This window comes from Streptococcus sp. HCA-5024 (assembly GCF_037890265.1).
In the GTDB taxonomy this organism is placed as follows: Bacteria; Bacillota; Bacilli; order Lactobacillales; family Streptococcaceae; genus Streptococcus; species Streptococcus lingualis.
On sequence record NZ_JBBKBR010000003.1, the window covers coordinates 1 to 57,671 of the forward strand.

The 57,671-nt window shown below is 43.3% G+C and carries 45 protein-coding genes (1 of these 45 running past the window's edge); 19 read left to right on the top strand and 26 right to left on the bottom strand.

Annotation, left to right across the window (positions count from 1 at the left end; translation table 11 throughout):
• Window positions 1-51: 51 nt before the first annotated feature.
• On the bottom strand, window positions 52-951 hold the full coding sequence (scrK, locus tag WKT08_RS05825; protein WP_118396571.1) for a fructokinase ScrK: 900 nt from the start codon (window positions 949-951) through the stop codon (window positions 52-54).
• A gap of 160 nt (window positions 952-1,111) precedes the next feature.
• On the bottom strand, window positions 1,112-3,031 hold the full coding sequence (locus WKT08_RS05830; RefSeq protein ID WP_118396569.1) for a sucrose-specific PTS transporter subunit IIBC: 1,920 nt from the start codon (window positions 3,029-3,031) through the stop codon (window positions 1,112-1,114).
• Window positions 3,032-3,410: 379 nt separating this feature from the next.
• Here WKT08_RS05830 and WKT08_RS05835 point away from each other — a divergent pair, with 379 nt between their 5' ends.
• Window positions 3,411-4,865, top strand: coding sequence for a sucrose-6-phosphate hydrolase (locus WKT08_RS05835; protein ID WP_340280737.1), 1,455 nt, complete (start codon window positions 3,411-3,413; stop codon window positions 4,863-4,865).
• On the top strand, window positions 4,846-5,811 hold the full coding sequence (locus WKT08_RS05840; protein ID WP_024055083.1) for a LacI family DNA-binding transcriptional regulator: 966 nt from the start codon (window positions 4,846-4,848) through the stop codon (window positions 5,809-5,811). The genes WKT08_RS05835 and WKT08_RS05840 overlap by 20 nt, the downstream gene beginning before the upstream one ends.
• A gap of 234 nt (window positions 5,812-6,045) precedes the next feature.
• Here WKT08_RS05840 and nusB read toward each other — a convergent pair whose 3' ends face one another.
• The 5 genes from nusB to uvrA form a co-directional block, all read right to left on the bottom strand.
• Entirely contained in the window at window positions 6,046-6,477 is a 432-nt protein-coding gene (gene nusB, locus WKT08_RS05845) for a transcription antitermination factor NusB (protein ID WP_223344918.1), read from the bottom strand.
• Window positions 6,470-6,859, bottom strand: a complete 390-nt coding sequence (locus tag WKT08_RS05850; RefSeq protein ID WP_003005404.1) for an Asp23/Gls24 family envelope stress response protein — start codon at window positions 6,857-6,859, stop codon at window positions 6,470-6,472. The genes nusB and WKT08_RS05850 overlap by 8 nt, the downstream gene beginning before the upstream one ends.
• A 36-nt stretch (window positions 6,860-6,895) precedes the next feature.
• Window positions 6,896-7,456, bottom strand: coding sequence for an elongation factor P (gene efp / locus WKT08_RS05855; RefSeq protein ID WP_003005479.1), 561 nt, complete (start codon window positions 7,454-7,456; stop codon window positions 6,896-6,898).
• Between the two features lie 290 nt (window positions 7,457-7,746).
• Window positions 7,747-8,814 carry a M24 family metallopeptidase gene (locus tag WKT08_RS05860; protein WP_340280743.1) on the bottom strand — a complete coding sequence of 356 codons (1,068 nt, stop codon included), beginning with the start codon at window positions 8,812-8,814 and terminating at the stop codon, window positions 7,747-7,749.
• Window positions 8,811-11,636, bottom strand: coding sequence for an excinuclease ABC subunit UvrA (uvrA, locus tag WKT08_RS05865; protein WP_340280745.1), 2,826 nt, complete (start codon window positions 11,634-11,636; stop codon window positions 8,811-8,813). Before uvrA ends, WKT08_RS05860 begins: the two co-directional genes overlap by 4 nt.
• Window positions 11,637-11,757: 121 nt before the next feature.
• Between uvrA and WKT08_RS05870 the strand changes: the two genes are divergently transcribed.
• Together WKT08_RS05870 and WKT08_RS05875 are read left to right on the top strand one after the other, a co-directional pair.
• A complete protein-coding gene (locus WKT08_RS05870; RefSeq protein ID WP_003005422.1) occupies window positions 11,758-12,702 on the top strand; it encodes a magnesium transporter CorA family protein in 945 nt (314 codons plus the stop codon).
• A 27-nt stretch (window positions 12,703-12,729) separates the two neighbouring features.
• Window positions 12,730-13,407 carry a DUF1129 domain-containing protein gene (locus WKT08_RS05875; protein WP_340280748.1) on the top strand — a complete coding sequence of 226 codons (678 nt, stop codon included), beginning with the start codon at window positions 12,730-12,732 and terminating at the stop codon, window positions 13,405-13,407.
• 285 nt (window positions 13,408-13,692) lie between these two features.
• Here WKT08_RS05875 and WKT08_RS05880 read toward each other — a convergent pair whose 3' ends face one another.
• The 6 genes from WKT08_RS05880 to rpsF all read right to left on the bottom strand — a co-directional run bounded on the left by WKT08_RS05880 (window position 13,693) and on the right by rpsF (window position 18,215).
• Window positions 13,693-14,067: a hypothetical protein gene (locus WKT08_RS05880; protein ID WP_340280750.1), complete on the bottom strand. Its 375-nt coding sequence runs from the start codon at window positions 14,065-14,067 to the stop codon at window positions 13,693-13,695.
• Between the two features lie 11 nt (window positions 14,068-14,078).
• On the bottom strand, window positions 14,079-16,154 hold the full coding sequence (locus WKT08_RS05885; protein ID WP_340280752.1) for an ATP-binding cassette domain-containing protein: 2,076 nt from the start codon (window positions 16,152-16,154) through the stop codon (window positions 14,079-14,081).
• A gap of 267 nt (window positions 16,155-16,421) precedes the next feature.
• On the bottom strand, window positions 16,422-16,943 hold the full coding sequence (locus WKT08_RS05890) for a GNAT family N-acetyltransferase (RefSeq protein WP_340280754.1): 522 nt from the start codon (window positions 16,941-16,943) through the stop codon (window positions 16,422-16,424).
• A 182-nt stretch (window positions 16,944-17,125) separates the two neighbouring features.
• On the bottom strand, window positions 17,126-17,365 hold the full coding sequence (rpsR, locus tag WKT08_RS05895; RefSeq protein ID WP_000068664.1) for a 30S ribosomal protein S18: 240 nt from the start codon (window positions 17,363-17,365) through the stop codon (window positions 17,126-17,128).
• A 41-nt stretch (window positions 17,366-17,406) separates the two neighbouring features.
• Window positions 17,407-17,904, bottom strand: coding sequence for a single-stranded DNA-binding protein (locus WKT08_RS05900; protein WP_003008622.1), 498 nt, complete (start codon window positions 17,902-17,904; stop codon window positions 17,407-17,409).
• 20 nt (window positions 17,905-17,924) lie between these two features.
• Entirely contained in the window at window positions 17,925-18,215 is a 291-nt protein-coding gene (gene rpsF / locus WKT08_RS05905; protein WP_003005040.1) for a 30S ribosomal protein S6, read from the bottom strand.
• Window positions 18,216-18,518: 303 nt separating this feature from the next.
• Here rpsF and WKT08_RS05910 point away from each other — a divergent pair, with 303 nt between their 5' ends.
• The 3 genes from WKT08_RS05910 to WKT08_RS05920 are packed head-to-tail and all read left to right on the top strand — an operon-like array spanning window position 18,519 to window position 20,848.
• Window positions 18,519-19,571 carry a bifunctional glycosyltransferase family 2/GtrA family protein gene (locus WKT08_RS05910; protein ID WP_049474086.1) on the top strand — a complete coding sequence of 351 codons (1,053 nt, stop codon included), beginning with the start codon at window positions 18,519-18,521 and terminating at the stop codon, window positions 19,569-19,571.
• Window positions 19,558-20,460 (top strand): phosphodiester glycosidase family protein, encoded by a 903-nt coding sequence (locus WKT08_RS05915; protein WP_049474087.1) that lies wholly within the window; start codon window positions 19,558-19,560, stop codon window positions 20,458-20,460. The genes WKT08_RS05910 and WKT08_RS05915 overlap by 14 nt, the downstream gene beginning before the upstream one ends.
• Complete coding sequence (locus WKT08_RS05920; RefSeq protein WP_227038226.1) at window positions 20,441-20,848, top strand: hypothetical protein; 408 nt, start codon at window positions 20,441-20,443, stop codon at window positions 20,846-20,848. Before WKT08_RS05915 ends, WKT08_RS05920 begins: the two co-directional genes overlap by 20 nt.
• Before the next feature lie 65 nt (window positions 20,849-20,913).
• Here WKT08_RS05920 and WKT08_RS05925 read toward each other — a convergent pair whose 3' ends face one another.
• The 3 genes from WKT08_RS05925 to hutI all read right to left on the bottom strand — a co-directional run bounded on the left by WKT08_RS05925 (window position 20,914) and on the right by hutI (window position 27,466).
• The gene (locus WKT08_RS05925) at window positions 20,914-23,025 is read right to left on the bottom strand and encodes a surface-anchored 5'-nucleotidase (RefSeq protein WP_340280759.1); all 2,112 of its coding nucleotides are present in this window, start codon (window positions 23,023-23,025) and stop codon (window positions 20,914-20,916) included.
• 518 nt (window positions 23,026-23,543) lie between these two features.
• Window positions 23,544-25,928: a phosphoketolase family protein gene (locus WKT08_RS05930; RefSeq protein WP_340280761.1), complete on the bottom strand. Its 2,385-nt coding sequence runs from the start codon at window positions 25,926-25,928 to the stop codon at window positions 23,544-23,546.
• A 290-nt stretch (window positions 25,929-26,218) separates the two neighbouring features.
• Window positions 26,219-27,466: an imidazolonepropionase gene (hutI, locus tag WKT08_RS05935; RefSeq protein ID WP_340281033.1), complete on the bottom strand. Its 1,248-nt coding sequence runs from the start codon at window positions 27,464-27,466 to the stop codon at window positions 26,219-26,221.
• 199 nt (window positions 27,467-27,665) lie between these two features.
• On the opposite strand from hutI, the gene WKT08_RS05940 reads away from it, so the two are divergent.
• The 8 genes from WKT08_RS05940 to hutG all read left to right on the top strand — a co-directional run bounded on the left by WKT08_RS05940 (window position 27,666) and on the right by hutG (window position 37,822).
• Window positions 27,666-29,696 carry a urocanate hydratase gene (locus tag WKT08_RS05940; RefSeq protein ID WP_340280763.1) on the top strand — a complete coding sequence of 677 codons (2,031 nt, stop codon included), beginning with the start codon at window positions 27,666-27,668 and terminating at the stop codon, window positions 29,694-29,696.
• Window positions 29,697-29,779: 83 nt separating this feature from the next.
• Complete coding sequence (gene ftcD, locus WKT08_RS05945; RefSeq protein ID WP_340280765.1) at window positions 29,780-30,679, top strand: glutamate formimidoyltransferase; 900 nt, start codon at window positions 29,780-29,782, stop codon at window positions 30,677-30,679.
• A 12-nt stretch (window positions 30,680-30,691) separates the two neighbouring features.
• Window positions 30,692-31,321 carry a cyclodeaminase/cyclohydrolase family protein gene (locus WKT08_RS05950; RefSeq protein ID WP_024054843.1) on the top strand — a complete coding sequence of 210 codons (630 nt, stop codon included), beginning with the start codon at window positions 30,692-30,694 and terminating at the stop codon, window positions 31,319-31,321.
• Between the two features lie 35 nt (window positions 31,322-31,356).
• On the top strand, window positions 31,357-33,030 hold the full coding sequence (locus WKT08_RS05955) for a formate--tetrahydrofolate ligase (protein WP_070449929.1): 1,674 nt from the start codon (window positions 31,357-31,359) through the stop codon (window positions 33,028-33,030).
• A gap of 15 nt (window positions 33,031-33,045) precedes the next feature.
• Complete coding sequence (locus WKT08_RS05960; protein ID WP_070586926.1) at window positions 33,046-33,624, top strand: HutD/Ves family protein; 579 nt, start codon at window positions 33,046-33,048, stop codon at window positions 33,622-33,624.
• Window positions 33,625-33,645: 21 nt separating this feature from the next.
• Window positions 33,646-34,989, top strand: coding sequence for an APC family permease (locus WKT08_RS05965; RefSeq protein ID WP_340280773.1), 1,344 nt, complete (start codon window positions 33,646-33,648; stop codon window positions 34,987-34,989).
• A gap of 216 nt (window positions 34,990-35,205) precedes the next feature.
• Window positions 35,206-36,747, top strand: coding sequence for a histidine ammonia-lyase (hutH, locus tag WKT08_RS05970; protein ID WP_031576511.1), 1,542 nt, complete (start codon window positions 35,206-35,208; stop codon window positions 36,745-36,747).
• 82 nt (window positions 36,748-36,829) lie between these two features.
• Window positions 36,830-37,822, top strand: coding sequence for a formimidoylglutamase (gene hutG, locus WKT08_RS05975; RefSeq protein WP_024054987.1), 993 nt, complete (start codon window positions 36,830-36,832; stop codon window positions 37,820-37,822).
• 143 nt (window positions 37,823-37,965) lie between these two features.
• Here hutG and WKT08_RS05980 read toward each other — a convergent pair whose 3' ends face one another.
• From WKT08_RS05980 to WKT08_RS06025, 10 genes are all read right to left on the bottom strand, one after another.
• A complete protein-coding gene (locus WKT08_RS05980; RefSeq protein WP_340280777.1) occupies window positions 37,966-40,902 on the bottom strand; it encodes an AAA family ATPase in 2,937 nt (978 codons plus the stop codon).
• Between the two features lie 132 nt (window positions 40,903-41,034).
• The gene (metF, locus tag WKT08_RS05985; RefSeq protein WP_003008657.1) at window positions 41,035-41,910 is read right to left on the bottom strand and encodes a methylenetetrahydrofolate reductase [NAD(P)H]; all 876 of its coding nucleotides are present in this window, start codon (window positions 41,908-41,910) and stop codon (window positions 41,035-41,037) included.
• Window positions 41,911-42,023: 113 nt separating this feature from the next.
• On the bottom strand, window positions 42,024-44,273 hold the full coding sequence (metE, locus tag WKT08_RS05990) for a 5-methyltetrahydropteroyltriglutamate--homocysteine S-methyltransferase (RefSeq protein ID WP_125826577.1): 2,250 nt from the start codon (window positions 44,271-44,273) through the stop codon (window positions 42,024-42,026).
• 755 nt (window positions 44,274-45,028) lie between these two features.
• Window positions 45,029-46,636 carry an alpha-glucosidase gene (locus tag WKT08_RS05995; RefSeq protein WP_125826578.1) on the bottom strand — a complete coding sequence of 536 codons (1,608 nt, stop codon included), beginning with the start codon at window positions 46,634-46,636 and terminating at the stop codon, window positions 45,029-45,031.
• A 68-nt stretch (window positions 46,637-46,704) separates the two neighbouring features.
• Window positions 46,705-48,936, bottom strand: a complete 2,232-nt coding sequence (locus WKT08_RS06000) for a glycoside hydrolase family 31 protein (RefSeq protein WP_340280781.1) — start codon at window positions 48,934-48,936, stop codon at window positions 46,705-46,707.
• 147 nt (window positions 48,937-49,083) lie between these two features.
• Window positions 49,084-49,842, bottom strand: coding sequence for a CPBP family intramembrane glutamic endopeptidase (locus tag WKT08_RS06005; RefSeq protein WP_340280783.1), 759 nt, complete (start codon window positions 49,840-49,842; stop codon window positions 49,084-49,086).
• Between the two features lie 122 nt (window positions 49,843-49,964).
• A complete protein-coding gene (locus WKT08_RS06010) occupies window positions 49,965-50,630 on the bottom strand; it encodes a potassium channel family protein (protein WP_340280785.1) in 666 nt (221 codons plus the stop codon).
• Window positions 50,631-50,639: 9 nt separating this feature from the next.
• On the bottom strand, window positions 50,640-52,022 hold the full coding sequence (locus tag WKT08_RS06015) for a TrkH family potassium uptake protein (protein WP_009731619.1): 1,383 nt from the start codon (window positions 52,020-52,022) through the stop codon (window positions 50,640-50,642).
• A gap of 32 nt (window positions 52,023-52,054) precedes the next feature.
• Window positions 52,055-52,819, bottom strand: coding sequence for a nucleoside phosphorylase (locus WKT08_RS06020; protein WP_340280788.1), 765 nt, complete (start codon window positions 52,817-52,819; stop codon window positions 52,055-52,057).
• The gene (locus WKT08_RS06025) at window positions 52,816-53,385 is read right to left on the bottom strand and encodes a sugar O-acetyltransferase (RefSeq protein ID WP_340280790.1); all 570 of its coding nucleotides are present in this window, start codon (window positions 53,383-53,385) and stop codon (window positions 52,816-52,818) included. Before WKT08_RS06025 ends, WKT08_RS06020 begins: the two co-directional genes overlap by 4 nt.
• A gap of 177 nt (window positions 53,386-53,562) precedes the next feature.
• On the opposite strand from WKT08_RS06025, the gene WKT08_RS06030 reads away from it, so the two are divergent.
• The 4 genes from WKT08_RS06030 to WKT08_RS06045 form a co-directional block, all read left to right on the top strand.
• Window positions 53,563-54,306, top strand: coding sequence for a DeoR/GlpR family DNA-binding transcription regulator (locus tag WKT08_RS06030; protein WP_340280792.1), 744 nt, complete (start codon window positions 53,563-53,565; stop codon window positions 54,304-54,306).
• Between the two features lie 12 nt (window positions 54,307-54,318).
• A complete protein-coding gene (locus tag WKT08_RS06035) occupies window positions 54,319-55,128 on the top strand; it encodes a Cof-type HAD-IIB family hydrolase (RefSeq protein WP_340280794.1) in 810 nt (269 codons plus the stop codon).
• A gap of 271 nt (window positions 55,129-55,399) precedes the next feature.
• Window positions 55,400-56,818, top strand: coding sequence for a VWA domain-containing protein (locus WKT08_RS06040; protein ID WP_340280796.1), 1,419 nt, complete (start codon window positions 55,400-55,402; stop codon window positions 56,816-56,818).
• A 156-nt stretch (window positions 56,819-56,974) separates the two neighbouring features.
• Window positions 56,975-57,671 carry the start of a DEAD/DEAH box helicase family protein gene (locus WKT08_RS06045; protein ID WP_340280798.1) on the top strand. The gene runs 2,018 nt beyond the window's last position, so 697 of the gene's 2,715 nt are visible here — the first part of the coding sequence; the start codon lies at window positions 56,975-56,977; its stop codon lies beyond the right edge, outside the window.

The window sequence follows — 57,671 nt, forward strand, 5'->3', positions numbered from 1 at the left end:
TTGTCCCAGCCTCCTCGCTCTTGTTTCTAACCTCTAAGAGACAATTGCTGCTTATTTTTTAAGTTTCTCGCTCACTTCTTTTGCAAGGACAAAGTTCCCCAAGGTCGCTGAACCATTGCCAGCAACTGCAGGTGTCACAATATAATCTCTCACATCAGGTACAGGGAGGTAACCGTTCAAGAGGGCAGTAAATTTCGTGCGAACACGATCTAACATATGTTGTTGAGCCATTACTCCTCCTCCAAAGACAATGACGTCTGGGCGGAAGGTAACTGTCGCATTCACTGCTGCTTGTGCGATGTAGTAGGCTTGAATATCCCATACATTGCTGTTGAGTTCAATGTTTTCCCCACGAATACCTGTACGAGCTTCCAGACTAGGACCAGCCGCAAGGCCTTCCAAACAGCCATTGTGGAAAGGACAAACACCCTTGAATTCTTTTTCCACATCCATTGGGTGTTGGGCCACATAGTAGTGCCCCATTTCTGGGTGCCCAGCTCCCCCGATAAACTCGCCACGTTGGATGACACCAGCTCCGATTCCTGTTCCGATTGTATAGTAAACCAAGTTTTCGATATGGCCACCCGCATTATTGCGTGCGACCACTTCGCCATAGGCAGAGCTATTCACATCTGTCGTGAAATAGATAGGTACATTCAAGGCACGACGGAAAGCCCCAACGATATCTACATTGGCCCAATTCGGTTTTGGAGTCGTTGTGATGAAACCATAAGTGTTTGAATTTGGATCGATATCAATTGGTCCAAATGAACCAATCGCAAGCCCAACTAAATCCTCAAATTTTGAGAAAAATTCAATACACTTATCAATCGTCTCAATTGGCTTGGTTGTTGGAAATTGTACTTTTTCCACAACATTATAGTTTTCATCACCAACCGCACAAACAAATTTTGTACCGCCAGCTTCCAAACTTCCATATAATTTTGTCATGTTGGCTCCTTTTTTATTATGAAAAATATCCTGTATTTATTATAGCATATTTTGTAGTCAATCTTTTTCTCTTCTCTAAAGAAAAAACACACCTTTTTTTGAGAAATAAAATTCAAGGACTGGAGATGATAGACCAGTCCTTGAGAACTTATTATTTCGATTAAGCTTTGACTTCGATGATCGCATCACCCTTCGCAACAGATCCAGTTGCAACAGGTGTGACAGAAGCAAAGTCAGCCGTGTTAGTGACGATCACCATAGTTGTGTCTTCAAGACCAGCTGCGGCAATTTTCGCTGCATCAAATGTACCAAGGACATCACCAGCTTTGACTTTATCGCCTTGAGCTACTTTTTGATCAAATCCTTCACCGTTCATTGATACTGTATCAATACCAACGTGGATCAAGATTTCAGCACCATTAGCTGTCTTCAAACCGTAAGCATGACCAGTTGCGAAAGCAATAGTTACTTCAGCATCTGCTGGTGCATAGACAACGCCTTCAGTTGGTTTGATGGCAATTCCTTGTCCCATCGCTCCACTTGAGAAGACAGGATCATTCACATCAGCAAGTGCTACAGCACTACCAACGATAGGAGAGATGATGGTTTCGTCTTGAAGAGATGCTGGAATAACTCCAGTTGTTTCTTCTTCAATAATTGCACCAGCTTCTTTGTCCTCTGCAGGAACTGATGAAGCTTCATCTTCATAACCAAACATATAAGTCAAACCGAAACTTAGTGCAGTTGTAAATACAACCATAAATACATATTTCAATAATTGACCATTTAGATAGAGAAGTGTACCTGGAATAATTGTAATACCAAATCCTGTACCAGCCAGATTTAACATAGATGCAATCCAACCACCTACAGCACCTGCTCCCAAAGCAATAACGAATGGTTTCACATAACGCAAGTTCACCCCGAAGATTGCAGGCTCAGTAATACCTAGCAAAGCAGAAATAGTTGCTGGGAATGCTAAAGCTTTCACTTTTTGAGATTTAGATTTTACTGCCACTGCTAAAGTAGCACCAGCTTGCGCAGTCATAGCTGCTGTAATGATTGCATTAAATGGATCTTTTTTATCTGCAGTAATTAATTGTGATTCAAGAAGATTAAAGATATGATGGACGCCAGTAACGACAATCAACTGATGAACCCCACCGATAAGAAGCCCTGCAAGTCCGAATGGTAAATTTAAAATAAACTTAGTTGCATTCAGTACATATTCTTCAATGCTGTGGAAGAATGGACCAATAATAAACAAAGCGAGGAATGACATGATTGTTAATGTGAATAATGGAACCAATAACAAATCTAAGACATCTGGAATTTTCTTATGGAGCCACTTTTCAAGTTTCGCACCAATTAGACCAACGAAGAAAGCGGGAAGAACTGAGTTCTGGAATCCAACCACATGATGGAAGATACCAAAGTATGTTGCTGCCTTAGAAGGATCTTCCGCTACAACCCACGCATTTGGAAGTGTCGGACTAACCATCATCAAACCAATTACAATCCCAAGAACAGGATTTCCTCCGAATACTCGGAACGCAGACCATGAAATCAAGGCTGGGAAGAAGGCAAACGCGGTATCAGTTAAAATTGTTGAATATGTATAAAAATCAGTAGATTTAAATGCGTCTGCTGTTGTACCAAACAAAGCCAAAACCTGGTCTTGAGCAATAGCACCGCGAATCCCCATAAACAATCCAGTTGCAACGATCGCTGGTAAAATTGGCACAAAAACGTCTCCAAAGGTACGGATCGCACGTTGGAACCAGTTTCCTTGTTTAGCAGCTTCAGCTTTCATTTCATCTTTTGATGATGTTGGTAAGCCAAGAGCTACTACTTCATCATAGATCTTGTTTACAGTACCAGTACCAAAGATGATTTGGTATTGACCTGAGTTAAAGAAAGCACCTTGTACTTTTTCAATGTTCTCAACAACATCTTTGTTGATTTTTGATTCATCTTTTACCATCACGCGAAGACGAGTCGCACAGTGAGCAACACTGCTAACGTTCTCAACCCCACCGATTGCATCTATGACTTTTTTTGCAATTTCTGTATTTGACATTTGCAAAAATCTCCTTATTTTTTATTGTTTTGAAAACGGTTCACCCGCCTCTACGTTTTTAATTGTACCACGTATTGAAAATATGTCAACCGTTTTGCAGGATTTTTTTGAAACTTTTTTGGACTTTTTGACACATTTTGATAGCATGAAACTATTTTCATTTTAAGACAGGCCTATACTACGCTTTTTAGCACTTTAAACCAGTCTTTTATTTTCATTTTCTTTCATTTTTTCATAGATTTCCAACTTCTCCTCTTTTCTTCAAGCTACAAAATAGATGTCAATCGTTTGACATTTTTTGCCGTTTTTTTCATTTATCGCTTGCATTTTTAATAGGAAATCGGTACTATGGAAGTAAGAAAAAATTCGGAGGAATAAAATGGAATGGACAACTGAACGTCGTTACAGACGTTACGAAGACTGGACAAAAGAAGAAAAGCAAGCCATCCAAGAAAACATGGCGAAATCTCCTTGGCATACACATTATCATGTAGAGCCAAAAGCTGGTCTCTTAAATGATCCTAACGGTTTTTCCTACTTTGATGGAAAATGGATCTTGTTTTACCAAAATTTCCCATTTGGTGCAGCCCATGGGTTAAAATCATGGGTACAAACAGAAAGTGAAGACTTGGTTCATTTCAAAGAAACTGGTGTAACGCTTCTTCCAGACACAGATCTGGATAGCCATGGAGCTTATTCCGGATCAGCCATGCAGTTTGGTGACAAACTATTCCTATTCTACACTGGAAATGTTCGTGATGCAGAATGGGTTCGTCATCCTTACCAAGTCGGTGCTTTGATGGATAAAGACGGCAAGATTGAAAAAATTGACAAAATCTTGATTGATCAACCTGCTGACTCTACGGATCACTTTCGTGACCCACAGATTTTTAATTTCAAAGGTCAATTCTACGCTATCGTTGGTGGTCAAGACCTTGAGAAGAAAGGATTCATCCGTCTCTATAAGGCTGTAGATAATGACTATTCCAACTGGGTTACAGTCGGTGACTTGGATTTTGCAAACGATCGGACAGCTTATATGATGGAATGTCCCAACCTAGTCTTTGTAGGAGACCAACCCGTTCTCCTATACTGCCCTCAAGGCTTAGATAAAGCCGTTCTCGATTATGACAATATCTATCCAAATATGTACAAGATTGGGGCAAGCTTTGACCCAGAAAAGGCCAAAATGGTTGATGTATCTGAATTGCATAATCTCGACTATGGTTTTGAAGCCTATGCGACTCAAGGATTTAATGCTCCCGATGGACGTGCCTATACTGTTAGCTGGCTAGGTCTTCCAGACGTTTCTTATCCAACGGATTCCTATGACTACCAAGGAGCTCTCTCACTGGTCAAAGAATTAACCATCAAAGATGGCAAGCTCTACCAATACCCAGTTGAAGCCATCAAAGACTTGCGCGCTGAGAGTGAGGAATTTGCCAACAAGGCACAAACCAAGAACTGCTATGAATTGGAATTGCAGTTTGAAAAGGATAGCCAGAACGAAATCGTCCTCTTTGCCGATGCAGAAGGGAAGGGCTTAGATCTCACATTTGATCTGGCTAAAGGATTGGTCACAGTCGATCGAAGCCAGGCTGGTGAGCAATATGCCCAAGAATTCGGTGCGAGCCGTAGCTGCACAATCGCTAACCAAGCAACAACCGCTAATATTTTCATTGACAATTCGATTTTTGAAATCTTTATCAATAAAGGAGAAAAAGTATTTTCTGGTCGGGTCTACCCACATGCAGATCAAAATGGAATCTTGATCAAGTCTGGAACCCCTACTGGAACATACTACGAACTTGATTATGGTCGCAAAGCTAACTGATGTCGCCAAACTCGCCGGTGTCAGCCCTACTACTGTCTCACGGGTTATCAATAAAAAAGGATACCTGTCTGAAAAAACGATCCAAAAAGTCCAAGAAGCCATGCGAGAATTGGGCTATAAACCTAACAATGTTGCTCGTAGCCTCCAAGGAAAATCAGCCAAGTTAGTCGGCTTGATCTTTCCCAACATCAGTAATGTTTTCTATGCTGAATTAATCGACAAACTAGAGCACCAACTCTTCAAACACGGCTATAAAACCATCATCTGCAATAGTGAACACGACTCCGAAAAAGAGCGCGAATACATTGAGATGTTGGAGGCCAACCAGGTAGATGGCATCATTTCAGGAAGCCATAATTTGGGCATTGAAGATTACAACCGGGTAACTGCTCCTATCATTGCTTTTGACCGCAACCTCTCCCCAGAAATTCCGGTTGTCTCTTCAGACAACTACGCTGGCGGGGTGCTTGCAGCAGAAACTTTAGTAAAAACCGGAGCCCGAAAGATTATCATGATCACAGGTAATGACAACTCTAACTCCCCAACTGGCTTGCGTCATGCGGGATTTGCATCAGTTCTACCTGAGTCCATGATCATTAATGTTTCCAGTGATTTCTCCCCTATTCGCAAAGAAATGGAAATCAAACAGATTTTAACCCACCACAAACCAGATGCCATTTTTGCCTCCGATGATTTGACGGCGATCTTGATCATGAAAGTCGCTAGAGAATTAGATATTCAGATTCCTCAGGATTTGAAAGTGATTGGTTATGATGGAACCCAGTTCATCGAGACCTATACACCTGAACTGACAACCATCCAACAACCCCTCGAAGACATTGCTATCCTCATGGTGGATCTTTTACTCCAAAAGATAGAAGGAAAAAAAGTAGCAACTACCGGTTATTTCTTGCCCGTTAGTCTCCACTCTGGAAAAAGTGTCTAAAACAACCCCTACAGTTCTATACTGTAGGGGTTATTATTCGTCAAAAAAAGGCTGGGCAAAAATTGTCTAGCCTTTTATATTTATTTTATATTTAATAGAAATAACTGTATGACGCAGTGGTTGATTGGCATCTTTGTTCGCCTTTTAAGCTCCAAAGATGACCTAATCAACTGTGCGGGGGTGGGAAAACGAACTCTTTTAACTAGTTGGAGTTCTTTCCCACTCCCTTTTTACTTATTCTTCTGCCACAAATTGACTGAGGACACCATTGACAAATCGTGAAGAGGTTTCATCTGAAAAGGCCTTGGCCAATTCCACCGCTTCATTGACTGCGACGATCTGTGGTGTATCAAACTCTGTCATTTCATAAATTCCCAGACGAAGGATATTTTTCTCTACCAAGGTCAAGCGCTCAACAGTCCAGCCGGTTTTCAAATGTTGACCGATTTGTTGGTCTAGTTGATCTTTTGACTGATAGACACCCGTCACGAGATTCATGAGAAAGGCAGGTAGATCGACTTCTTTGTCTTCTGCTAGGTCCTTGTCATGTAGATAAGCAAAGCGACAAGCTTCAACAATGTCTCCATCGTATTCCAAGGCCATCAAGGCTTGGAAGGCGCGCTCGCGCAAATCTCGACGTGATTCTAATAAAATTTCATCAGTCATTGAGGAAGTCCTCATTAAACAAGTCTTTCAAGTCTGGTTTTGGAGATTTTTCCGTTGCGATACCGACAACGTGAATGTTGACAGCATCCAAGGTTACATCTGCCATATCATAAACTGCAGACTTGACCGCTTTTTGAATGGCTACAGCGACAGATGGTACAGCCACTCCATATTCTAAATAGAGATAGATGTCTACTGAAACTTGACCATCTTCTTCTGTATGAAGGTAGACGCCACGTCCAAGGGAGCGTTTGGATAAGCTATCTGAAACACTCTTGTTTTCAAGCGAATAGACACCCTCTACTTTTGCTGTCGCAATCGCAATAATTTTTTCTAATACACGTGGTGCAATAACGATGTCACCAAATTGTTCAGTTGCCATAGAAGTTCCTTTCTATTTGACACCCTGAGATGTCTCTTATGCACGAGAAACGTAAGTTCCTTCAGTAGTGTTAATGACCAATTTTTGTCCAGCTTCGATGAAGTCAGGAACGTTTACGACCAAACCAGTTTCCATTGTAGCAGGTTTACCAGAACCAGTCACTGTAGCACCTTTGATAGATGGTTGAGTTTCTGCAACAGTCAATTCAACAGTTGTAGGAACTGTTACACCGATGACTTCGCTTCCGTAGAATTGAATTTTTACTTCTGAGTTTTCAAGGATATAAAGCAATTCTTGTTCTACATTCACAACTGGAATTTCATATTGGTCATATGTTTCAGTGTTCATGAAGTAGGCTGTATCATCCATTTTGTACAAGTATTGAGCTGGAACAGTTTCGATAATCGCTTGTTCAAATTTTTCTTCTGGACGGTAGCTTGTATCAAATGTTGAACCAGTACGGACATCACGCAATTTCATACGCATGATAGTATTTCCTTTACCTGGTTTGTGGTGGCTAGCTTCCAAAACGCGGATCAATTTTCCGTCAGCTGTTTCAAAAGTCATACCAGCTTTCAATTTACTTGCTTCGATCATGTTTTATTACCTCTTTTTTAAAAATAGATTACTCTTTATTGTAACACACTATTTGATTTTTCTCAAACAGCAATTACCTCTTTTGGAGAAGAAAGGATTGCTATGGACCGCCCCTGATCCATCCACATCCAAATTACCCTTTGCTTCTTTCGTGTTTTGTTCTGTTAGTTCCTATACCAAAATGGATAGGGCTCCAAATAAGATGTCAGGGAGAAGAACTCCTCTACAATTCATTTCATAGTCTTCTCTTCACATCTCTGTCTAAACAGAAGTTAAGAGAAACGTATATTTTAAAGGACAATCAATTCTTTAGGAGCAAGAGTCAAGACTTCACAACCTGTTTCTGTGATCAAAAGGTCATCTTCGATCCGCACACCAGAGAGACCTTCAATATAAATACCTGGCTCATCTGTTAAGACCATCCCTGCTTGAATCGCTTCTTTAGACGTTTGGCTGAAGTATGGTTCTTCGTGGATATCTAGCCCAATTCCATGACCGATTCCATGAGTAAAGTATTGACCATAGCCGGCTGCCTCGATCACATCCCGAGGGATTTTATCAAAATCACGGAAGCCAAGTCCATCTTTAGCCGCATCAATCAAGGCTTGATTGGCCTTCAAAACTGTTTCGTAAATTTCTCTTTCCTTGTCGCTGACATGTCCTGCATAGATAGTCCGTGTCATATCGCTGACATAGTGATCATACAAGCAACCAAAATCAAGGGTCAAGGCATCTCCTGCTGAAATCACCCGATCACTTGGAGTCGCGTGAGGCATGGCAGAGCGTTCACCAGCTGCTGAAATAATATCAAATGATACACCAGAAGCTCCCAACTCCCGCATTCTAAAGTCGAGGAAAGTCGCTGCTTCCAACTCTGTCGTTTTCCCTACCTTGATATAGTCTAAAATATCATGGAAGGCTTGGTCAGAGATGCTACAAGCTTTTTTAATGGCCGCAATCTCAGTTTCATCCTTAATTAAGCGCAATTCCATTACAAAATTCGCTAGGGATTGAAGGCTAATGCCACTGAAAACAGAAGCCATACGGGCATGGTAGGCCACCGTCACTTCATCCTCAAAACCAAGTTCTTTGATTCCAAGGTCCTTAACGATCTCTGCAGCTGCAGTCAACTCATCGCGGGTTTCAACAATCTCTACAAAGGGGAAACAAGTCGCATGGGCATGGATGGTGTAGCGCGAATCTGTAAAGAGTACCACGCGTTCTTCTGTCACCAAAGCGGTCCCGTTTGAACCCCAGAAATTAGTCAAATAATAAACATTTTTCAAATTGTTAATCAATATCGCTTTGAGGTTTTGGGCTTTCATTTTGTTTCTTAAGTTGCTGATCCGTTGATTCATTGTAATTTTCCTTTCAAATATTGTCCTGTGTAGCTAGCAGGATTGGCTGCTACTTCTTCTGGCGTTCCGGTCGCAATAATGGTTCCGCCACCGATACCACCTTCCGGTCCTAAATCAATGATATGGTCTGCTGTCTTAATGACATCCAAATTGTGCTCAATCACAAGGACCGTATTGCCATCATCCACAAATCGCTCTAAGACTTTGATCAAGCGAGAAATGTCTTCGGTATGAAGTCCAGTCGTTGGTTCATCCAAGATATAGAAGGATTTTCCTGTAGAGCGCTTGTGCAATTCAGAAGCCAACTTCATCCGCTGCGCTTCCCCACCTGAAAGGGTGGTCGCTGGTTGCCCCAGTGTTACATAGCCCAAGCCCACATCTTGGATGGTCTTGAGTTTGCGTTCAATTTTTGGAATGTGCTTGAAGAATTCAACTGCCTTATTGACCGTCATATCCAGCACTTCTGCAATATTTTTTTCCTTGTAGTGGACTTCAAGGGTCTCACTATTGTAACGACGTCCATGGCAGACCTCACAAGGGACGAAGACATCTGGCAAGAAGTGCATTTCAATCTTGATGATCCCATCTCCTGAGCAGGCTTCACAACGCCCACCCTTGACATTGAAACTAAAGCGGCCTTTTTTATAGCCCCGAATTTTGGCTTCATTGGTCTGAGCAAAGAGATCGCGAATATCATCAAAGACGCCTGTATAGGTCGCTGGATTGGAACGAGGAGTCCGACCAATCGGGCTTTGATCAATGTCGATCAAGCGATCGATATGCTCAATCCCCTGAATGGTCTTGTATTTCCCTGGTTTTTCCGAATTGCGGTTGAGCTTTTGAGCGATGGCTTTTTTCAAGATGCTATTGATCAAGGTCGATTTCCCAGAACCGGAAACTCCAGTGACTGCGATAAATTTGCCCAAAGGAAAACGCGCCGTGATATCTTGCAAGTTGTTCTCACTGGCCCCTGTAATTTCAATAGAACGACCATTTCCTGAACGGCGCTCTGTTGGAACCGGAATCTTGCGCTTGCCGGACAAATATTGGCCGGTAATGGATTTACTATTACGAGCCACCTGCTTTGGAGTTCCCGCAGCAACGATCTCTCCACCAAAGACACCGGCACCTGGGCCGACGTCGATCAGGTAGTCTGCCTCCCTCATAGTATCTTCGTCGTGTTCGACGACGATCAAGGTGTTGCCTAAATCTCGCATCTTCTTGAGACTGGCAATCAAGCGGTCATTGTCCCTTTGATGGAGGCCGATAGACGGCTCATCCAAAATATAAAGGACACCAGAGAGGTTGGAACCGATCTGGGTTGCCAAACGAATGCGCTGGCTTTCTCCACCTGATAAGGTCCCAGCCGATCGTGACAGGGTCAAGTAATTGAGACCCACATTGTTTAAGAAGGTCAATCGATCCTTAATCTCTTTTAAGATCGGTCTTGCAATCGTGGCTTCATTGTCTGTTAAGACCAACTGATCCACGGCTTTTAAGTGGTCCGCAATCGATAGATCTGACACTTCCCCGATATGCATCCCCTTTTCTCCTCCGACACGAACAGAAAGAGCTTGGTCATTGAGACGGTAGCCATGGCAGGTCGCACAGGTCAATTCGTTCATATAAGAGCGCATTTGGTTGCGGGTGAAATCACTATTGGTCTCACGGAAACGACGGTGAATATTGTTTACGACCCCTTCAAAAGGAATCTCAATATCTCGAACCCCACCAAACTCATTTTCATAGTGGAAGTGGAATTCCTTGCCATTTGACCCATAGAGGACCAAGTCCTTTTCTTCTTGAGAAAGATTGGAAAAAGGCTGGTCCATATCAACGCCAAAGTGGATCATGGCCTGTTCTAACATCTGTGGATAGTAGTTGGAGGAGATCGGATTCCAAGGAGCAAGTGCTCCTTCGCGAAGGGTTAAGCGATCATCTGGCACCACCAAATCCAAGTCCACCTCTAGCTTAATACCCAGCCCATCACAGTCTGGACAAGATCCGAAAGGTGCATTGAAAGAAAAGAGGCGGGGCTCTAATTCAGGAACGGTAAAGCCACAGACTGGGCAAGCATAATGCTCAGAAAAGAGTAGCTCCTTGCCGTCCATGGTATCAATCACCACATAACCATCCGCAATCCGAAGAGCTGCTTCAATCGAATCAAAGAGCCGCGAGCGAATGCCCTCTTTGATCACGATTCGGTCCACAACCACTTCAATCGTGTGCTGCTTGCTTTTAGATAGTTCTGGAACCTCTGTCACATCATAGATCTCACCATCGACCCGCACCCGGACATAGCCGTCTTTTTGCACCTTTTCAATGATATTCTTGTGCTGGCCTTTTTTCTTGCGAATAATAGGAGCTAGAATTTGCAGGCGTTGGCGCTCTGGTAATTCCAAAACTTGATCGACAATTTGCTCAACCGAAGAAGCGGTAATAGCGCCATGTCCATTGATACAATAAGGCGTCCCTACACGCGCATAGAGCAGGCGCAGGTAGTCATTGATCTCTGTCGCCGTCCCCACTGTAGAACGGGGGTTTTTACTGGTCGTTTTTTGGTCGATGGAAATGGCTGGACTCAAGCCGTCAATGGAGTCCACATCTGGTTTTTCCATATTTCCCAAGAACTGACGGGCATAGGCCGATAAGCTCTCCACGTAGCGGCGCTGACCTTCTGCATAGAGGGTATCAAAGGCCAGACTGGACTTTCCAGAACCAGACAACCCCGTCACCACGACTAATTTGTCCCGTGGAATTTCCACGTCTATATTTTTTAAATTATGGGCGCGTGCCCCATGAATGACAATTTTATCTTGCATGTTCTTACTCTAATCACCTTTTTGTTAACCTCCATTATAACAAATTTTTTAGTATTCTTTTATCCAAAACCGTCCTTTTTCTGATATAATGTTAAGGTGTAAAAAAACAAGGGGAGGCACCATGAAACAGGTCTTTTTATCGACAACGACTGAATTTAAAGAAATAGAGACGCTGGAACCCGGTAGCTGGATCAACCTTGTTAACCCTTCTCAAAGTGAATCGATGGAAATCGCCTCTGCTTTTAATATCGATATTGCAGACTTGCGGGCACCACTCGATGCGGAAGAAATGTCCCGTATGACCATCGAAGATGAGTATACCTTGATCATCGTCGACGTCCCCATCAAGGAAGAGCGGAACAATCAGACCTACTACGTAACCATTCCGCTAGGGATTATCCTAACAGAAGAGGCTATCATCACGACTTGCTTGGAGAAATTGCCACTTCTCGATATCTTTATCAACCGACGCTTGCGGAATTTCTATACCTTTATGCGGTCGCGCTTTATCTTTCAGATCCTCTATCGTAACGCTGAACTCTACTTGTCAGCGCTTCGTACCTTGGATCGCAAAAGCGAGCAGATTGAAAGCCAATTGCACAAATCAACGCGTAATGAAGAGCTGATTGAGTTGATGGAGTTGGAAAAAACCATCGTCTACTTTAAGGCCTCTCTGAAAACCAATGAGCGCGTGATCAAGAAATTGACCAGTGCCACCAGTAACATCAAGAAATACCTAGAAGACGAGGATCTGTTGGAAGATACCTTGATCGAAACCCAGCAGGCCATTGAGATGGCAGATATTTATGGAAATATCCTGCACTCCATGACCGATACCTTCGCATCAATCATCTCCAACAACCAGAACAACATCATGAAGACCCTGGCCCTCGTCACCATTGTCATGTCCATTCCGACCATGATCTTTTCGGCCTACGGGATGAACTTCAAGGACAATGAGCTTCCGCTCAATGGCGAACCCCATGCTTTCTGGCTGATTATTTTCATCGCCTTTGCCCTGACCGGGTCTCTCGTCGTCTACCTCATCCATAAAAAATGGTTCTAACCAAACTTGTACATCAAAGGAGTAACTATGTCTCAAACCGACCTTCATCAACTTAGTAAGAAAAATCAAGAATTTATCCGGATCGCCAAACACCAATTGCTTGAAAACGGGAAATCAGAGGAAGAAGCAGAAAGCCTCATCCAAGAAATCCTTCCAGCTATCCATGAAAACCAAGGAAAAGGAATTCCAGCACGGACCCTTTTTGGAGCTCCAACTGTTTGGGCGAATTCTTTCAGCGAGAAAGAACGCTATGAAAAAGAGCATCCGAAATTAAACGATGCTCCCTCTCTTATGATTTTGGATTCCTTCCTCTTTATTTTTGGTGTCTTTGCTGCGATTAGCGCCTTTATGAACTTGGTCGCACCGCGTCGTACTGGCTATGGGTTGATCACCTTGATCCTTGGAAGTTTGACAGGGGCTTTGCTCTTATACCTTATGTACTACTTCTTCTATCAGTATATGGATGGCACCAAAGATCGTAGCGAGCGTCCTTCTCTTTGGAAATCCATGCCGATTCTTGTTGGAGTCATGTTCCTTTGGGTCATTGTCTTGTCCTTTACTTCCTTACTCCCACAAGTTCTCAACCCAACTATTCCAGATGTTTTTGCCATCGTTTTAGGAGCTCTAGCGCTTGTCCTTCGCTTCTACCTCAAGAAACGCTTTAATATTAAAAGTTCGAGCACAGCACCTGCAACTCGACGTTAAGAAAACGGATGAAGTTTAAACTGCACCCCAAAAGTTAGACAGAAAAAATCTAATTTTTGGGGTGTTTTTATTATGAAATCGACTTATGAGAATAATGTTTAGCTCTATGAACCTATAAAACCAGGATATGTAAAACAACTCTCAAAAAATTTTGGATAAACATTTCCAATTTAAGCCACATAATAAAGAAAAGAAACTTCACTATTCTCCTGATTATGGAGGATAAAAAAACTCACTGCTGTTATCCAGCAGTGAGCCATTCATCCTATCTAACCATAAGAAATTCTAAAAATCTAGAGAATAATAATGCTGACCTCCCCACAGGTTAACAGCTCCCCACGGAGAGTTTACTCCTACACCGATTAGGACAGATCCGTTGGCTCGTTGTCCATAAGGAATATGTGACTTCCATGTTGAGCGATTGCTTATTGTATTCGGCCACCATGCCCAATCCGTGAAATACATGTTACTTACACTTCCACTATTCGTGTATGAATATCCTGAAGCATGAAATGTTACATTTAGTACGTTTAATCCCACTAAACTATAACCATTAGTACCAGTTGATTGACTTATATATCCTGCATTTACTTTTCCGGTGAAAAGAAGAATTATCATTCCAGTTAACATCACAAGAGTTATTTTAATTTTTTTTGCCATGTTCAATCACCTCATCTGTTTTTACGAATGGCATCAACAATGGACTGTTTCCCTGTCATATAGATAGGAATGAGCCCACTAGTCATTAATACAGCAAACGTAAGTAAAATTAATGAAACTATAGAAGTTAGATAGAAATGAATGATATCAACTACTTCTAATTGAAGCATTTGAATAGCTAATATAGTTAGTATAAAAATCAGAATACTTGATAAAGTAATTATTTTCTTTCCATAATTTAATAACTCGAGAATAAATAATCTAAAAACATGTTTTGTACTGTATCCCATAGCCTTTAATACGCCAACTTCGTATTTTCTCGTTCGATTTATTAAAAAGAAGACAAAAGATAAGATTGCAACTACAAGTAAAAGCATGACAAACGAAATAATTAGCAAAAAGTTTTTTATGTATTTTAAACCTTTATTAAATTCTTTATAATTCTCGAAAGACGAAACAATCGAAAATTTATCCGAAATTTTTTTAATACGATTAATTTCTTGAGGGACATCTTTGCTATCCTTTACAGTAACATGTACTGCACTTGGTGCCCATTCTTTTACAGGAAGATCATCAATTGTTTCTCTCTGTTTGCTTTCTGCACCTATATATTTGCTCTGTATTTTCAGCATCTCATCACTCGCCATGAACAAGGTGTTATCATTTACAGAATAGTTAAACGGATACTCCTCTTTTACGATCCCAAGTATTTTAAACGTTTGTTCCTCTTTCACATACAGGTCTCCGTCAGATTTATAATAAGTTCCTTCTTTATCTATATGAGATTCATAAATATTAATGGGGACATAATATGTAAGTGTCATCTCGGACCCAGCTACAATGTCTTCTAATTTTTGTTCTTTGATAAATGATTCCGAAACAAATATTCCCCTATTCGTAGTCCTATCAAAGTATTTAATCTGTCTCTGAGTCGTATTCGTATCAAATAACGGTTGCACACTGTAATTCTTGGATAAATTAATATTCTTACCATTAATAGATAGATTCGGTGAAAAATCTCGACTCATTTTTAAATAGTTTTCAGCATTTTCAAAAGTCATTCCAATACTAGGAAATTCAATATATGGTTCTAATTTGTATACATTCGTACTATCAGAAATTTGATGTATTTCCTTATTCGAAAGCGATTGGAAATCATCAATCACCTTGCTCGTTCCAAGTCCTATTGAATCATTAATAACCAAGAAACCATTTTCTAATGAATCACTGATTAATCTTTGATACTTAGAAGAAAATAATGATTGAATATTCATAGAACCAACTGCAAGCGAAACTGTGAAGGAAATTAGTATTAATAAAAGTACAGGTAAAGGAGGTACCTTCCTTTTCTTTTGGATCTTTAATCTAATATGTTTCTTTAGTTTACTAGCATGCCACTCTTCTTGAAAATTACACTCTATGTCTTCTTTCATTCCAATTAATTTTTTGTCTTCGAAATGTAGCTTTATATCTCCTTTGTTAATCACATATTCATCGTGTGAAACTACAATAACGATTTTATTATATTTATTTGCTAGTTTTAACAGTAAAGATGAGACAATTTCTCTATTTTCAGAATCCAAAGAATTTGTAGGTTCATCTGCTAAAATAATATTCTTATCTGTTATCATCCCTCTAGCAATGGCAACACGTTGTTCTTCTCCTCCAGATAAATCCTCAGGATATACATCCTTCAACTCTAAAATTCCTAACTCACTTAGAATATTATCTATTTTATTTTCTATTTCTCTAGTTGATAATTTGAAAAAATTTAACGAAATTTTTAAATTGTCGTACACAGTTAGGTCTTTAATTAGATTATGATTTTGAAATATAAAAGCAATATTTTGCGCAATAAAGGATGAAACAATCTTCTTGTTACTCGTATCAATTTTAGAGCCATCGTAAATATAAGTTACTTTGGGGTCATACTCTGAAATCAGTCCAATTTTATTCAGTAACGAAGATTTTCCAACACCTGATTTTCCATAAATTGTATATAATTTTCCCTCTTTGAACTTTAGAGATGTTGGAAGCAACAATGTTTTCTTGCCATACTTAATGGACAAGTTATGAATTTCAAACATAAATGGACACCTCCTTGTGATAGCGCTTACTTTTTGATGATATTATAACTCTTTTTTTATTCGTTGTCAATTTAAATGAGTAAAATACTTTTATATCAAATAAAATTAAACCTCTAGTTGATATCTCTATCTAGAAAATTGACTTTCAACATCAACTATAGTTAAAAGACAAACAAAAAACCTACCCAAAGGCAGGTCTGACAAATTAATCTTGTTTTATAATTTCTGTGGTTGGTAAAAGCACTGCAATAATTATGGAGCATTATTTTACTGCATATCATTGTTCAATCTTTTTGAAAAATAGAGGACTAAGTCATCATTGTTTTCACAAGAACTGTAAGGGGCCAAGGGGTGATCCCTAAACCAAACCCCAGATCCATCTGGGATATAGCCCCGTTTGACATACATTCTTTGAGCTGGGCCATAACCCGAGTGTAAACCAACCCCTAAAGTAACAATCTCTGATAGTAGCCAGACTCTTTTTTCTGCCTCCTCTAAGAGTTGATTCCCAATCCCTCGATTTCTAAATGGCTCAAAAACATTAAAATCAGATAGTTCAGGATAGACTCCTACGAAAGGGCCGTGCTTGGCAGCAGGCAATATAGTGATATAACCTGCCACAAATCCATCCGACTCAGCTACTAATACGTCCCTCTCTCTATTCTCCTGCTCCTGAAAATAGCTAGTCAAGATATCCTCTCTACCCGGCCACCCTTGGTGAATAAAGGCTTGAGAGATATGCTCAATATCTGCCTTTATCATCCTCCTGATGATTACACCTTCCTTCATAATTCCCTCCTTGATACATTTCTTCCCACATTATAACACGATTAGAGCTAGGGAAAAGTCAAAGAGGTCCACCCAGACCTGAAAAAAGACCCGTAAGGGTCTTAATTCGCTCTCTTATTTTCAAACTCATGAAAAAGAGGTCCACCGGACCTGAAAAAAAGACCCAGCAGGGGGTCTTTTCTTTAATCTTCGTTTACGAAAGGCATCAAAGCCATTACGCGAGCGCGTTTGATAGCTGTTGTTACTTTACGTTGGTTCTTCGCTGAAGTTCCAGTTACACGACGAGGAAGGATTTTCCCACGTTCTGAAACGAAACGGCTAAGAAGCTCAGTATCTTTGTAATCGACATATTCGATTTTGTTTGCTGCGATGTAATCAACTTTTTTACGGCGTTTGAATCCGCCACGACGTTGTTGAGCCATGTTTAATTCTCCTTTATAGTTTTAATTCGTTAAACCCATTCTTAGAATGGAAGATCGTCGTCTGAGATATCCATTGGATTGGCTCCAAATGGATTTTCTTCACGACCAAAGTTTGGCGCTGCATTGCTTGGTTCAGATCCACCAAAACTTGGGGTTGCATTTCCAGCAAAACCACCATTGCCCGATGAATAGCCACCACCTGCATGCCCTTCGCGTGCTGCACGGCTTTCCAATAGTTGGAAGCTGTCTGCTACGACTTCAGTGACATAAACACGTTGACCTTGCTGGTTTTCGTAATTACGTGTTTGAATGCGACCGGTAATCCCAATCAAAGCACCTTTCTTAGCCCAGTTGGCTAAGTTTTCTGCTTGCTGACGCCAGATCACACAGTTGATGAAATCGGCTTCGCGCTCTCCATTTTGACTCTTGAAGTTGCGATTGACAGCTAGGCTGAAAGTAGCAACTGCTTGATTGCTTGGAGTGTAGCGAAGTTCAGCATCACGGGTCATACGACCGACAAGTACAACATTGTTAATCATAAGTCACCTCGGATGATTTCTTACGCGTCAACTTTTACGATCATGTGACGAAGAATGTCACCGTTGATTTTTGAAAGACGGTCGAACTCGTTAAGAGCTACAGCGTCGTTCGCTTCAACGTTCACGATGTGGTAAAGTCCTTCACGGAAATCTTGGATTTCGTATGCAAGACGACGTTTTTCCCAATCTTTTGATTCAACAACAGTTGCACCGTTGTCAGTCAAGATAGAATCGAAACGTGCTACCAAAGCGTTTTTAGCTTCTTCTTCAATGTTTGGACGAATAATATAAAGAATTTCGTATTTAGCCATTGATAATGTTCCTCCTTTTGGACTAATGACCCCCTGTCTTTGCAAGGGGTAAGTGAGGTTTACTCACAAGAAACTATTATACCAGACTTTTCGAACAAAGGCAAGAATTATCTTTAGGATTTAAAAAATGATTTCTGGACGTCCCCTTCGAGAAAAAAGAAAGAAATGTCCTAAAAAATGATATTTTATAGAAGAAACCCTCCCCTTCTTTCTCCTCTTTCCTTAAAGAAAACTGATATCAGTTAGCTTTAAGCTTGAGTCTTTATACTAGCTACAACAAATCTCAAGAAACGAGGAACGATTATGAATTATCTTATCATCCCCGCCTATCAACCGGATCTGAATCTTGTCAAACTGGTTCGCCTGGTTCACGCTAAGAGCGATCTCCACATCATCGTGGTCGACGATGGGAGTGACGCTGACAAGAAAGCGATTTTTGACAAATTAGAGGGTCTTGCGACAGTTCTGACCCATGAGCACAACCAAGGAAAAGGGCAAGCTCTCAAAACTGCTTATGCCTACATCCTAGAAAGAGGCACCTATGGAAGCATTGTTACAGCTGATGCAGACGGTCAGCACAAAATTTGGGATATTTTCAGGGTTGTTAACCAATCTCAAGAGCATCCTGGAACACTTATTCTAGGAGCACGCGCCTTTTCTGGAAAAGTTCCTTTACGTTCTGCTTTCGGGAATAAATTGACTCGCTTCTTGTTTAAACAACAAACGGGAGTGGCAGTCAGCGATACTCAGACTGGCTTACGGGCCTTCACTACAAATATGTTACCTTTCATGCTTGAGGTTGACGGACAGCGTTATGAATATGAGATGAATGTTCTCCTTGCAGCAAGCAAGTCCTTCCCCATTCTAGAAGTTCCGATTGAAACAGTCTACATCAATGACAATGAAGGTTCCCACTTCCGACCTATCCGAGATGGCCTCATGATCTACAAGGACATGTTTAAGTTTGCCCTCTCCTCTCTGAGTAGTTTTATCGTTGACTATCTGGTCTACGCTTTCTTCCTTTTCGTGATGATGGCTGTGCCCATTAGTCTTCGCATTCTCCTAGCGAACGGGATCGCTCGTGTGACGAGTTCCATTTTTAACTACTCGACTAACAAGCACCTGGTCTTTAAGAATAAAGACAGCGTCGCTAAAACAGGAAGTGGCTACTTTGGTCTAGCCCTCGGCCTCTTTATTCTCGATACGCTCTTGATTCGACTCTTCTATACTGCTTTCGGGCTCAATCTCCTGATCAGTAAAATTGTCGTTGGCTTCCTCCTCTTTCTGGTCTCATGGGTGATCCAGAAAAAAGTAATCTTCAAAGAAAGGACAGCTCCCCACCATGAAATTCTTTAAAAAATCCTATACCTATGCTGCCTGCTTTGGCCTTCTTTTGACCAGTAGTTTTAGCTACTCGATGCTCAAGACCTTTGTCTTATCCGATGCCATCCAAACCGTAAAAGCTACTACTACGGACACTAAGGCAGCCAAAAAAGCAGCTGCTTCAGCTACAACGACTGATACTAGCTATTCAGATGACAATATCCAGGTGAGCCTAACAGAAAAAACGATTGAAAATACCCAGGTTTACATTGCAGATATCACAGTCAGCTCGGCAGATTATCTCAAAACAGCCTTTGCACAAAACACCTACGGGACAAATGTAACGGCTAAGACTTCCGTCACTGCAGCTGAGAACAATGCTATTCTAGCCGTCAATGGAGACTACTACGGAGCTAATAGCACCGGCTATGTCATCCGAAACGGAGTGGTCTACCGCGATACGGTTCGGGAAGATTCAAGCAATGGTGACCTAGCCATTTACAAGGATGGATCCTTCAAAATTATCTATGAAGATGAGATCTCTGCAGATCAATTGGTCAAAGATGGGGTCGTCAATCTCCTTGCCTTCGGACCTTCCTTGGTTGAAAATGGTGAGATTACGGTCGATACGAACTCAGAAGTTGGACAATCCATGGCGTCAAATCCACGGACAGCGATTGGGATCATCGATGAAAACCACTACATTATCGTCGTGTCAGACGGACGGACTTCAGAGAGTGAAGGCCTGTCTCTCTACCAATTAGCAGAAGTGATGAAGTCTTATGGCGTTAAAACAGCCTACAACCTGGACGGGGGTGGATCTTCTACCCTTTACTTCAATGGCCAAGTTATTAATAAACCAACAACAAATGGTACTATCTCAGAAAGGGCGGTGAGTGACATTGTCTACATCGGTTACTAATCCTATTAAACAACGCTTGAAAAAGACCATCCTATGGTACATTCTTATCTCGGCTTTCTTCTTTGTCGGAAGTCGCATCTACGAACACTTTAGTTTTGGCGAAACCTCTGCCTTCATGCACTACCTCTTCTTGATTCCTTTGATCGGTGGCGCCTTACTAGTGCTTCTACAGTTGATGGTGAAAGGCTTCTCTCGCCTGAGCCTCAATCTTTGGAATTCAGGAGTGGCTACGCTCACAGCCGGGGCCCTCTACCGAGGGATTGTCAACCTCTCTGGTCGATCTACTACAATGGATCAACCCTATTATTACCTTGGAGTTGCCTTTCTAGCACTAGCTCTGATCAGCCTCTTCTTTGTCCGCAGTGTCTGGGTAGAGAAAACAGCCTAAGATCAAAAACGTCCGTTTCTTTATAGAACGGACGTTTTTTTGGAGTAAGTTAACGGATGAGCGACTTAGCCTTCACGTTTTTTGCTGGCTACAAATCCTGCTAAAGCTAGTGAGGTCATGCCAAAGAGGCTAAGGACGGTCGAAGCCAATTCTTCTTGACCTGTTTTTGGAAGACCAGTTGCTGGTGTAGCAGCTACTTCTGTTTGTCCACCCGTATGATAAGTGACAGCAACTGGTTTGTTTGTTGCCACTTCTTTTGTTTCGCTTGCAGCTGGTTGAGCTGGAGTTACTGAGCTTTCAGGTTGTGGAGTTGGGGTAACAGGAGTTACTGGAGCTACAGGATGAACTGGACTTACTGGATCAACTGGCGCTGGCTGTGGTTGTGGAGTTGGTTCTGGAGTTGGTTGAGGGGTTGGTTGTGGTTCTGGAGTAGGTGTTTCTTCTTCCACTTTTTCCACAAAGGTCTTATTGCCCAAGATTGAAGCAGACAACTTCTTCCCTGCCTTATTCACATCTTCGATGTATTGGATAAAGACTTCAGTATCTGGATTAATGGCACCGATCAATTTTGTATCACGGAAGACTGAGAAGCCATCTCCGCCACCATACAAGAAGTCGTTGATAATTGCCTTGTAGGTCTTGTTGCGATCAATTTCGGTTCCGTCTGCCTTGTAAGCTTTCACGACCTTATATGGATTTTCTTCTGTTGCATCAGCCGGTTTTGTATAGGTGTACTTGATCCCTGCCATTTGCAAGAAGTAAAGCTCTTTCTCATCATATTGTTGGTCCAAAGCTTTGTAGATTTGGTCCCCAGTGATTTCTACTACTTGGAGGATATTTCCAAATGGTTGCACTGCTTGAGCTGCACCCCAAGTGACTGTTCCGTCTGGTTTCACCACGAGGTCTGCACGGATTCCTCCATTATTGGTGAAGGCAAAGTCAACATCTGGATAACCTGATTTTTTGGCAATATCTAGTTGCGCTGCTGTGACCAAATCTCCAACAGCACTTTCTTTTTGCGCATTCAATTCACGGGTAATATTTTCAGCTTTTTCTGCTGTACCGATTTCTGCTTCTGTTACTTTTTTAACCGTCGCATTGGCATCATCGATGATCGCTTGAACCTTGGCATCTTTTGCTTTGCCTTTCGATGGATCTACCGCAATAATTTTAGCAGTTGGAGCTTTGACAAAGTCAGCTGTATCTGTATCTAGGACTCCACGGACATCAGAGTAGGCTTTCCCTTGAGACGTACCTTGAACGATCAAGGTATTTCCGACCATTCCATTTGTATATTGGTGGTTATGACCTGCAAATACGATATCCACTGAGTTTTCAGGATAGATTTGATTTAATTTTTTGATCATGTCTGCAGCCGGACCTTCTGCTACACCGTTTTTGCTGGTAGCAGCAACGTGGGCCAAGACAGCGATAGCATGAACCCCTTGGTCATTTAATTCACGCGCATATTTAGCAATCGATTCTGCTTCATCCAAAACACGGTATTGTTCATGATTTTTACGCAAAACAAGATTTGGGAATTCTGTCGTAACAACCCCGATAAATCCGACTTTAACAGTCTTGTCATTGACTGGGATTTCTTTGATGGTATAAGGCTTCCAGTCAAATGGGATTTTGTTAGTATCCTTGTCGACCAAGTTGGCAATTACAACTTCTTGTTTGGAAGCTTCATGAGGATACTCATCGACGATCTTATTGAATTGACCAGGTGTTGGGGCTTCTCCCTTCATGATCCGGTTGAATTCACCAAGTCCTTCGTCAAACTCGTGATTACCAAGAGTTCCGTATTCAAAGTTCATTTCATTGAAGACTTTTACAGTTGGTTCATCTTGAAGGAGGGCAGAATTGGCTGGACTAGCTCCGACCATATCTCCAGCTTGCACACGGATGCTGGCATTTGGCGTTCCGGCATTCTCCGTTTCAAAGTCCTTTTGCGAATCGTTCAAATAGGTTGCCAAAAGTGGGGCTGTTCCTGCGTTTTTCACAGTTTCGCCTTCTAAACGAGCTGTCCCCGTTTGTTCCAAGGCACCGTGGAAGTCATTGACTCCCATGAACTGCACTGGCAATTCATCTGCGAAAACGCTATTGATCGCAAAAACACTGAGACCGGCAGCGACTGCTAGGATACTGCTTTTCAAGATAACTTTTTTCTTCATTGAATACTCCATTTTCTAATGTCGGACACTTCTCCAAAGAGGAGAAAGCAGAAAAGTTGATTTGCTGCAATCAGCTCTTCCATTTTACTATTTTTTCGGTTTTTCTTCAATATTTCTTTGAAAACTCTTCCATCTTTCTCTAGAAAACGCTTGATTCCCGAACATCTCTCCCCGTATTTTTATTCTCTACTGTATTCAAATCACAAAAAAGCCGGATTACTCCGGCTATTTAGAATGTAGACAAACTATTTTAAAGTAAAATAAGTAAAGTTATTCTGCAAAGAAATAAAAATGAGTTCCATTTTTTAAATCGATTCCAAAAAATGCCGAAACTTTCCGCTGTGAGAAAAGTGCCTGAAACAATAACGTTTCAGGCACTCGGAATTATTGAGACCCTAGGCTCAATAATTAGTCATGGAACTTCGAAGAAGTTCGCTGACGTCCGTACTCACCTAAGGAAAGTTTTTAATATGACTTTGTCTTAAATCTAAAAAGCCGGATTACTCCGGCTCTTTCTATTATTTATTCACGTTTTCCCATTTCCAGTTTTGAACTTCTGGAATGTCGTCTCCGTTTTCACGGATGTAGTCATGGTGGAAGGCGATTGTTTCATCCATTTGAGCTGCGAATTCAGCTGCTTCTGCTCCAAGAGCTGCATTAGCTGCATCTTGTGCCAAGTGGAAGCGATCCAACTCAGACATCACACGCATATCAAATGGTGTGGTGATATCCCCGTTTTCACGGTAACCATGCACGCGCAAGTTATGGTTGTGACGGTTGAAGAAGATATCACGGATCATGCCTTCGTAACCATGGAAGGCAAAGATGACTGGTTTATCAGTTGTGAAGACTTTGTCAAATTCTTCATCTGAAAGCCCACGCGCATCAACGGATGGGTGACGCAATTTCAAGATGTCGATAACGTTGACAAAGCGGATCTTCAATTCTGGGAAGGCCTTGTGCAAGATTGTGATGGCTGCAAGAGCTTCTAAGTTTGGCTCTGTACCTGCAGCTGCAATAACAAGATCTGGCTCTTCATCTGCTGAAACAGTTGATGCCCAATCGATCACCTTGTATCCTTCACGAACCAATTCTTCTGCTTCAGCTGCTGAGTAGAATTGAGGACGTGGGTGTTTAGAAGAAACGATCAAGTTGATCACATCTTCTCCCTTGAAGGCTTCATCCATTACCGCAAGCAAGCTATTGGTATCTGCTGGCAAGTACTCACGGATATATTCAGGAGTTTTCTCAGCCAAGTGAGTCAAGATACCTGGATCTTGGTGAGTGTAACCATTGTGGTCTTGTTGGAAGACAGTTGAAGTTGCAATCAAGTTCAAGGCTGGGTAGTTTTTACGCCATGTTGTATGGGTCTTAGACTTACGCAACCATTTGAAGTGTTGAGTGATCATAGAATCCACAACACGAAGGAATGATTCGTAAGAAGCGAAGAAGCCATGACGACCTGTCAAGACATATCCTTCAAGCATTCCTTCTGCTTGGTGCTCTGACAATTGAGAGTCAATGACACGACCAGCAGGGCTCAACGCTTCATCGTAGTCTGGTTTCATACGTCCTAACCATTGACGGCTTGTACGAGTAAAGACTTCTTGAAGACGGTTTGATTTGGTTTCATCCGGTCCAAAGATACGGAAGTTGTGTGGGTTCGCATCCACAAGATCTGCTGCATACTTACCAAATTCGATCATATCTTGCGCCATGATAGCACCTGGTGTTTCGATCTTGAAGGCATGTTTCTTCCAATCAGCTGTGTTCATTGGTTTGATCACACCAGCATTTGTGATTGGGTTCATCGCCATGCGACGGTCACCTTTTGGTGCAATTTCCGCAATTTCCGGAACTAGTTTACCAGTTTCGTCGAACAATTCAGCTGGACGGTAAGATTCCAACCATGAAAGAAGAGCATCGACATGCTCCATGTGGTGAGCATCTACTGGGATTGGAACTTGGTGCGCACGGAATCCACCTTCGATTGGTGTTCCTTCCCATGCTTTTGGACCAGTCCAACCTTTAGGAATACGAGCAATCAAGACAGGGTATACTGGTTGAGTTGCTTCTTCAGCAGAACCTTTACGAGCTTCTGCTTGGACTTTCTTGATTTCTTCAATTGCTTCGTCCAATTTTTCAGCGAACAAAGCGTGTGCAGCTTCGTGGTCTTCTGAAATCGCAGTGACGTTCGCAAAAATTGGTTTCCAACCAAGACCTTCAAAGAAGAGGGCCAATTCTTCGTCTGTTTTGCGTTCGAAGATGGTTGGGTTGTGGATCTTCCCACCATTGAGGTAGAAGATTGGAAGGATAGCCCCATCGTTGACTGGGTTCAAGAAGGTATTTGACAACCAACCAGCCATCAATGGACCTGTTTCACCTTCACCATCACCGATAACTGTGGCAGCAATCACATCTGGATTATCCAATACAGCACCTGCAGCGTGAGAAAGGGCATAACCAAGTTCTCCACCTTCGTGGATAGATCCTGGTGTTTCAGGCGCAGCGTGAGAAGCGATTCCTCCTGGGAATGAGAAGATCTTACACAAGTGTTTGAAACCTTCTTCATTTTGTGGGATGTTTGGATTCAATTCAGTATAAGAACCATCTAAGTATGAGTTCGATACCATTACTTGTCCACCGTGACCTGGTCCTTCAATGTAGAACATATCCAAGTCGTATTTGTTGATGGCCCGGTTCAAGTGTGCGTAAATAAAGTTTTGTCCTGGTACAGTTCCCCAGTGTCCGATTGGGTGAGCCTTCAAGTCGTTTTCAACCACTTCACGTTTCAACAATGGGTTGTCTTTCAAGTACATTTGAGCAGCTGAAATGTAGTTGGCTGCACGCCACCAAGCGTCTACTTTATCCAAGTAAGCTTTGCTGTTATAATCGACAGTCATCTTGTCTCCTCACAATTTCTAGACAGGTCTGTTGAATAACCTGTTCGTTTGATCAATAGTTTAAACAATCTGTTTTCAATCAAACAGATGATATTGAAGAAAATATTCAATATTACTTCTATTCTATCAAGAATTTCCCTTTTTGTACATCAGAAAGTAAGAAAAATATTCTTTGAACGTCAAATTTTAATTTCCTACTAAAGTGGTTCCATTCCCTACAGGGATAGGTTTTAAAAAAAGACTTTGCTGATTTTTGCAAACCAGCAAAGTCCCAAATGAAATGGAGTCAGTTAAATGACTTTTTGACCTTTCTTGTAGACATCTGTCACGAGATTTGTCGCAAAGAAATAGAAGAGATAATCTAGATTTGGTGCATCAAAGATGGTAATGTCGGCCTGTTTGCCAACATCGAAAGAGCCGATTGTTTTAGCACGATCAACTGAATAGGCCGCATTGATGGTCACTGCATTGAGAATTTCTACTGGAGTTAGGCGCATCATGAAGCAACCTAGATGCATGGCAAACTGGAGATTGGCTGTTGGACAAGACCCTGGGTTGCTGTCCGTTGTTAGGGTAATGGCCATCCCAGTGTCCAACATCTTACGAGCCGGTGCATAAGTATCTTCCATCAAGCTAAAGGTTGTGGCTGGTAATAGATTGCCAATCACTTTTGCTGCAGCTAGTTTTTGAATACCTTCATCGGTAATCACCATCAAGTGTTCTGCGCTGGTAGATTTCAATTCAGCCGCAACATCCACACCACCGATAGACTCGATTTCATCCGCATGAATCCGCAGTTTGAATCCCATCTCCTTAGCTTTTGAAAGAAGATAGCGAGATTCATCTGCTGTAAAGACACCTTTTTCACAGAAGATATCACAGAACTCAGCTAGTTTTTCTTCCTTCACTTTGGGAAGCATTTGTTCCACAATGAGATCTAAATATTCTTGGGAACGGCCCTTGTACTCTGTTGGGATCGCATGGGCTGCCATAAAGGTCGAAACCAAGTCTATTTGATGATCACGGTCCAGTGCAGCCACAACATCCAACTGGCGTTTTTCAGTTTCCCAATCCAAACCATAGCCACTCTTGGCTTCGACAGTAGTCACCCCATGACGCAACATGTAATCCAACAGTCGTTTGGACTTGTCATAGAGATTTTCAAAAGAAGCTTCCCGTGTCGCCCGAACCGTGCTCAGAATTCCACCGCCTTGGGCGAGGATGTCTAAGTAAGAAACACCCGCTAATTTTTTCGCAAATTCATGCTCCCGACTACCTCCATAGACCAAGTGAGTATGGCAGTCAATCAGGCCAGGAGTCGCAACTTTTCCTTCACAGGATTTCACTTCCGTATGGTCATCAATCAGTTCTGGTTCTGGTTGACCTGTCCCAACTGCAAGAATTTTTCCATCCTTAATAGCGATATAAGCATCGGAAAGGATTTGCGCTTCTGCCATCTCTTTTCCATAGAGAGGATGGCCTAGATCATTCGGACAAAACAATTGGTTAAAGTGGGTTAATAGGATATCAGCAGACATATGAAACATTCCTTTCTATTTCCATTGTTATTCATTTTACAATTCTACAGAAAAAGCGTCAAAAAAAAGTCAAAAAGTTTTTCCCTCATTTTTTTTTGCTTTATTAAAAATTATATTTTTTTTTGACTCTTTATTGACGTTTCTTGGATACAATAAAGAAAATATAAATTCACAGTCCAACTATAAGGAGGGTTCTGCTATGTCATTTATAGACGAGAAAGAAATTGCAGCTGCTATGTCTGTCAAACTTGACTTTGATGTCCTACCTGAAAAGGCGACTTTTCAAGAAGGCATCCGTCGTGCACCTGATAGAGGCTTCCGCTTAACGCAAGCTCAGACTGAAATTGCCCTTAAAAATGCTTTGCGTTACATTCCTAAAAAATTCCACCAAGAGTTGATCCCAGAATTTCTGGAAGAACTGAGAACTCGCGGTCGGATCTATGGCTATCGCTTCCGTCCAAAAGATCGGATCTACGGAAAACCAATCGATGAGTACAAAGGAAAATGCACTGCTGCTAAGGCTATGCAGGTCATGATTGACAACAACTTGAGCTTTGAAATTGCCCTTTATCCATATGAATTGGTCACTTATGGGGAAACAGGATCTGTCTGTGCCAACTGGATGCAATACAACTTGATCAAGAAATACTTGGAAGTCATGACAGAAGACCAAACCTTGGTGGTTGAATCTGGTCACCCTCTTGGCCTCTTCAAATCGAAACCAGAAGCTCCTCGTGTCGTCATTACTAACGGTCTCTTGATCGGTGAGTATGACAATATGCGCGACTGGGAAATCGCTGAAGAAATGGGAGTTACCAACTACGGTCAGATGACGGCTGGTGGCTGGATGTACATCGGTCCTCAAGGGATCGTTCACGGTACTTTCAACACCCTTCTTAATGCCGGTCGTCTCAAACTCGGTGTGCCTGATGACGGCGACTTAACTGGTAAACTCTTCATTTCATCTGGTCTCGGTGGTATGAGTGGAGCTCAAGGGAAAGCAGCTGAAATCGCAAAAGCGGTTGCCATCGTTGCAGAAGTGGACCGCTCTCGGATTGAAACCCGTCACTCTCAAGGCTGGATTAGTCAAGTGACAGACAGTGCCGAAGAAGCTGTGAAATTGGCTCAAGCAGCCCTTGAAGCTGGTGAATCAACTTCGATTGCCTACCATGGTAATATCGTAGACTTGCTCGAATATGTCAACGAACACCAAGTCCATGTTCATCTCTTATCTGACCAAACCTCTTGTCACAACGTTTATGATGGTGGCTATTGCCCAGTTGGCATTAGCTTTGAAGAACGGACACGTTTGCTGGCAGAAGACAAAGAAACCTTCCGCCGTTTGGTTGATGAAACCTTGGCTCGTCACTTTGCAGTGATCAAAGCCTTGACAGCTAAAGGTACCTACTTCTTCGACTATGGTAATGCCTTCATGAAATCTGTTTACGACTCAGGCATCAAGGAAATTTCTAAGAATGGCTTGGATGACAAGGATGGCTTCATTTGGCCATCTTATGTAGAAGATATCATGGGACCTATGCTCTTTGACTATGGTTATGGTCCATTCCGTTGGGTCTGCCTCAGCGGTAAACACAAAGACTTGATTGCAACCGACCATGCAGCTATGGAAGCGATCGATCCAACTCGTCGCTACCAAGACCGCGACAACTACAACTGGATTCGCGATGCTGAAAAGAACCAACTGGTGGTTGGTACACAAGCTCGTATTCTCTATCAAGATTGCATGGGCCGTGTCAACATTGCTTTGAAATTCAATGAACTCATTCGCCAAGGCAAGATTGGACCTGTCATGATTGGACGTGACCACCATGACGTATCTGGTACGGATGCTCCATTCCGTGAAACATCAAACATCAAAGATGGTTCGAACGTCACTTGTGACATGGCGGTTCAATGTTACGCTGGTAACGCTGCTCGCGGTATGAGTCTCGTTGCCCTCCACAACGGTGGTGGTACTGGTATCGGTAAAGCCATCAACGGTGGATTTGGTCTCGTTCTAGACGGTAGCCACCGGATCGATGAAATCATCAAGTCTGCCATTGCCTGGGATACCATGGGCGGGGTTGCTCGTCGGAACTGGGCACGGAACGATCATGCTATCGAAACAGCGATCGAGTACAACCGTCTCCATGCAGGAACAGACCACATCACCATTCCTTATCTGGCAGATGAAGATTTGGTCAAAGAAGCCGTTCAAAAATTGTTTTAACATCAAAAAATAAAAACTGAGAAAGGGGAGGAAAATACAAAGACTCCTCCTCCCCAACTTCTCCTATAAAAAGAGGTAATCATATGGCAAAAATTGTTGAGTGTATTCCAAATTTCTCTGAAGGACGCAATCAGGCTGTGATCGACGGATTAGCAGCTACAGCAAAAAGTATTCCAGGTGTTACGTTACTAGACTACTCGTCCGATGCCAGCCACAACCGTAGCGTCTTTACACTCGTTGGGGATGAAGAAAGCATTCAAGAAGTGGCTTTCCAATTGGTGAAATACGCTTCTGAAAACATTGATATGACCAAGCACGAAGGCGAACACCCTCGTATGGGGGCAACAGACGTTTGTCCATTCGTTCCGGTTAAGGATATCACTACAGCTGAATGCGTTGAGATTGCTAACAAAGTAGCCGAACGCATCAATCGCGAATTAAGTATTCCAATCTTCCTTTACGAAGATGCCGCAACTCGCCCAGAACGGAAGAACTTGGCGAAAGTGCGTAAAGGACAATTTGAAGGAATGCCAGAAAAATTGTTGGAAGAAGACTGGAAGCCAGACTACGGTGAACGCAAGATTCACCCAACTGCAGGGGTTACAGCTGTCGGTGTCCGGATGCCACTCGTTGCTTTCAATATCAACCTTGACACAGACGACCTAGAGATTGCCAATAAGATTTCTAAAATCATTCGTGGATCAAGCGGTGGATACAAGTACTGTAAAGCGATCGGCGTCATGCTAGAAGATCGCAACATCGCCCAAGTCTCCATCAACATGGTCAACTTGGAACAATTCCCATTGTATCGTGTCGTTGAAACCGTTCGTTTCGAAGCACAACGCTATGGTGTTCGCATCATCGGAACAGAACTTATCGGACTGGCTCCTGCTAAGGCTTTGATCGACTCTGCTGAATACTACTTACAATTAGAAGACTTTGACTACAGCAAACAAGTCTTGGAAAATCACTTGTTGGGTTAGAAAGGGAGTTCTATGAAACTAGTTGACTTAAGTATTACGGAGTTTGCCAAGGTCCTTGGTTCAGATGCTCCAGCTCCAGGTGGTGGTTCTGCAGCTGCTCTATCTGCTGCGAATGGGATTTCCCTTACAAAAATGGTCTGTGAACTGACCATTGGAAAGAAAAAATACGCAGAATTTGAAGACCACATCAAAGGGGTTCATGAAAAAAGCGCTCAACTCCAAGACCAATTACTAGAAGCCATCGACAAGGATACAGAAGCCTTCAACGTCGTATCAGCTGTCTTTGATCTTCCAAAAGAAACGGAAGAAGAGAAAGCTGCTCGTCGTGAAGCCATGCAAAAAGCTTTGAAACATGCGACAGTATCTCCTTTCTCTATGATGGAGCTCATCGTTGAAGCTCTTGAAACCACCAAAGAAGCTGTTGGCAAGTCCAACACCAATGCGGCTAGTGACCTAGGGGTAGCTGCTCTGAATCTTAAAGCTGGCCTTCAAGGTGCTTGGCTCAATGTCTTGATCAACATTTCAGGAATCAAGGACCAAGACTTCGTCCAAGAATACCACGGCAAGGGACTCAAACTTCTCCAAACCGGTTCTGATCTTGCAGATAATATTTACCAAACCATTTTAGAAAGTCTATCTTAAACCTAGCAAATAAAAATAAAGAAAGAAGGGATTCTATGGTTTTATCGGATATTGAAATTGCCAATTCTGTCCAAATGAAGCCCATCACCGATATCGCTGCTGAACTTGGATTGACCGAAGACGATATTTCGCTCTACGGAAAATACAAGGCAAAAATTGATAGCAACCAACTGGAACAACTCAAGGATAAGGAAGATGGAAAGCTGATCCTCGTGACAGCCATCTCCCCAACACCTGCTGGAGAAGGAAAGACAACCACCTCTGTTGGCTTGGTCGATGCTCTTTCAGCTATTGGTGAAAAAGCCGTCATTGCCCTGCGCGAACCTTCTCTTGGCCCTGTCTTTGGGATCAAGGGTGGAGCTGCCGGTGGCGGGTACGCCCAAGTGGTTCCAATGGAAGATATCAACCTTCACTTTACCGGAGACTTCCATGCCATTGGGATTGCCAACAACCTCCTTGCAGCCTTGATTGACAACCATATCCATCACGGCAATGAGTTGGGCATCGATTCTCGTCGCATTACCTGGAAACGGGTGGTCGATATGAACGACCGTCAGCTCCGTCATATTGTCGATGGCCTTCAAGGAAAAACAAACGGGGTTCCTCGTGAAGATGGCTTTGACATCACCGTGGCTTCTGAAATCATGGCCATTCTCTGTCTCTCAGAAAATATCCTTGATCTCAAAGAACGTCTTGATCGCATCATTATCGGGTACAACTACCAAGGACAACCGGTCACAGCCAAAGACCTCAAGGCTGGAGGGGCCATGGCAGCTGTCCTCAAAGATGCCATCCATCCGAACTTGGTGCAGACTTTAGAACATACTCCTGCCATCATCCACGGTGGACCATTTGCCAATATCGCCCACGGCTGTAACAGTGTGCTGGCTACTAAACTAGCCCTCAAATATGCAGACTATGTCGTGACAGAAGCTGGTTTTGGAGCAGACCTCGGTGCTGAAAAATTCATCGATATCAAGTGCCGTATGGCTGGACTCAAACCTGCTGCCGTTGTCCTCGTCGCAACCATCCGTGCCCTCAAAATGCATGGTGGGGTTGCCAAAGCGGACTTGGCTACTGAAAATGTCCAAGCCGTTATCGATGGTCTACCAAACCTAGACAAACACTTGGCCAACATCCAAGAAGTCTATGGACTACCTGTGGTCGTTGCCATTAACAAATTCCCACTGGATACAGAAGCCGAACTAGAAGCTGTCTATGAATCTTGTAAGAAACGCCATGTAGATGTGGTCATTTCAGATGTCTGGGCACATGGTGGAGCTGGTGGTCGTGACTTGGCTGAAAAAGTCATTCAACTGGCTCAAGAAGAAAACCACTTCTCTTATGTCTATGACGAAGAAGACAGCATTGAAACAAAATTGACCAAGATCGTCACAAAAGTCTATGGTGGTAAAGGCATCAGCTTAACACCAGCAGCCAAACGCGAACTGAAAGAATTGGAAGCTCTTGGCTTCTCAAACTACCCAATCTGTATGGCCAAAACCCAATACTCCTTCTCAGATGATGCGAAGAAGATGGGAGCACCTAAAGACTTCACTGTTAAAATCAGTAATCTCAAGGTAGCTGCCGGAGCTGGCTTTATCGTAGCTCTCACCGGTACCATTATGACCATGCCTGGCCTACCAAAAGCACCTGCCAGTGAAAAGATTGATATCGATGCCCACGGCAATATCACTGGTCTCTTTTAAGAAAGAAGGCGTCCTATGGTGACTCTCCTTCATCTTACCCCCGCAGATTATCAAATTTCTACTTGGTCCGGTGGCCAAACCACCCAACTCTTTCTCTCCCCAGAGGGAGGAAGCTATCCAGATCGGACATTTGACTTCCGCCTCTCTACTGCAACAGTAGAGGTTGAAAAAAGTAACTTTACCGATCTCACGGGCTACCACCGAATCTTGATGCCCTTAAATGCCTCCATTAGGCTCACCCATCACCATAAAGAAGTGGTTTTGAACCCCTTTCAAAGCTACTTCTTTGATGGGGGAGATCCTGTATCTAGCCAAGGGACTTGTCAAGACTTTAATTTGATTTACAAACCTTCTTATCAGGGGCATATGAGTGCTATATCCCCAAAAGAGAGTGTCAAAAGTCAGAGTCGCTATCAATTGATCTATGCTCTCTGTCCACTAACACTCAAATGGGGAACCAATCATTCTCAAACTCTCCAAACTCACGAGCTCCTGGTGATCGAACAAGCATCTCCTTTTCAAGAGATGACAATCACGTTTTTACCCCATCAGTCTGGGGAGCAACCGATTGCTATCTGGACTGGACTACAATAATGTTCACAAAGGAGAAACATTATGAACGGAGCACATAAACAGTCGATTGAGGAACAAGAAAAAGCGAAATTCAGCTTTAGTGGTGCCACTCTATACGGTATCAACGCCGTAATCGGATCTGGTATCTTCCTCCTCCCTCAAAAAATATATTCTGGCCTTGGACCAGCTTCTCTAGCTGTCATGTTCGGAGTAGCCATTCTCGTCATGCTACTATCAGCCTGTCTGGCTGAAACGGCTGGCTACTTCGATAAAAACGGTGGAGCTATGCAATACTCAAAAGCCGCTTTTGGAGATTTCGTTGGCTTTAACGTTGGGATTCTCGGTTGGGCCGTTACTGTTATCGCCTGGGCTGCCATGTTAGCCGGCTTTGCTAAGATCTTCATTATTACCTTCCCAGCATTTGAAGGCTACAACCTTCCGATCAGTATCGGTATGCTGATTCTCTTGAGTCTGATGAACATCGCCGGTCTGAAAACCTCTAAGATGTTCACTCTGACAGCTACTGTTGCAAAATTAATTCCCATTGTCCTCTTCTCACTCTTTGCCATCTTCTTCATTTCTGGCGGGATAAGCAAGGGCAACTTCACACCTTTCCTTCAATTGGAAAGTGGAACAAGTCTCTTCAGTTCTATTTCTAGTACAGCCGTCTACATCTTCTACGGTTTCATCGGATTTGAAACCATGTCTATCGTTGCAGGGGAAATGCGCAACCCTGAAAAGAACGTTCCCCGCGCTATTCTAGGTTCTATCAGTATTGTATCTGTTCTCTACATGTTGATCATCGCAGGAACAATCGCCATGCTTGGTGGTCGCATTATGCAAACTGGTGCACCAGTACAAGACGCATTTGTCGAAATGATTGGCCCTATCGGAGCTCCACTCGTTTCTTACGGAGCCCTCATTTCAATCGCCGGTCTAAACATCGGTGAATCCATCATGGTCCCTCGTTTTGGTGCCGCATTAGCAACTGAAAAACTCTTGCCAGAAGGGCTTGGAAAAACAAACTCTAAGAATGCCCCTGTCATTGCCATTATCATTTCTGGTATCTTCGCCTTCTTACTCTTGTTATCTGGCTCTTTCGAAACATTAGCAACCTTCAGTGTTGTCTTCCGTTTCTTCCAATACATTCCAACTGCTTTGGCAGCCATCAAACTCAGAAAAATGTACCCAGACAAAAAGGTTACCTTCCGAGTACCATTTGGTCCTGTTATCCCAGTTCTAGCTGTTGTGATCAGTATCTTGATGATTGCAGGGGACAACCTAATGAACTTTGTTTGGGGTGCCATCGGTCTCGTGATCGCAAGTGGACTCTACTTTGTTTTCCACGGCGATAAACTACATAAATCGAAAACCCTTCCTCACTAATTTTCTTTACACACTAGATGGGAACAGAGACGGGAGTGAAGCTCGGTTTTGCTCCCTAACCCATCTAGGACTCCACGAATGTCAAACCTGAGCCCTTTTCTCTATGACTCCTTTCAATTTTTTTAGATCAATAGACAATGGGCCCATGTTTGGTATTCAAACCGAAGTAAACAACACTACTTCCACAGAACAACTATTCATAATCGGAGGTTTTATATGACTCAATTGATTCATTTAGATGGTAATAGCTTAACACTCGAAGAAGTCATCGCTGTCGCTCGGCACGGTGCCCAATGTGAGCTTGATGAACAAGCCAAAGAAGCCGTTATCGCATCCCGTAAAATCGTTGATGACATTGTCCGCGAAAAACGAGTCGTCTATGGTGTAACCACTGGCTTTGGTTCCCTCTGTAATGTCAGCATCTCTCCAGAAGATACTGTTCAACTGCAAGAAAACCTGATCCGAACTCACTCATCTGGCTTCGGTGATCCACTTCCTGAAGATGCTGTTCGTGCCATCATGCTGATCCGTATCAACTCACTCTTGAAAGGTTATTCTGGCATTCGTCTGTCAACCGTTGAAAAACTGTTAGAATTGCTCAACAAAGGAGTCACTCCTTATATCCCTGAAAAAGGCTCTCTCGGAGCTTCTGGAGACCTTGCTCCTCTTTCTCATATGGTTTTACCAATGTTGGGCCTTGGACGTGCCTACTACAAAGGAGAACTTCTCAGTGGTCAAGAAGCCTTAGATCGTGCTGGAATTGAAAAGATCCAATTAGCTGCCAAAGAAGGGCTTGCCTTGATCAATGGTACGACTGTCCTAACCGGTATCGGTGCTCTTGCGACTTATGATGGTATCCAATTGCTCAAACTCTCTGATATCGCTGGTGCTCTCTCAATGGAAGTTCACAATGGAATTACCAGTCCATTCGAAGAAGACCTTCATTCCATCCGCCCACAAAGTGGACAATTGGCAACTGCTCGCAACATCCGTAACCTTCTTGAAGGAAGTAAGAATACCACTGTTGCGACTCAACAACGGGTACAAGATCCTTATACACTTCGCTGTATCCCTCAAATACATGGAGCCAGCAAGGATTCTATTGCTTACGTAAAAGAAAAAGTTGAAATCGAAATCAACTCTGTCACAGATAACCCAATCATTACCAAAGAAGGACACGTCATCTCAGGAGGTAACTTCCACGGTGAACCAATGGCGCAACCATTTGACTTCTTAGGCATTGCCCTTTCTGAAATTGGGAACGTATCTGAACGTCGGGTGGAACGCTTGGTCAACAGCCAACTCAGTAAATTACCATCCTTCTTGGTCAAACACCCTGGACTCAACTCAGGCTTCATGATTACCCAGTATGCTTGTGCATCCCTTGCATCGGAAAATAAAATTTTGGCTCACCCTGCTAGTGTCGATTCTATTCCATCTTGCGAAAACCAAGAAGATTTCGTCAGCATGGGAACGACTGCCGCTCGTAAAGCAGCAGAAATTCTTAAAAACTCACGTCGCATCGTTGCTACTGAAATCATGGCAGCTTGCCAAGCCTTGGATCTCAAGCCAGAAAATCATGAACTTGGTAAAGGTACAAAACCAGCTTATGAGCTGATTCGTCAAAAACTGAACTTCATTGAATTTGACAAAGATATCGAAATCTTTGAAGAACTCAATAAAGCATCTGCTGTTGTCGAAAGCGAAGAATTCTTAGCAACCATCGAAAAAGCAGTTGACTTAAGCATTCAATACTGATACAGTAAGAATAAAGCAAAACAGAGGCTGGCGATCTTCTCAGCCTCTGCCTGCTTTCAGAAAAATAAGGGAGGCGACAAGCTTGCTCACAAACTACTATCCAATGACCTACAGCTACTACCAAGGTAGCATCGAGGACAATCCCTACACGGCCAAATGGGGAATGGTCACCAAATTTTTAGACCTAAACGACGAGACCCTCACTCCATTTGAGGGGATGACCTTTGGGATCATCGGCTTTAAGAGCGACAAAGGAGTCTATATCAATAATGGGCGCGTAGGAGCGGTCGAGGGTCCTACAGCCATCCGTTCTCAAATCGCTAAACTTCCATGGCACTGGGGAACCAATGTGACAGTGTATGATGTGGGAAATATTGACGGGCCCAACCATTCACTAGAAGAACTCCAAGAAAGTCTCTCACAAGCGATCCAGCGCATGTACCAATTAGGGATCCAACCCATTGTCCTAGGAGGCGGTCACGGAACTGCTTACGGCCACTATCTAGGGATTCAATCCAGTTTAGAAAAAGATGAACAACTGGCTGTGATCAATCTGGATGCCCACTTTGATTTGCGACCTTACGACCAAACCGGTCCCAATTCTGGAACAGGTTTTCGTCAAATGGCTGATCATGCGAAAGAAAAAGGTCAGGACTTCCCTTACCTCATCCTGGGGATCCAAGAGCATAATAACAACCTTTTCCTCTTTAATTACGTTGCTAAAACACCTAGCATTGATTTTTTAACTGGCCAAGATCTCTTCCAGATGAGCCACCAAGCCATTCTGGATCGAATCGATCAATTTTTAGAAAACCAAACCGCGATCTATCTGTCTATTGATATGGATTGCTTTGCAGTCGGCTCTGCTCCTGGTGTTAGCGCCATCCAATCACTTGGTGTCGATCCTAAACTAGCCCTCCTGCTTCTCCAACACATTGCTGCCAGTGGTAAACTAATCGGATTTGATGTCGTGGAAGTTTCTCCTCCTCATGACATTGACAACCATACTTCAAACCTTGCTGCGACCTTTATCTTTTACTTGACACAAATATTGGCGCAACAAAAACTGAACTAAGAAGATTTCTACACACATAAAAAGCATAGAAACACCCATTGCTAGGGTATTTCTATGCTTTTTCTTCATTTTCAGGCACAATGATCTTTGCCTGAAAGGAGGACAGCCCACTTAGCCTTCTCTTATGATTTAGGCAAGAGACACTAAAGGTCTTTTAATTTCTTAAGAAACTGACGATCTCTGTAGGGATTCAAGTGTTGCTCTGCCACCTTCTTGTAGTAATTCTTATCTTCTTTCAAGAAGGTGATCAGGGCAGGAGCGAGCTCTTCTCCTTTCTCCTTTTGATCAGATAAGAAAGCTAATAGATAATGAACCATCCCCTTATCCCGCGAATTGGCAGATGGATTCATCGTCCTTTCTTTCCGAGCCAGATAAGCCGCAACCTTCTCCTGATCCCCTTGCTGACAAGCAATCAAGGATTGGTAAAATTCGAGCAATTCTTCCTTCCAAGGGAAACGAACACTGGACAAAATCTTCTGAGCTCTGTCAAAACAGCGGCGAGCTTGGATCAAATCTCCCTTCCAATAATAGGCGATCCCAAGATCAATATCAAAGACGACACGGACGGAATCAACAGCTTGATCTCCCACTAAACGCAGAACCTCTTCTAAGTGTGTGACCGCTACTTGGAAATGGCCTCTCACTTGCTCGATTTCAGCGAGGTAGGCCAAAGAAGCTGCAATTTGAATGGCATACTTGGCCTGCATGCTATTGGTCAAACTAAAGCAATCAATGGAGCGATACAAATGCCGGGTCGCCTGCTCCTCATCCCCAACCATCAGGTGATACAAGCCTTTCAAACGCAACTGGATCGCGATGACCTCATGATTATTGGCTTGGATAGCATCTTCCAGAGCCAAATCTGTATAATAGGCCATCTCAGAGATATTCTCCGTTTGAATGCAATAATAAATAATTTGCCGATAACCCTCTAAGAGGAAGTCTGACTGTTTGAGTTCCCGCGCATAGGAGATGACTTTTTGGATATCATGAATCCCCTTTTGATACTCCCCACTTCGAATAAAATAGCGACCTTCTAGGTACAAGTAACGCAGTTGCAAATACTTGTATTCTCTATCTCTTTGGTGCCTTGAAAAGAGGTTATCTAATTCTTGGCGAATGCGGGATAGCTCTCCAAAAATGTCCAAATGGCTATTTGTACCATCTGATAGGAACCCCTCATCTACCTTGGAATAAATCGGAAACAGCTCATGCTCCAGCTGAAGGATTTCTTCTAAATAGGTCAACTCAAAAGATAAGGAACGCAAAAGATTTTGCGATCGCTTGTATTGGTAGGCAATTTCCTTATAAAGAAGAAGGTCCGTCGAATCTTCTAAAGTTTCTTCCAATTTTTGCGCAATTTGTTGGTGGAAGAGCCGCCGTCTAGCTGGCGAAAGAAGATGGTAAAAGTACATGGCTACCAATTGCTTGCAAAATTGAACCAAGAGAGCCTCTCCTTCTTCTACAATTGAGACGATCGCTCTTTCAGATAAAGGCTCAATTAATTCTGTCAAAACAGGAAGCTCTGTAGCCGTCAATTCTGCCAAGATAGACAGAGAAATTGGCTTATGAAAACAAGATAGGTAGTGTAGAAGGGCCTCTTCCTCACTGCTCATGTCCCCGAGTTCCTGAGAAAGATAAGCTTGAATGATATCCGGCAAGGGCTCTAAATTTTCATTTTCTTTCCACTCTTCGATATAGCTGGACAGCAAGAACGGACTGCCTTCACTCCATTCGACCATCTGCTCCATCACTGCCGGCTCTATTGCTCCCAGTTCCCCTTTCAAGAGAGCACGACTTTCACTAGGATCAAAATTGGTCAACTCTAGTTGAGACAGCCGTTTCTCTACCTTTAAGCTCCCCAAGAAGTTGACGAAGAAAGCTGGCAGAGGCTCTTCAGCTGTAAAAATCAGTTGCCATTTCTCCTGGTTTCTTCGCTCCTCTAGTTGTTTCACTTTTTCTAGAGACACTGCATCGAACCACTGGGCGTTTTCAAGCAGGATCAGGAGCGGTTTTTCTTTGCTAAGGCTCTGAAGCTGATTCCATACCGAAATGAGATCATCCTCCTCTTCCAGAAGGGAAATTCCCATCTCATCCCCCATTTTCTCTAGCGCTTGTCTGAGATCATTCCAGGCGCTTCCTTCATAGCGCTGACTGGTAGCTTTTCCTTCCACCTTGATAAAGTTAAAACTGCGATTGGACATCAAGACCAACTGCCGCAACAGACGTTTTTTACCTGTTCCAGATTGCCCCATCACGAGAAAAGGACCTACCGCCTCACCCGTCTCGACTAAGGAAAGGTATTCCTCGAGTTGCGAGAGTTCTTGTTTCCGACCAAAAAAGGAAAGTTCACGGATATTCAAGCGATTGGTCAGTTTATGAGTTCGTTTGGCTTCCAAAACGGAGTGATAAAGTTCCTCAATCGCTCGACTGGGACGCACACTAAGCTCGCGATCCAATAAATCGACTAGCTTATAATAGGTCTCAAAAAATTTTCCTAGCTGATGATGGAAGCTATAATACTCCATCAAGAGCTGGTAGTTTTTCTCTTCAAATTCATCCAGCTCTACCAAATGATGGAGCAAGAGTTCTATACTAGGATCTGCAAAACCGACCTGCTCAATTTTTTGATAGCAACTTTCGACATAGAGCTTCCTATAAGCATCTCGTTTGCGAGAAGCCCACTGATCAAAGTCTTCATCATCCTTGACATAGAAGCCCTCTAGAAAGTCTCCCTGATAGAGATCCAAGGCACTTAGTGGATCTCTTTCAAAGAGCTGAACATCCAGCGAAAGATTCAAGTCAGGATTAAGGGCCAAACTGCTCCGACTTGGCGAGACAATGATATCTCCTTCAAAGATTTTATTGGCTTGATAAACCGTATTTCGTAAGTTTTTGCGAGCTACTTGGTTTTCCTTATCTCCCCAAAGAATACCGGCGATTTCATCTCGGTTGACCTGGCCCATGACTGCCAAGTAATAAAGCAAGGCCTCCATCTTCGAGAAAGAAAACCGAATATCTTTCTGATTGAAAACAACCTTAGGGGGTCCAAATAACTTTAACGTGAGATCTTTCTTCATTGCAAGCGCCTCCAAAAACTTCATATTAATACTATAAAAAAAAAGTTGGCTTTTAGCAAGTAATTTATCCAAATAAAAAGAGACTGAGAACGATTCTTTCTCAATCTCTACACTTCCTACTAAAAGTGTTGATTAATTCACTTCAAAATTCGGTTGATGAGCAAATAAAGCCTTTGTTGCTTGGTAGACGTGGTAAGCGACATCTTCATTGTTCATGGTGTAAAGATGGACACCTGCCACATCTTGAGTGACCAAATCAACGATTTGATCGACTGCATAGGCAAGTCCTGCTGCTCTGAGTGACTTTGGATCATGCTCATACTTGTCTAAAATCGCTTTAAACTTCCGTGGGATATGAACATTTTCACAAGTCTTAAGGAGGCGAAGGGCCTGATTGCGATTGAGAATCGGCATCACTCCTGCATGAATAGGAACATTGATCCCAGCCAAGGTACACTTATCTTGAAAATCATAGAAACGCTCATTGTCAAAGAAAAGTTGAGTGACCAAGCTAGAGCACCCTGCATCTACCTTCTTTTTAAGATTTTGAATATCTGAAATTTGGTTTGGAGAATCTGGATGTCCCTCAGGATAGCAGGCACCAATTACCTCAAAATGGGGCGCTTCTGTTTTAATAAATTCAATCAGATCCGTTGCATAACGAAAGTCTTTTAAAGGTTCCACACCAGGGATAATATCCCCACGCAGAGCCAAAATCCGATGAACTCCTACTTCATCTAACTCATGAAGAGTATCGGCCACTTTTTCCTTGCTCAAATAGACGGCCGGCAAGTGAGCAATTGTCGGAATAGACAATTCATTTTGAATGTAATTGGCTAAAGCAACCGTCGTCTCTTTGATATTGTATTTATTATTGCTAGCGGTCACACTAATGAAGTGAGGGGCTAACTCCTGCATATTTGCCAAGGCACGTAAGAGCTTGGCATTGCCTACTTCAGGATTTGGAGGAAAAACTTCAAATGACAGAGACGGTGTGTGTTGTGACATATTCTATCCTTTTCTTTTGTTTCTTTGATCAAGAACTCTGAGCCACTATTTCTAGGATAAGGGAACGATTCGAAAACCCTCTACACGATGATAGAAGGTCCTCGAAACATTTCTTACAAGTGTTCACGCGCTTCTTTAGCGGCATTAACCAGCTTGATCAAGCTTTCTTTTGTTTCTTTAATTCCGCGAGTCTTCAAACCACAGTCAGGGTTGATCCAAACTTTGCCACTTGGTACTTTGGCCAAGATCGCTTCGATAGTGTGATCAATTTCACCGTCTTGTGGGACACGTGGTGAGTGGATATCGTAAACCCCAGGTCCAACTTCTGTTTGGAAGTTTTTCGCTTTGAGTTCGTCCAAGATTTCAAGGTTTGAACGGCTAGCCTCAAATGAGATAACGTCCGCATCCAAGTTGTCGATCGCTGGGATGATATCTGTAAATTCTGAGTAACACATGTGAGTGTGGATTTGGGTATCTGGAGCTACAGTTGAGTGTACCAAACGGAAGGCTGGAATCGCCCAGTCAAGGTAATCTTCGTACCAGTCGCTACGACGAAGTGGCAATTTTTCACGAAGAGCAGCTTCGTCGATTTGGATGATTTTCACGCCTGCAGCTTCAAGGTCAAGAACTTCATCCTTGATAGCAAGAGCGATTTGAAGAGTAGAATCCTTGATAGAGATGTCTTCACGTGGGAATGACCAGTTAAGAATGGTCACAGGCCCAGTCAACATACCTTTAACAGGTTTGTCTGTACGGCTTTGTGCGTAGCTAGACCATTTCACTGTGATTGGGTTGAGACGAGTCACATCTCCCCAGATGATTGGTGGTTTCACCCCACGCATACCGTATGATTGTACCCAACCGTTTTTAGAGAAGAGGTAACCAGACAAGTTTTGACCGAAGTACTCAACCATGTCGTTCCGCTCGAATTCACCGTGTACAAGTACGTCAAATCCAACTTCTTCTTGCCATTTGATCCATTCGTCGATCGTTTCAGCAAGGAAGGCATCATATTCTTCTTGAGTCAATTCACCCTTACGGAAGGCCAAACGTTTGGCACGTACTTCCTTAGTTTGAGGGAATGAACCAATGGTAGTGGTTGGAAGTGCTGGAAGCTTGAAGGCTTCTTTTTGGATTTCTTCCCGTTCTGCAAAGGCTGGCAAGCGAGTGTAGTCTGCTTCTGTCAAAGCTGCGATGCGAGCATGAAGTTCAGCATTTGCTCCAACGCGTTCTGTTGCAAAGAGTTCTTTGTTGGCAGCAAGAGCTTCTGCTCCTTGACCATTGCGGATGGCATCCAAGTCACGTAATTCACCCAATTTTTCAACCGCAAAGGCGAAGTGGTTCAAAATAGCTGGTTCAAAATCTTCGTTAGCCGTTGTAAATGGCACATGAAGAAGGGAGCAAGAAGTCGTCAAGACAACCTTTTCAGCTGGAACTTGTTCAAGAATTGCAAGACTCTTCTCGTAGTTGTTACGCCAGATGTTTTTCCCATTGACAATACCAGCATAAAGGGTCTTATCAGCTGGGAAGCCACCTTTCACCAATTCAAGCGTTTTCTTCCCTTCAACAAAGTCAAGACCGATACCATCTACTGGCAAGTTTACAAGGTCTTTGTAGACATCACGAACATCACCAAAGTAAGTTTGGATCAAGACTTCAAGACCTTTCTTGTCAGCCAAGAGTTTGTTGTAGAGGTTCAAGAAGAGAGCTTTTTCTTCGGCTGTCAAATCTTTAACAAGAGCTGGCTCATCGAGTTGAATACGAGTCGCACCAAGCTCAGCCAATTTAGCAAAGACTTCTTGGTAAGCAGCAACCAGGCTGTCGACGAAGTCTTCAGCTTTCACACCATCTTCAAAGTCAGATAATTGAAGGAAAGTGAATGGTCCAACCACTACTGGACGAGTGTTGATCCCCAATTCTTTGGCTTCTTGATACTCATCAAAAATCTTGTGACCAGCCAATTTCACTTCTGTTGTTTTTTCAAATTTAGGAACGATGTAATGGTAGTTGGTGTTGAACCATTTTTTCATTGGAAGGGCACGGACATCCCCTTTTTCACCTTGGTAACCACGCGCCAAAGCGAAGTATTGTTCAAGGTCTGTCAAATCCAAGTTTTGAACAGATGCAGGCACGACGTTGAAAAGGAAGGCTGCATCAAGGAAATTGTCGTAATGTGAGAAGTCATTTGAAGGAATCTCTGAGATGCCTTGTTCTTTAACGATATTCCAATGTTTAGCACGCAAGTCTTTAGCAGCTGCCAAGAGCTCGTCTGCTGAGATTTCTTTTCTAAAGTATTTTTCAGTTGTAAATTTTAATTCACGGAATTCACCCAAACGTGGGAAACCGATAATTGTAGTTGACATGTTGTGTCCTCCAAAAATTCTAATTGACACTATCATATCAGAAGATAGCCGTCTTGTATAATTGCTTTTACACGAATTTTGATATAGCCAAAAACTATAACACGGATTTAATGGGCCTTGAGACCAGAGATTAAAAGCAAAAACTAGGACTTCTTATAAAGATTTCCTATAGCCCAAGCGTCCCTGAACCATTTCTGAGCGGATTTTGAGCGGATTCTGCTAGAAGAACAGCCCCTAAAAACTAAAGAAGGCCTTCTCTACTGAGAAAGACCTGTGCAAGCATAAACAAATTGCTTCTGTTTACAAATCTAAGAAATTCTATAAAAATGTATTCGTTAGAATGATTCTATCATCTAGTGAAACTTTCCGCCGTGAGAAAAGTGCTAGAAACACTATTGTTTCTAGCACTCGGAATTATTGAGAGTAAAACAGTTTGGGAAACTGTTTTAGCCTGAGCCCAGAAATTAAAGAGCGAAGGGGCTCAATAAAAATTGAACACGGGCTGCGGATTGTGTCAAAAAGATAAGTTTTTCTAGAATCAAAAGATTCTGCGTCAAACTTCCTATTTTGACTTTATCCGCAGACGCCCTTAGTATCTTGATTTAGTCTTGGAACTTCGTAGAAGTTCGCTGACGTCCGTACTCACCTAAGGAAAGTTTTTTAGATGACTTCGTCCTCATTCTGACAGGCCTTCTCTATCGAGAAAGACCTGCTTCTACGAGGAAGTAATTTCCCCTATTTTTTCATTTGCTTCATTAGGCTAATTTAACACAGAAGGCATCCCAAGGGGCCAACTTGCCTGATTCGAGGACTTGTTCTACCTTGGTATTGGCAATGAGAACCTCTTCAACCCCATTGACGAGCGGTAACTCTTGCTCTTGACTGGAGAGATTGACAACCACCAGATAGGCTTGCTCTCCTTCTACCCGCTTGTAGGCAAAAACCTTGTCTGTTGCGTCCACCAATTCATAATCAGCGGTCACAAGCCAAGGGTACTCTTTTCTCAAAGCAATGAGGGCTTGGTAGGTATAGAAAATAGAGTCTGGATCTGCTAGGGCAGCCTCTACATTGATCTCTTTGTAGTTTGGGTTGACCGCAAGCCATGGACGACCTGTCGTAAAGCCAGCTTCTGCTTCATCATTCCACTGCATCGGTGTCCGGGCATTGTCCCGACCAATATGGCGGATTTGATCCATGATCACTTCGAGCGGAACCCCTTTTTCTAAGGCTTCATGAGCATAGTTGATCGACTCAATATCTTCTACGTCCTCAAGGCTCTTAAATGGAAAATTGGTCATCCCGATTTCTTCCCCTTGATAGATATAAGGAGTTCCCTTCATCAAGTGAAGCAGAATCGCTAAAGCCTTGGCAGATTTGACACGGTAGTCGCCATCATCCCCCCAAGTTGACACAATCCGTGGCAAATCGTGGTTGTCCCAAAAGAGGGAATTCCAGCCTTCCTCTTCTCCTAATTCCGTCTGCCACTTGGTGAAAATTTCCTTCAATTTAGGCACATCCAATTCCTTCGCGTAGTGCCACTTTGGTTGACCCGGTTGGTATTGAAGGCCAATGTGTTCAAATTGGAAAACCATGGACAATTCTTGATTTTTTGGATTGGAGTATTGCTTGGCAATCTCTGGAGTTGCTCCCCAAGTTTCTCCCACTGTGAGCAGATCCTTATCGCCAAAGGTCGCTTGATTCATTTCCTTCAAGTAAGGATGGAGCATGGGACCATTGCTAATGATTTCCTGATCTGGGATCTTACCGATCATATCGATCACATCCATACGGAAGCCACCAATTCCCTTGTCAATCCAGAAATTCATCATGTCATAGATCTGATGGCGAAGCTCCTCATTTTCCCAGTTGAGGTCTGGTTGCTTCTTACTAAAGTTATGTAGGTAGTATTGGCCTGAAGCTTCATCGAACTCCCAAGCAGAGCCACTAAAAGCTGAAATAATGCCATTGGGCTCATCGCGCCAAATATAGAAATCCCGCTTTGGACTGTCTGGGTTTTCACGCGCCTCGATAAACCAAGCATGCTCATCAGAGGTATGGTTGACCACCAAGTCCATGATGATTTTGATCTTGCGTTTCTGACCTTCTGCGATCAATTCTTCCATATCTTCCATGGTACCAAAGATGGAGGCAATATCCTCGTAATCCGAGATGTCATAGCCGTTATCATCCATAGGACTCTTGTAGACTGGTGAGAGCCAGATGGCTGTAATCCCAAGCTTTTCCAGATAGTCTAGCTTGCTCGTGATCCCCTTGAGATCCCCGATGCCATCGCCCTTACTATCCTTGAAACTTTTTGGATAAACTTGGTAAATTACGGCATTATGCCACCATTTTTGTTCCATTTTTTCTTCTCCTTTATGATTGTGAAATCACTTTCATCATACAAAAATAGGGGTGAAATTGCAAGAATTTACAAGTCTTCATTCTCTTCACTGGAATAAATCACTTCAAAGAGACGTTGGCGCAAGCCTTCCTCCAAAGGCGTGATGACCTTCATCAACTGTTTCCAATCCTTGGCTCTTGAACAAGCCGCAAATAATTCATTTTTCCTATCGTAGGCCAGGTTGGCAGATTTTAAGAGCTCAAACATCCGATCTTCTTTGGCAATCGGACGCGATTGCAGCTCTCCCATCGCAATCTCCTGACTGTGATTGTCCACTATGATAGGGTCCGTCTCAAAGGTATGGAGCAAGAAACGGTGCTGTCTCTTTTCAGGAAGCAAGGCTAGATCACCTGTTAAATCCAGACTAATCTTTCTTTCATCCCAATCGACTGTTAGGCGGGTTTCAACCTTGCTAGCTCCTTCTCCTTCGACGAGTACGAAGGAACGATTGTCACCTGGGAAGAGATGCCAGTCCAGCATTTCTGGAAGGTCCACTCCTGTCTGTGCTTGTGCATCCATAGGGATGATAGCTCCCGCACGTGCAAAGACTGGAATATCCTGGCTGGTCCTAAAGACCGTGAGCTTGCCTCTTCCTTCATACTTCCAATCATGGAAGAAATCATACCAAACGCCGTCTGGGAACCAAACGCTCACAGAAGCACTATGAAAGACCGGATCCAGCGCTTCGGTAATTGGCGCCACCATGAGTTCACTGCCAAAGAAATATTGATTCTTCGCTTCATAAGCCTCTTCTTCATTTGGGTAGTGGTAATAGAGGGGTTGAACCAAGGGTAGCCCTTCTTCGTGCGTCGCAACATTCATGGTGTAGAGATAAGGCAGTAAGCTATGGCGCAGGCGCAAATACTGCTTCATCAAGCGACAGGTCTCAGACGAGTAAAACCACGGTTCCTTACTGTTAAAGGCATTACAAGAACTATGAAGACGATTGATCGGGCTAAAAACCCCAAACTGCAACCAGCGAAGAGCCAAGTCTTCATCATAGTAGCCCCGCATATGGCCACCGATATCGTGACTCCACCAGGTGTAGCCGATATTGGAAGCTGTGCTAGTAAAATAGGGTTGAAAGGCTAGGGATTCCCAAGTCACAATAGTGTCCCCTGAAAAACCGATCGGATACCGATGGCTACCAGGACCCCCATAACGCGATAAGATGAGACCAGCTTGGCCTTTTCGACAATTGTCTAGATAATGATAGTGATTTAACAACCAAAGGGGATCCATCTTGCCATGACTACCTTGCTGCCAATCAATCCACCAAAAGTCCACTCCTTGATCTTCCAAAGGATGGTGGACATCTTCAAAATAAGCTTCGCGAAAAGCTGGACTATAAAAGTCAAAGCTAGCCGCTTCTTCTTTTTCTGCATCCAGTCCCAAGCGTTTTGCGACCATGGGATAAGCATCTTCGAAGGCGCGAATGCCATCTGCTGGATGGACATTTAAGGTCACCTTTAAACCACGCTCATGAAGACCATGTAAGAAGGCAGCTGGATCAGGGATCAAGTCCCGGTTCCAACTATAGCCCGTCCAACCACTTCCAAAGCGAGCAGGAATCGCTGTCTTGTGCCAGTCCATATCGATCACACTAACAGCTAAAGGCACCCCTTCTGCTTTGAAACGATCCATCAAATCTGTGTACTCCTGACTAGTATAAGGCCAATACCGACTCCACCAGTTTCCCAGAGCATAACGTGGCAAGAGGGGTGGTTGTCCCGTCAGATGGTAAAAATCTTTCAAGGCACCTAGATAATCGCGCCCATAACCGAAGAAATACAGATCCACTTCTGGACATGGCCGTGCTCTAAATCCGCTTTCGACATCATACAAGTAGGAATTGGAATCGTCCAAAAGAGCATAGCCGGCCTTGCTCAAGATCCCATCTTCCAACTCCATAGCTCCATCGACCTCGTCAAGCGTCCGACTGGTCCCCTTTAAGGTCTCCGGCTGATCTCCATAGTGCCACCGGCTCCCATAGACTGCATACTGACCCTTGAGCTCGATAAAAAGCCGATCCGGTGTAAAAGGTCCCTTTTCAAAATGGAGGTGGAGATGCTCCGTATGAAGGTCGAGAACAGCTTCTGTCTCCACAACCTCACAGGCAACAGGTCCAAAATCACGATTTTGCACAACTTGCGTCTGGCCATCCTCAAAAACACCATCCTCTGAGTATTCCAAGCGCACCAAGGATTCCGTTAATACGGAGATTCGATAGTTTTCTCCCTCTATGACTGGTCCTGCCATTTGTCTGTCCTCCTCTTTTTATAGGGCATCTGACTCGCCCTCTTTTCATCTGCTTCGCCTCACTAGGTAAACGCTTACGTTTTTACTATAGCACTCAAAAAAAGGCCTGTCAACACTTGACAGAGCCTTTCCTAAAATTTTATAAGATCAACTTCCCCAATTGATCAAGAGATACATGAGACTCGAGCCAAACATATCTGCCAAGGCATGCATGAGGAAAAATGGCAAGAGATTCTTGACGACCTTCTTGTACATGACGTAATAAAAGAGTCCATAAATGACGCCAATCACAAAGGCCCAGAGAAGCCCTTGATAGGTGTGGAAAGAAAAACGGATCAGGGTTGAAAAGGCCAGTGCCTTCCACTTGTTCTTCTCACTTACCGAAGTCATTAAGCCCAAAAAGAAAAATTCTTCATAAAATCCATTGAGCAAACCATAAGCAATTGCCATGGGACTCAAAGCCATGAACTTATGGAGGATCTGCATAGGATCGATAAAAGGCCAAAGACTCGGACTTAGGTAATTGTATTCACCCGAAACCGTTGAGATCACATCTCCAAAAAGTCCCATCGCTGCAAAGAGCAGGGGCACCCAGATCAAGGTGGACCACTTGAAGCGGATCGGCAATTGTTTAAAATCAAAGCGACGGAGCAGCAAGTAAAGAAGGGCTAGAGCCAGCAAGATCAATTGCAGGGTCATATTGCTGGAATAAGCAGCTCCTTCACTTGCAGTACTGCTACTGCTTGTGGCTACTGCAGTCTGCGCGACTGGCTGAAAACTGGCTAAAAACAGCTGGGTCGAGCGGACAATGAATTGCCCAAAGAGAATGGCCGTCACAATGCCAATATCAAACCATTTGAGCTCTTTTAAGGGCTGTTTGGGTCGTATTCTGTTAAAAAATATCATCTTTCATCCTTCTATTCCCACAATGGAAGTGTTTTTGTTTCTCTTACTTTAGCAATCATTGCTTAAAGAAGAGTTAACCTAGAGAGGAAAAAAACGACCTTTCGGCCGTTTCCATTACACAATTAGTCTAACAAATCTTGGATTCTATCCAGATATTGGTTGTCCGTCACTGCCATCACGCGTACCTCCGCTGGCCATACAAAATCTGGTCCTAACTGGCTCCGCAGGGGCTGCTCTTCTGCATCTCGATAGCCAATGATATTGAGTTGATACTGGTCTCTGACCGCCAACTCTCGAATACTCTTTCCAACCCAGGCAGATGGAACGGTAAACTCAACCACGACCACCTCATCATCCAACTGGAAAACTTCAATCCGGTGTTGGAAAAGGATCATTTTAGCGAGGGACATGCCTGCTTCTACCTCCGGCAGGATGACCAGATCAGCCCCAATCTTCTCAAGAACTTCCTTGGTCACTTCATTCTTGACCTTAGCAATGACGTGCTCGACGCCCAATGCCTTACAGTGCATGACAGCTAGGACACTGGACTCCAGGTTTTCACCTGTCGCAATCACGACTGTGTCACAGTTTCCAATATCTGCCGCATCCAGGAGGTCCATTTCTGTAATGTCTCCAACAATTCCAGTCGTAATCATGGATTCATATTGGTTGATCACATCTGCGTGATCGTCAATTGCAATAATATCCACATCCTGATCCTGTAAGGTTTTCAGGACACTCTGTCCAAAAATTCCCAATCCTAAAATTCCAATGGTTCGATTCGCCATGAGTTTCTCCTATCCGATAATGATGTCTGCCTTGGCATACTGCAAGGTATCTGCTTTCTTGGCTTGGTAATTGTTCAAACTGACCATAAGGGTCAAAGGACCAATCCGTCCGATAAACATGAGGACCATAATAATGGCTAGTCCCGCCCCATTTAAGGTCGAGGTCACATTGGCTGTCACGCCTACTGTCGCTAGAGCGGATACCACCTCAAAGACCAAATAAATAAAGCGTTGGCCATCCGGCGTCACCAAACAGATTCCTAATAGACCCACTAAGAAGGTCAACTGGAAAATCACCGCCGTCCCAAAGGAACGTTGAACAATGTCTGGTGAAATGGTACGTTTTCCTAAATTGGTATGTGGTAGCCCCAATAGTTCCTTCCGAGCCAGGAGCAAGAGGACCAGGAAGGTGGTGATCTTCATGCCCCCTGCTGTCCCACCCGGTGCTCCACCTAAAAACATCTGCAAGAGATAGACGAAGAGCGTCACTGGCCGGACTGCTGTATAATCTAAGGATGCAAAACCAGCTGTCCGCATACTGACAGTTTGGAAGAAGCTGACCAAGATCTTCTCTCCTAATGGAAGGGACCCAATCGTTGCTGGATTATTAAACTCGGTCAAGAGACTGGTTACTGTCCCAAAGAGAAGGATCGCAGCTGTTAACCAGAGAACCACCTTGGTATGGAAGCGAAGAGTCCGCCGTCCTGATTGATTACGGGCCTTGGTAGCCAGGTCAAACCAGACCATGAAGCCCAAGCCCCCAGTAATAATAAGGGCAGATAAGGTCATATTGACCAACCAATCGGTCTGGAAGCTCATCATACTATCGCCCCCAAAATTATCAAAGCCCGCATTACAAAAGGCCGAGACCGCAACAAAGATAGAGTTAAAGATTCCATGGCCCCAACCAAATCGAGGAATGAAGCGAATCATGAGGAGCAAGGCCCCCAGTCCTTCGATGGTAAAGGTGGTAATGAAAATAGAACGGACAAAACGGGCCAAGCTCTGGTTATTGCTAAAGCTAAAGCTGTCCCGGATGGTCTGTCGGTCCTTGTAGCTAAGCTTTTGGCGACCTTCCATAAAGAAGAGACCGATAAAGGTCAAGATCCCCAGGCCACCAATCTGAATCAAGAGCATACAAATCAATTGCCCCCAACCATTATAGGTCGAAGCTACTGATTGGGTAAAGAGCCCTGTCACACAGACCATGGAGACTGCTGTAAAAAGGTGGTCGACATAACCTGCTTTTGAGATTGCTTGCTGGACAAAAGGCAGACTCAATAAGAGGGAGCCCACCAGGATAACCAAGGCAAAGCTGAGAAAGATTCGCCTTGCCGGAGACAGGCTTTTAATTTTGGCCTGCCATTGTTTAAAAAATAATTTGACTAACATAGCTTCATTGTATCATAAAAAGGTGAAAAGACCTACAAGTGATGAACCATCTCTAGGCACAATTCTAGGGCCTTCTCAAAAGCTTCAGCACCCCAGTCACGCTGGTCATAATTTTCCAGGTCTGCAAGAGAATCTGCGGTAAATAGGAGCAAGCCCCAAACTACATCACGAAGCTGGGCGACTGCTGCCAGTGAGGCGCACTCCATCTCCACAACACTACATTCTTCTTCGATCCGATAGGCTACCTTGTCAGGGGTTTCCCTATAAAAGCCATCCGTTGACCAGGTCATAACCTCTTGATAAGGAATGGACGCTTGTTTGAGAACTGTTTCAATAGCAGTCAGGGCACGGCCGTCCACCTCTATATAACGAGAAGGAGCGACATAATGGTAACTGGCTCCCTCATCTCGCAAGGCCTTGGTCGGGATTAAAAAAGCATTTTCTTCTATATCCACCAAGACCCCACAGCTACCCGCGGAAATGATCTTCTTCACTCCATAGCCGATCAACCAATCCATGAATTGCGCAGCAGCTGCAGATCCAACTGGCGCCTGGGCCAAGCAGATCTCCTCTCCTTTGTACTCCATAACATAGACCGGATAGACCTTGGTAGCTGAGACAAAGCTAGCTACTTGTTTGGCTCCAACAGCTTTGGCAAAGCGCTCAATCTCATCTTCCAAGAAAGCATACACACATTTTTCAGGTAGGTGCAGATTTAGTCCCTCATGAGTCGGCATAATGACCGCCTGCGGATTGTCATCAAACTCTAAAATAGGAATTTCATGTTTACGGATCATCGTTTCTCCTTTTTGACGGGTATTTCTTTAATGACACGGGCTGGGTTTCCAGCAAGGACCACATTGTCTCCAAAGGACTTGGTCACGACTGCCCCAGCACCAGCGACCACATTATCACCCAGCGTGACACCAGGAAGGATGGTGACCCCTCCTCCTGCCCAGAAGTTATCTCCTATCGTAATCGGCGCCCCGTACTCGAGACCAGAATTGCGCTCGCCTGGATCCAGTGGGTGCAAGGGCGTCAAAAATTGGCAATTAGGACCAATCATGGCATTCTTTCCAATCGTGATGGGACATACATCCAACATGGTCAAATTGTAATTGGCATAGAAATTTTCTCCCAGATGGATGTTGACCCCATAATCCACAAGAACCTGACGATTGAGATAGAGGTTTTCACCGGTTGATCCAAACCACTCTTTGATGATAGCTGCCCCTTTTTTAGGATCCACCTCTTGGTTAAAAGCTTCTTGTTTCTCCCGAGAGGCTTGGGCTAAAGCCCGTAATCCAGGGTCCGCAGGTCTATAGTAGCCACCCGCAATCATTTTTTCATATTCACTGGCCATAAGGAAACCTCCACGTTATTTTGACATATTATAGCAGAATTCCCCCTTTAAAACAAACGTCAGAATAAGGGTCCGCAAGAAAAAAGATCACAAACGCTTAAAAATGATTAAAAACACTTGCATCGACTTAATAGATAATGTAAAATATAGGCAAGAACAGAAATAAGGAGCAAGCTAATGTACCAGGAACAACGGCTCGAAAAAATCCTAGAACTTTTAAAAGAGCGAAAACAGTTATCCGCTAAAGAAATGGTTGATTACTTTAAGGTTTCAAAAGATACTATTCGCAGAGACTTTGCTCTTCTTAGCCAACGCCAGCTAGTCCGCAGGACACACGGTGGGCTCCTTCCCTTAAACAAAGAACCCGGCCCTTCTTACCTAGACCGTAGTCAGAAGGCTAACAAGGAAAAGACTGCCATGGCTCAAAAGGCCCTGCAATTGATCCAAGATGGACAAGTGATCTTTCTCGACGTTTCCACCTCGATGACCCTGCTTGCTGGCTTGCTTAATAAGGAAGCCACAGTCTATTCGCATTCCCTTGACAATGCCATCCAGCTCAGTAGCCATTCCCAGGTTGACTTTCATCTTTTAGGAGGAAAATTCTACCCTAAAAACCGCTTTTACTATGACGCGAATCAAGCACAAATACTGGACAATCTTCGTTTTGATCTCGCTTTTTTTGGAGCGAGTAGCTTAGCCAATGGCGAAGTCACCTTTGAAGATGCTGAAGACGTTGCCGTCAAATCCCTCGTCTTTGAACGGGCTCGTACCAAGGTGCTGGTGGCAGAAAGCAGCAAGTTCTCCCAAAATGCCAACTACTATCTTGCTCGTCTCAAGCAATTTGATTATTGGATTACCGACCAAAAACCAAGCCCTGAAATCCTTAAACAAGTCGGCAACGAAACCACTATTCTCTATTAGGAGGTAATCTTTATGTCTCACATTCGTCTCATCATCAGCGATATCGATGGCACCATCTTAAATGACCACCATCAGATCGATCCACAGTTAGCATCATTGATCCCGGATTTAAAGCGTGAAAAGATTCCTTTCGTGCTGGCCTCTGCTCGCTCTCCAAAAGGGATGGCACCCATTGCCAAAGAGCTCGACATAGAAGACTGTCCTATGGCCTGCTACAACGGGGCCTTGATTCAAAAAGGAGAACAAGTTCTTTTCGAGCATCCCTTGGACAAGACGGAGGCCCGGAACTTTATCGACTGGGCCAACCAACACTTCCCTCAAGTTTCGATCAACCTCTATAGTGGAAAAGACTGGATGACCGATCATCTCGACCAATGGAGCCAAGAGGAGGCCCGGATTACAGGGGAAAAACCTCATATTCTCCCCCTATTGGATCCTTTGCTGGATACGACAAAGCCCCTCCACAAATTGCTCTTAATTGGAAATGCAGAAGAGATCCAAGCCCTCTATCACACTATTTCTACCAACGACTTCCCTTCTACCGCCTTTTATCTCTCCAAAGCCAACTACCTAGAAGTTACGGCTAAGCACGTCTCTAAAGAGGATGCTCTGGTTGAGCTTGCCAATCACTACCACTTAAGCTTAGAAGAAGTCCTCACCCTGGGGGACAACTTCAATGACCTTCCTATGCTCAAAAAAGCAGGCATCGGTGTCGCTATGGGCAACGCTCCGCAAGAGGTGAAAGACGGAGCAGCAGTCGTGACAAAGACCAACAATGAAAACGGGGCTGGGCAAGCGGTTGAAACCTATGTGTTGATTTAGAAACATAAATAAAGTGACTAGCTAGTATTTTTTACGACTAAAAAATATAGTAGAAATGCCGATAAAATAAGGATTCCTGCAAATTTGTGGGAATCCTATTTTCTTTTGCACACTTTGTATATTTAAATTATTTTGTGTATATTTTTCTCACTCAGCTTTTTATCAATAATTAGGGATATAAAAGTCGGTAAAACCCTTGATTATTATACCGTTGACAAGTTTTTCAAAAACCTGTATGATAGAAAAAAGTTTATTAAAAAGGGGACGTATTTTGAAAAAATATACTATTTCACGTAAACAAACTTTAACTTTAGCTTCCGTTGTTTTAGGAACAGTCTTCACAGGAACGACTATTGCTTCTGCTGATGACGTTGCACCTGCAACAACCCAAGCTGCTCCTGCAGCTACTACAGCAGCAAAATCACCTATCACTGCTGCAACAGAAGAAATCAACGCCAAAGCCAATACACCAGTTGTTCCTGCTGATAAAGCAAAAACTGGGGATGTCATCGCTGTGGACGTTAAAAAAACTGGCCCATCTGCTAAAACAGACGGTGCAGATACAACCACTACCTCAACAGCAACCATCAAAACTACTAGCTTAGCAGATCCAAACACACCTGTTGGCACTTCAAAACCAGTCTCATCTACTAAGACAGCTACATCTACCAAAGAGACAGCTGACTACACTGAGACAACAACCGAAACAGTCAATAAAACAACTGTAGTCGAAGTGACAAAAGAAGCCGATGTGGTCAATAAAAAAGAAGTTCAAGCAACATCCGACATCGTCTTTGTCATTGACAAATCAACTTCAATGGATTCTCACATCAGGGATACGATGAAGAATGTCGAGACCTTCGTTCGCAATCTATCGGCCAAAAATATTCAAGCTCGTTTAGGATTGGTTGAATACGAAAGAGCTAGTGAAGTCAAATACCATGATTTCAATGGATCTAAGTTCACAAGTGATCCAGAAAGCTTCATTTCCGCCCTGAAAACCATCAAAACTGATGGCTACTATGAAAATGCTACTGTTCCATTGCATCATATCGCTACTTCAGGGGACTACAACTGGGGGACTGGGGCAAACAACCATCGCTTTGCTTTCCTGATTACAGACGAGGACATCGATCTTACAAAGGATACACCAACAAAAGAAGCGACACTGAAAGCCCTTCAAGATGCTGGTATCTCTTTGACAGTGGTTGGTGAAACACGTGAAAAAAAAGACTTTGATCCATTGGTCAATGGAACAAATGGTCTCTACCTAGATATCGACAAAAACTTTGCTAACTTGTTGAACGTTCAATTTGCCAATAAAGTCGTTGAAACTGTCCAAAAAGGTCGTGTCTTCAAAGTCCAAAAAGACAAGTATGAGTTGATCTCAAAAACTCATCGTGTGGCGAAAGCAAAACCACAAACACCTAGCATCCAAACGCCTGCAACACCGACTCCTACCCCTCAAAAACCGGCTGTTGTAACCCCTGCGAAACCGACTGTATTCACACCGGCTAAAAACGAGCCTGCCAAAACAGCAGTCTATATCGCACCTGCAGCTCTTCCTCAAAAAGAAGCAAGTCTTCCAAATACAGGAAGCAAGACCTCAATTGCCTTGACAACTCTTGGCCTTGGTCTTCTTAGCATGAGTGCTGCCTTTGGCCTCTCTCGTAAAACAAAGAAAGACTAACATGAAAAAGCCTAATCATCTGATTAGGCCTTTTTAGCTCTGTACGAATGATTCCTGTTTGCCATTTTCATTAGGAATGTTAGAATCTTCAGCTTCTACCAAGAGATTCTTGTCCTCCGCTATGATATAATGGGGACAGCACAAGGGAGGAAACCAATGTTACAAGAACTAGCCTTTACAGGCCAATGGAGACACTATCAAAAACGCGTTCTCGATAAGAGTGACGCTTTTATGGCGGATGGCCACCTGCATCTGGTAGCAGCTCCCGGCTCTGGAAAAACAACCCTGGGAATCGAATTTATCAGACGCTTTGGTCAGCCAACTCTGATTTTAGCTCCTACGGTCACCATTCGTCAGCAATGGGTGGACCGGATTATCCAGGCATTCTTGAGTGATGAAAGCCAAGCGGAGCAACTGATTTCTCAGGACCTCAAACATCCTAAGCTGATTACAGTGGCTACCTATCAGGCTCTACACAGCGCTATGAACCAAGTCGTCGGTCAATCACAAGCTGAGGATACCGATGACCAGGCAGAGATTGAAACATTTGATTTCAAAGGTTTTGATATCTTTACTACTTTCAAAGCCATCTCACTTGGGACTCTTTGTTTAGATGAGTGTCACCACCTGCGCAATGAATGGTGGAAGAGTTTGGAAGCCTTTCGTCAAGCCTTCCCTGACTTAAAGATGATCTCTCTTACCGCCACCCCACCCTATGAAGGGGATCCTGCCCTTTGGGATCGCTATATCCGCATGTGTGGTGAGATCGATGAGGAAATTACGGTACCCGAATTGGTCAAGGAAGAGACCCTTTGTCCCCACCAGGACTATGTTTGCTTCGCCTTTCCAACCA

Bases quoted from the DNA above. Each gene is read 5' to 3' on its own strand.
- scrK (WP_118396571.1), bottom strand. From the start codon at position 951: ATGACAAAATTATATGGAAGTTTGGAAGCTGGCGGTACAAAATTTGTT.
- WKT08_RS05830 (WP_118396569.1), bottom strand. From the start codon at position 3,031: ATGTCAAATACAGAAATTGCAAAAAAAGTCATAGATGCAATCGGTGGG.
- WKT08_RS05835 (WP_340280737.1), top strand. From the start codon at position 3,411: ATGGAATGGACAACTGAACGTCGTTACAGACGTTACGAAGACTGGACA.
- WKT08_RS05840 (WP_024055083.1), top strand. From the start codon at position 4,846: ATGGTCGCAAAGCTAACTGATGTCGCCAAACTCGCCGGTGTCAGCCCT.
- nusB (WP_223344918.1), bottom strand. From the start codon at position 6,477: ATGACTGATGAAATTTTATTAGAATCACGTCGAGATTTGCGCGAGCGC.
- WKT08_RS05850 (WP_003005404.1), bottom strand. From the start codon at position 6,859: ATGGCAACTGAACAATTTGGTGACATCGTTATTGCACCACGTGTATTA.
- efp (WP_003005479.1), bottom strand. From the start codon at position 7,456: ATGATCGAAGCAAGTAAATTGAAAGCTGGTATGACTTTTGAAACAGCT.
- WKT08_RS05860 (WP_340280743.1), bottom strand. From the start codon at position 8,814: ATGAATCAACGGATCAGCAACTTAAGAAACAAAATGAAAGCCCAAAAC.
- uvrA (WP_340280745.1), bottom strand. From the start codon at position 11,636: ATGCAAGATAAAATTGTCATTCATGGGGCACGCGCCCATAATTTAAAA.
- WKT08_RS05870 (WP_003005422.1), top strand. From the start codon at position 11,758: ATGAAACAGGTCTTTTTATCGACAACGACTGAATTTAAAGAAATAGAG.
- WKT08_RS05875 (WP_340280748.1), top strand. From the start codon at position 12,730: ATGTCTCAAACCGACCTTCATCAACTTAGTAAGAAAAATCAAGAATTT.
- WKT08_RS05880 (WP_340280750.1), bottom strand. From the start codon at position 14,067: ATGGCAAAAAAAATTAAAATAACTCTTGTGATGTTAACTGGAATGATA.
- WKT08_RS05885 (WP_340280752.1), bottom strand. From the start codon at position 16,154: ATGTTTGAAATTCATAACTTGTCCATTAAGTATGGCAAGAAAACATTG.
- WKT08_RS05890 (WP_340280754.1), bottom strand. From the start codon at position 16,943: ATGAAGGAAGGTGTAATCATCAGGAGGATGATAAAGGCAGATATTGAG.
- rpsR (WP_000068664.1), bottom strand. From the start codon at position 17,365: ATGGCTCAACAACGTCGTGGCGGATTCAAACGCCGTAAAAAAGTTGAT.
- WKT08_RS05900 (WP_003008622.1), bottom strand. From the start codon at position 17,904: ATGATTAACAATGTTGTACTTGTCGGTCGTATGACCCGTGATGCTGAA.
- rpsF (WP_003005040.1), bottom strand. From the start codon at position 18,215: ATGGCTAAATACGAAATTCTTTATATTATTCGTCCAAACATTGAAGAA.
- WKT08_RS05910 (WP_049474086.1), top strand. From the start codon at position 18,519: ATGAATTATCTTATCATCCCCGCCTATCAACCGGATCTGAATCTTGTC.
- WKT08_RS05915 (WP_049474087.1), top strand. From the start codon at position 19,558: ATGAAATTCTTTAAAAAATCCTATACCTATGCTGCCTGCTTTGGCCTT.
- WKT08_RS05925 (WP_340280759.1), bottom strand. From the start codon at position 23,025: ATGAAGAAAAAAGTTATCTTGAAAAGCAGTATCCTAGCAGTCGCTGCC.
- WKT08_RS05930 (WP_340280761.1), bottom strand. From the start codon at position 25,928: ATGACTGTCGATTATAACAGCAAAGCTTACTTGGATAAAGTAGACGCT.
- hutI (WP_340281033.1), bottom strand. From the start codon at position 27,466: ATGTCTGCTGATATCCTATTAACCCACTTTAACCAATTGTTTTGTCCG.
- WKT08_RS05940 (WP_340280763.1), top strand. From the start codon at position 27,666: ATGTCATTTATAGACGAGAAAGAAATTGCAGCTGCTATGTCTGTCAAA.
- ftcD (WP_340280765.1), top strand. From the start codon at position 29,780: ATGGCAAAAATTGTTGAGTGTATTCCAAATTTCTCTGAAGGACGCAAT.
- WKT08_RS05950 (WP_024054843.1), top strand. From the start codon at position 30,692: ATGAAACTAGTTGACTTAAGTATTACGGAGTTTGCCAAGGTCCTTGGT.
- WKT08_RS05955 (WP_070449929.1), top strand. From the start codon at position 31,357: ATGGTTTTATCGGATATTGAAATTGCCAATTCTGTCCAAATGAAGCCC.
- WKT08_RS05960 (WP_070586926.1), top strand. From the start codon at position 33,046: ATGGTGACTCTCCTTCATCTTACCCCCGCAGATTATCAAATTTCTACT.
- WKT08_RS05965 (WP_340280773.1), top strand. From the start codon at position 33,646: ATGAACGGAGCACATAAACAGTCGATTGAGGAACAAGAAAAAGCGAAA.
- hutH (WP_031576511.1), top strand. From the start codon at position 35,206: ATGACTCAATTGATTCATTTAGATGGTAATAGCTTAACACTCGAAGAA.
- WKT08_RS05980 (WP_340280777.1), bottom strand. From the start codon at position 40,902: ATGAAGAAAGATCTCACGTTAAAGTTATTTGGACCCCCTAAGGTTGTT.
- metF (WP_003008657.1), bottom strand. From the start codon at position 41,910: ATGTCACAACACACACCGTCTCTGTCATTTGAAGTTTTTCCTCCAAAT.
- metE (WP_125826577.1), bottom strand. From the start codon at position 44,273: ATGTCAACTACAATTATCGGTTTCCCACGTTTGGGTGAATTCCGTGAA.
- WKT08_RS05995 (WP_125826578.1), bottom strand. From the start codon at position 46,636: ATGGAACAAAAATGGTGGCATAATGCCGTAATTTACCAAGTTTATCCA.
- WKT08_RS06000 (WP_340280781.1), bottom strand. From the start codon at position 48,936: ATGGCAGGACCAGTCATAGAGGGAGAAAACTATCGAATCTCCGTATTA.
- WKT08_RS06005 (WP_340280783.1), bottom strand. From the start codon at position 49,842: ATGATATTTTTTAACAGAATACGACCCAAACAGCCCTTAAAAGAGCTC.
- WKT08_RS06010 (WP_340280785.1), bottom strand. From the start codon at position 50,630: ATGGCGAATCGAACCATTGGAATTTTAGGATTGGGAATTTTTGGACAG.
- WKT08_RS06015 (WP_009731619.1), bottom strand. From the start codon at position 52,022: ATGTTAGTCAAATTATTTTTTAAACAATGGCAGGCCAAAATTAAAAGC.
- WKT08_RS06020 (WP_340280788.1), bottom strand. From the start codon at position 52,819: ATGATCCGTAAACATGAAATTCCTATTTTAGAGTTTGATGACAATCCG.
- WKT08_RS06025 (WP_340280790.1), bottom strand. From the start codon at position 53,385: ATGGCCAGTGAATATGAAAAAATGATTGCGGGTGGCTACTATAGACCT.
- WKT08_RS06030 (WP_340280792.1), top strand. From the start codon at position 53,563: ATGTACCAGGAACAACGGCTCGAAAAAATCCTAGAACTTTTAAAAGAG.
- WKT08_RS06035 (WP_340280794.1), top strand. From the start codon at position 54,319: ATGTCTCACATTCGTCTCATCATCAGCGATATCGATGGCACCATCTTA.